Here is a 57671-nt window from a genome sequence, read left to right as displayed (position 1 = left end):
ACCGCCAGCGTCTCCTGCTGCGGTTTATCGCCGCGCAGAATGAAAAACAGATTGTTGCGATCTTGCTTATTCAGGTACTTCCAGGCCGTATTATTCATCGCCAGATGGTCGGAAGAGACGACGATAACGGTATCTTTAAACCACGGTGACGCTTTGATTTTGTTGATAAACTCGGCGATGTTTTCCTGGCTGCAACTTACGGCGCTAAAGGACTGGTTGGGCTTGCCGTCGTAATCGTAGCGTTTGCGGTTGCAGGTGCGTGAGATAAACCCGTCCGGGTGGTGAGTATCTACGGTCAGCGTAAACAGCGAAAAACGCTGGCCTGAGCGGGAAAGCGCTTCAAATTTCTTCCATGCCTCATCAAGCACCGTATCGTCGTAGAAGCCCCAGTCGTTACGATAAGACGGGTCCGCCACCACCGTTTTTAGCTCTTCAGCGCCGTACAGATGATCAAATCCGTGTGATTTCAGGAACACGTCTTTCCCGGCAAAACGCAGGTTAGCGCCCTGCACGAAATAGTTCTGGTAGCCGGAGTTTTTCAGAATATCGCCGAGGCAGATATTCTGCGGAAAGAAGCTGGAAACCGACGCGGACGCATTGCCCTCAAACGGCGCAAACAGCGGAATACCACACTGGGAAGCCACCATCCCGGCGATGGTGTAATCCGTTCCCGGCAGTTGCATGGTATGGCTGAAATCCAGCCCCTCATTTTTCAGCGCGCCCAACTCTGGCGTGAGATTGGGGAAAGCGTCATTATCAAAATAGGTCCGTTCCAGGCTCTCGCCGTAGATATAGACCAGATTGAGCTTCGGATTAGGAATGGTTTTTGCTGGTTCTTTATAATAAACGGCAAAATCCGGATCGCCATCGCGCATTTGTGATTTTACCAGTTCGGTAATCTGGCGAAACGCCGGGCTGGCGTCGACCGAACCCAACGCCAGCAGTAACGCCAGCAGGCTGTAACCGACATGATGAGGATGGTGACGGCGGCGGCGTAGTACCCATCCCAGCGCGCCAAATACCGCCACTAACGCCAGGGCAATGCCGATTCCCGGCAGAATATATTTGCCGACTCCCGCTCCCGTCAGACTATTCGTGAGCGTATAAAGCACTGCGTCGTTGATCCCGTCGCCGGTAAAATAGTCGCTGGCATACAGGGTAATATTCAGAATGACAAAAAGTCCCAGCACCGTGAGAGTGGCGGCAAACCACCAGGTGTTACGGCCCGCCTTCCAGGCATATATCAGCACAGAGGCGAGAAACAGAGCGACAGAGAGCAACTCGGACAACTGACGATCCTCAATAAACCAGGCTTATCGCTGGCAGGAAAAAATTTCTAACAATGTAATAGCGATGTCACATTGCTGCAATTCTAATGACTTTACACGGCGCTGCTATTTAGAATGAGTTTAGAAAGTTGGTTTTTTGATCGGCATCACTTCCTGCCATAGCGGTTAATAACAGGAAAAGACGAAGAGAAAAATCGGGTTAATGCTGTGTTGGCGGGTAAAGGGCCAAAACACGGCTTTTATCAGGGCGTTCCAGCGTGGCGCACGGTCAGAAAAACGCAGTCAGGAGAGGAAATTCAGCCCTTGCTGCAACACCAGATCGCAAGCTTTGGTTTTCACCTTTTCCGCCAGCGGCGTACTGCCGATATTATTGAGGTTCAACTGCTGGCCGTCCTTCGTCTTGAGCAACCCTTGCAGGCCGTTTAGGTAGTTAGTGTCCTGCTCCTGCTGTGTGGTATCCAACCCCAACTTGTTCAGAATCTGATTTTTAACGTTTTCCACGTTGGTAGCGGACGCCAGTTTCTGTTTGGCACAGTACTGCAAAATACCGGCGGCATTATTCATATTATCGGCGCTGAGTGACTGGGCACCTCTGCTGAGCAGACCGGTTAGCGCAGAAAGCGACATCCCGCCCTGCTGTGCGTTCGCGCCCTGAGCGCTTAACTGACTGGCGGCAATACCGCTGGTGGAAATCAGTACGCTGGCGATCGCCGCGCAGCACAGAACATGTTTCGCTGTATTCATGGTAATCACCTGTGTTATGCCTGCCAGGCGTCGTATCGCCCTGGAGCACGTTGCAATTTAATACTCTTTACCTGTCACCCGGCTGCGGTAACTGTCCCAGGTAAAATTAACCCATAAACTGTTGCCGAGACGCATACGGTCCATGACGCGTTCGCCAAGCATTTTCGTCATCTCTTCCATATTGCTGTTCGTCAACATGCCGGTGGGACGTTTTGACGAGGAACGACGATCGACAATTTGATTGATGATCACTTTTTCATAGCGGGATTCGGTCTGCACGCCGATCTCGTCGATCACCAACAGATCAACGTTACTCAGATCGTTAAGCAACTGCTCTTCGCTGGTTTCCCGATTGCTGAACGTGTCTTTCATCGCTGACATAATATCCGCTACGGTGATAATCAGTACTGACTTTCCGCGCAGCAGCAGCTCGTTACAAATAGCCGCGGCGAGATGATTTTTACCGGTTCCCGGCTTGCCGGAAAAGACAAAGCTGGCGATATTGCCGTCAAACTCATCAACGTATTGTCGGGCTTTGCTTAACGCGTTCATTTGTCCGTCGCACTCAACCCGGTAGTTATCAAACGAACAGTTCTGATGTAGCGGTCGAATGCCGGAACGGTTAAAGGTGCGCTGCATTTTCATCGCCCGATTTTCCCGCGCCAGCGCCGCCGCCCGGATCTCGCCTTGCTCTTTCTGCCAGGCCAGCAGTTCTTCGCCCGTTTTAAACGCCGGCGTAATATGCGTAGGCATCATTTTTTGTAGACGCTGCATCAGGTCGCCAACATTTTTCATCGTTACCCCCTAAAACCTGGTGGAATATGATTGTCAGGTTCGCTGACGCTATTGATGTCGCGCTGCGGCATTCCGCCATTGCTGGAACGGCTGATTTGCACGCTGCGCGCCAGCTTTTGCTGCCACTGGATATGGTGAAAAACCTTACCTTCCGCCTGCCAGTAGGCGATAAACGCCGCCAGCTCTTCTGCGGTGACCGGCTCCCGAAGCGCCACGCCCCAAAGGGCAGCCTGACGCTGAAAATCCGCATCCGGTTGCCAGGCGGGATACATGGCGAATTTTCCGCAGGGAATCGCAACGGGGGCGGCTTCGGGTTCTTCGTAAAATTGCGCGTCTAACGCCACATCGCTTCCCGGACGTGATAACTTTTCTTCAAGCGCCAGCAGTTCAGCCATGCGTGCAGGCGTCACGGCATAAAAGGCAGGCGCATTATTAGCGAATACCGCCACTGCGCCGCCCGTTGACTTCGCCAGCACAGCATGATGATCGTGTAAAAGGGCGTCAATACCGATGACGTCCGACGTTAAAATTCTGGAAGACATAATGTTTCTCAATATGGAACAACAACCGAGAAGGGCGACTGTTTTTATAGTACCACACAGACCTGTAAGAACAGCAGGAGGCGTTCCACCATTCACACGCGGGGGCGTTTGCGGTACAGCCATAATCCCGGTACAGAGAGGCCAATTGAGAGCGCGCCAACAATGGAAGAGGCTTTCAGAAAATTGGTCAGCAGCGTAATCATCATCGGTTCGCTATAGCCCAGATGGCTAATTTTTACTGCGGAAATCATCGCGGTATAGGCGGAAATCCCCGGAAACATCGGGATCACGGCCGCGACGGTAAACACTTTAGGGTGAGCGAGATACCAGCGTGACCACTGAATACCAATACTGCCGACCAGCAGCGAAGCCATAAACGTCGACCATTCGATATTAAAGCCTGCGCTCATCATCAGCATACGCGAGCCATGACCCAGCGCCCCCAGTAGCGCGCACCACGGAAGCGCCCGGTGGGGAACATTAAAGACCATCGCAAACCCGACGGCGGGGATCGCAGACAAGATCATGTCCTGCATTAGCGCCAGTAAAAAGTCGATTATACCCATCCTCGTAGCCCCCATATTGTCATTGACATCACTACGCCCACACAGGTGGCCAGTGTCAACAGGCTGGCGATAGCCCAGCGCGCCAGCCCGGTATTAATATGTCCTTTAAACATATCTGCGACGGAATTAATCAGCGGAAAGCCCGGCACCAGTAGCAGTACGCTCGCCGCCATGGCGATAGTGGGCGTCTGGCTAAAGGCGGGAAGGGTGAGCATCAGCCCGGAAATCGTGGTAGCGACAAAGGCGGTAATGCAAAAATTGATCTGCGGATGTAAATGCCGCTGCGCCAGCATCTGGCGGATATACATGGCTATCATACTGGCGAAAAAGGTGATAACCGCGCCATCCCAGCCGCCATTATTCAGCTTACAAAAGCAGGAGCAGGAAAGACCGACCATAAACGCCACCAGCCAGCGCGGATAACGCAGCGGGCGGAGCTGGCTAAAGCGTTTTTCCACGCCTTTGTAATCCAGCAGACGATGTTCCGCGAGGATAACGATATGCTGAACCTCCGTGACGACGTGCATATTAATGCCGCGATCCTGGTTTTTACGTGTCGATGTCAGACATTGTCCGTCTTTAATGGTCGTCAGGACAATGGCGTTAGAGGAGATCGCGCTTTCGACGCTATCCATACCGAGCGCCAAACCGAGGCGGGTGGAAAGCTCATCAACCAGTGCGCTTTCCGCCCCGTGCTGCAATAAAAGCAGCCCGCATTGAATACATAACCGTGTTACTGCTCGTTGAATTGATTGCTCTTCTTGCATGACTCGTCCTGTCCGAAAAGACATTCTATGCGCCGCCACTATGACAGAGGCTTTCTTTTTAACACGAAGCGCAGGCATGATGGCGTTGGTTAAGATCAATTTCTTGTTGATAAAAACGTCAACCACCAGACGCAACGCATAAGCTTCCTGAGACGTGCGCTTCGTCACAGGCAGGATATCCTTATGGGCGACGGTTCTCGTATGTCCGTTTCCAGAATAGAGGCATTATGCCAGCCTGGTCGCTCATTTTTGAATCAATGATGTGGTGAATTTTATCAACTATATGCATTAATGGTTTAACCACAATGGCGTGAGCAGCGGGCGTAAAAATAGGCATGACTTAGTGTAATTCGTAGATATTACATGGGTTTTATGGATGGTGGACAGTATTGTTGGGCTTTTGTTTTAGGACTCAGCAATATGAATGAAGGGCGAACTCATATTTTAAATTTATTAATATGATGCGTTTTCGTTAGAATTGCTAATGTGCAAATTTAGTTAATTTAATTGTCTTGCTTCTGGTTTTATGAGTAACTATGCGATAGTGATTTCATGTTTTTGTGCTATGTGGATTGTAGCGCAATCAATGGTAGATATTTAAAAATAAAACAAGGATAATTAATCCACTCGGCCTATATTTCTTTGCGATCATTGTTAATAGTGTTTTTATTAATGGGGCAATGAAAAGTGGCGGCGTGGGTGCGGAGGAATTATGCTGCCAGGATGCTGCAAAAATGGACTTATTATCAGTAAAACCCCTCTTATACAGGAAGGCCTTAAAGGGGCTATAACAGGTAATTTCCCCGATTATAAACTGGCGTATTGTCGTACGATAGAAGAGCTAACGCTGCTACAGCTACGCCGAAGTAATTTAGTTATTGCTGATTTAGCAGTTAACAATGCCTCTCCCCGCGCTATCTGCGAATATTTTTATAGCTTAATCTCGCAATATCGCGACATACATTGGGTATTTCTGGTTCCTAAATCCTGCTATCCACATGCGGTTGATCTTCTGATGGGCCCCGTCAGCACCTTGCTTTCAGACGAAGAGCCAATCGAGAATCTTATTAGCGTTATCCATGCGGGAAACGCTCGCTCAGAAAGAATAAGTAAAACGTTATTATCGCCTCAGGTACCGTCTGAAATTCAGCAGTTCCACGACAGGCCGATTGTCCTTACGCTGTCTGAACGAAAAGTATTACGCCTTTTAGGAAAAGGGTGGGGCATTAACCAAATTGCGGCGTTACTTAAAAAAAGTAATAAAACAATTAGCGCCCAAAAAAATAGCGCCATGCGACGCTTATCAATACACAGTAATGCAGAGATGTATGCATGGATAAACAGTTCTCAGGGAGCCAGAGAATTGAACCTACCTTCGGTATATGGAGAAACCATGGAATGGAAAACAGAATCAGCAAGAGAAATGTTGCGCTCGTAGAAAAATGCGTGATGAGCACCATTGGTATTAAAGGGCTATTTGATGCAATGCCGGATTGCCGACATACGCTTCATATTTTTTCAAAACCATCCGCGTTTTATAAGGCTGCGCTAAAGACGCCGTTTTCTGCCGTTATTTTTTCTCTTTCTGCGTTAAGAACTGAACGCCGGACAGGATTATCCAGCCTGACGGAACTGGCGATAAATTATCCCCATATGCGGCGTCTGGTGATTGCCGATGATGATGCTGAAGCCCGCTTAATCAGCGCATTATCCCCGCTGCCGCTGGATGGGGTCATCAGCAAAGCGTCGCCGTTGGATGTTTTACAGGATGCCTTATTTACATCGCTTAATAGCGCCCGGCGGACAACGGAGCGTACAGACAATCTTTGGGAACTTCACCAGAATTGTATGCTTAGTCCAACCGAGCGGGAGATTCTGCGTTTCATGTCGAACGGCTACTCAATGCCGCAAATTGCCGTCCAGTTAGAACGTAACATTAAGACTATCCGGGCGCATAAGTTTAATGTGATGTCCAAGCTGGGCGTGAGTTCTGATGCCGGGTTACTCGATGCTGCGGATATTCTGTTATATCTGCGCGCCGGAGATGGTACCGTGCTCCAGCATCGGGTATAGCCCGCGCCGGATGCGCCGTGCTTGTTCGGGGAATCCGGGTGTCAGGCACGTTATTGGCACACGTCTACCCAGGTCGCCGATGTCAGTTCAGCCATTCTTTCCGGCGTGATGCGTACCGCGCTGTGCGTGGCGCCTGCGGCAGGCAATACTTCGTTATACCCCTTCAGAGAGATGTCGCAATAAACGGGCAGCGGGTGCTCCAGCCCGAAAGGACATACGCCGCCGACAGGATGTCCGGTTGCATTGACCACTTCATCGCTGCTCAACATACGGGCTTTTGCGCCGAAAGTGGTTTTAAGCTTCTTATTATCCAGGCGGGCATCGCCTTTCGCGACCACCAGGATAATGGTGTCTTTTACTTTAAGCGAGAGCGTCTTAGCTATCTGCCCTGGCTCTACATTGTGCGCTTTGGCTGCCAGCTCGACAGTCGCTGTACTTTGATTTAATTCGATAATTTCAATATCGGGAGCATGATCGGCCAGAAATTGCCGTACAGATTGCAGACTCATTCTTCTCTCCTGAGACCTTACCAATAGCCACGGTAGACCCAAAAATGGCAAAACGTAATTTGGCATACGGAGAGCGCCGCTGTAAATATAATAATGTGACAGGCCAGCAGCAGTAAGCCGTGACGATAACTGAAGGCAACGTAACGCAGTTTACTTTAGCGTGCAGTCGCCGCACTGCTGTACGTCAGGTAAGCGGTAACGTTGGCAGCAGGTTCTGCGTACCAGAAGACCGTCGCGCATTACGACGGTCCGCCACAGCGGGTTATCCTGACCGTCGGATAGCTGCTTTTCAAAAAAACAGCGCTGGCGTAGCGTTGCCAGCAGGGCTTCGCCAAGCAGCGGTTTCATCTCAGTCAGATACCAGTTGATTAAATAACCGGTATTGCTCCAGATAAGTTTCGCGTTGATGTCGCCAGTCGCCTCCAGCGCCTGAATGACCGGCTGTAGTGCGGAGACTACCAGCGTTTCCATTCGTTCTTCCGGGGAACGCCCCGTTGCCAGGTTATCCTGATGCACGTCAAGCCAGAAACACGCGGCGCGCCCGGTTTCATGAAATTCAACGTGAATATGTTCTGCCGAGACATCGATAGCGCGCGCTTGCGTCAGTAATGCCAGCATCAGCGGCGGCGCCATCAGCCCGATATACCATTGCGCCCACAGGGAGAGTAACGGCTTATTTTCACGTGGCAGGCCTGGCGTGTGCCGATAGATATGATCGGAATAGGCGGCCAGCAATGAACGAAACGTCGCGGGGCGCGTCCACTGGGCAAGAGTCATCGCCGTTGGCGGCGGCGTTTCATCCAGCCGGATGAAGTCCAACAGGTACTCACGGGTAGAGGCGATCGTCTCGCGTACTGCGTCCGCCAGCGAGGCGTCTTCCGGCTGGGGAGCAGCTCGCCAGATAATATCGTCAGCAATCGGTGCGGAACGGTAGGCCATAGCGCAGTTTAATGATGTTAATCTAAATGATAATGATTGCTAATCCTATCGATAGCGATAAACGATGGCAAGCGGTTTATGGTTAACGTTGTTGGCGTAGCACGATTACGTCAGCAGGATTCATAGGGCGCGCATGTCGTCGCTGACCAGAATGTGGTTACGTCCAAGATGCTTGGCTTCGTAGAGCGCTTTATCCGCTTTTTCGATAGCGTCTCCGATATTGCGATCCGTCAGGGGCGCAATGCCGATACTGACAGTGACATTGGTGGCGACGCTTTCGTTAAACATATGCGGGATTTTAAGATCGTATACTTCCTGTCGGATACGTTCTGCGGTAGCGCGGGCTTGCTGTGGTTCGGCGGTGGTCAGCAACACCAGAAATTCTTCCCCGCCAAAACGGCAGACGACATCGCGCGATCGCACGGCGTCCCGAATTGCCGCTGAGACGCGGATTAACGCCTGATCGCCCATCATATGACCGTAGTGATCGTTGTACGCTTTGAAATGATCGATATCCAATAGCAGGACGTAGTGTTCATGGCTGCCCGGCGCCTGTAACGTATCCAGCCGATTTTGCAGGCCACGGCGGTTATATAAGCCGGTTAATGGATCAAGCATACTCAGGCCATTGAGGGTTTCCCGCTCGGCCAGCAGCTTAAACATGAGCTGTTGGGCAAAATTATCGTAGCGTTTCTGGATAACATGTTGAATAGCGATTCCCACCATTGGCAGGGCCAGCAAATAGAGAATTCGCAAACCTTGTTCATTACCGTTCAGCCACAGGCAGACCGCGACTGGCGGTAGCGAATAGAGCGTAAACGCGACGATATTCGCGGCAAAGGCTATCGAGCCGATAAACAGAACGCTAAGCAGGGAAATCAGTAAAAAAGAGAAATCATAATGGCCTAACGCCGGATACTTTAGCGCAATATGCGCCGCCCATATTCCCCCAAAGAGTAGGGAGATAAAGGGGAGATTAATTCTTTTTTGCCCATATTTCCCATGCCATATCAACAGTAATACGCTCAGGACCACTATCCCGATCATTGGCGTGCAAAATACATTGATCTGATAAAGGGGGAAAACGAGAGTAAATAGCGCCGACACGGCGTTGAGAAACAAGAAAAGACGTAAAGAAAACTGATACTTCTTAATACGAAGCGACCGCCAGGATGGTGTTGTCATGGGTAATTGTCGTTATTTATCGGTGATATACACGGAATCGGGCGCCAACATGAAAATAACGTATGAGAAAAGGTCGCCTAAAGCGAGGTGTTGTTGTTTTTACGTTAACAGTCGGACAATTTATCACCTTACTGAATACGTGTCATCAACCGTTAAGTAAAACTCATCTCTTTAGCTTTCTCCCTGGCTGACAAATGAGAAAATATATCATATGATATTGGTTATCATTATCAATTCCAGAGGTAAAACCATGTTGCAGCGGACGTTAGGCAGCGGATGGGGCGTGTTATTGCCTGGAGTGATTATCGTTGGACTGGCGTTTATCGGCCTGTCAGCTTATGCGCTGAAGCTGTTGATTGTATCAGGATTGCTACTGTCTGCGCTGATGTTGTATCACAAACAATTACGGCATTTTGTACTGCTGCCATCGTGTATGGCGCTTATTGGCGGCATGATGTTGGCAATGATGAACTGGAATCAGGGATGAAAATGAAGGGACAAAGGAAGGATAAGATAATTGGTGCGAGGGGGGGGACTTGAACCCCCACGTCCGTAAGGACACTAACACCTGAAGCTAGCGCGTCTACCAATTCCGCCACCTTCGCACAGTTATCTTACTTTTTGATATCGCCTCGTTGGTGCGAGGGGGGGGACTTGAACCCCCACGTCCGTAAGAACACTAACACCTGAAGCTAGCGCGTCTACCAATTCCGCCACCTTCGCCCAGTGCGAGCAATATCAACGTGGTTTTGGTGCGAGGGGGGGGACTTGAACCCCCACGTCCGTAAGGACACTAACACCTGAAGCTAGCGCGTCTACCAATTCCGCCACCTTCGCATACCATCGATTCTTGAAAAGAATCACTACCACGGAGGCGCATTTTAGTGGTTTTCAGCTATTCGTCAATAGTTAATTGCATGGGATAGATTGATTGCTGCAAAAATGGGCGCGAGACGCAGGTTGGATAAGACGCCTGGCGTCGCCATCCGGCACATGCAACCAGATGGCGCTGCGCTTATCAGGCCAACTATTTCTTCGCCTGACGGGTCATCACGGTACGATAAACCTTAAAGCGCCCGGTTTGCGCGATGACTTCATGGAAGCCAAAGGTCTCATCCAGAATCTTAGGATAGGGCAGAAAGGCGTTCGCCACGATGCGTAACTCTCCGCCGCTGTTCAGATGGCGCACTGCGCCGCGAATGAGCGTTTGCGCCGCATCAAGGCTGGTTTGCATTCCGTCGTGGAACGGCGGGTTGGAGATGATCATGTCAAAACGTCCTTTGACTTCCGAAAAGACGTTGCTGGCGAATACCTCGCCTTCAAGACCATTAGCGGCAAGCGTGGCGCGGCTGGCTTCCACCGCCGGCGCGCTGACGTCACACAGCGTCAGGCGCACTTTCGGCGAATGGCTGGCCAGCGCGGCGGAAAGCACGCCAGCGCCGCAGCCGACATCCAGCACTTTACCTTTGGTGTGCGGCGTCAGCGTAGACAGCAGCAGTTGGCTACCAACATCCAGTCCGTCGCGGCTGAATACGCCCGGCAACGTTTTGATGGTCAGCCCGTCGATATTGTACTCGGCCCACCAGGATTCAAGACTAAACTGCGGCTGCTTTTCCAGACGACCATGGTAAAGGCCGCAACGTCGCGCGCTATCTACTTTGTTCAGCGGCGCATAGTCCGCCAGCATCGGTTCGGCGCTACGCACGCCGCTGCGGTTTTCCCCTACGACGAAAACATCGACGCCAGACGGCATCAGCGACAAAATATTCATCAACTGGAACTGCGCTTCGGGTTTATTTTTCGGCCAGTAGTAGATCAGCGTATCGCAGTCAGCGACATCGCTGGCTTGCGCGACCAGGCTAAAATGGACGTTATCGCCCATCTGGCGGCTTAACGCCTGCCAGTGGTGAAACTGTTGCGTATACGCGCGGCTGGCGGCGCATTCAAAGCGCGCGGGCAGGTCATCCTGCAAATCTCCGGCAAAAAGAATACGGCTTTGTTCGAAATCATCACTGTGGCGCAGCAAGACTTCACTTGCCGGGGTAAAAGCAGACATGGAATGCTCCTTAATTCAGACTGGCGGCGATTATAGTAGTTTGATGGCGGAGATTCGACAGATTTGCTATATTTGCGCCCCTGATTACAGGAGCGTTTCGCTATGACATCCCGACGAGACTGGCAGTTACAGCAACTGGGTATTACGCAGTGGGCGCTGCGACGTCCTGGCGCGCTACAGGGCGAGATTGCGATTTCCCTTCCCGCGCACGTTCGTCTGATCGTGGTTGCAGAGGAATTACCCGCGCTGAACGAGCCGCTAATGCGCGATATTTTACGCGCGTTGACCGTGAGTCCCGATCAGGTTTTACCCCTGGCGCCTGAGCGCGTCGCCATGCTGCCGCAGGGCAGCCGTTGTAATAGCTGGCGGTTAGGAACTGACGCGCCGCTCCAACTCGAAGGCGCTCAGGTCACGACGCCGGCGTTTAATGAACTCCGGGCAAACCCGGCGGCACGCGCCGCACTATGGCAACAAATCTGCGAACATGAACACGATTTCTATCCTCAGCACGACCGATCTCCCCGCAGCCTGGCAGATTGAGCAACGCGCTCATGCGTTTCCGTGGAGCGAAAAAACGTTTTTCGGCAACCAGGGCGAACGGTATCTCAACCTTAAGCTGACTGCTGCTGACAGAATGGCCGCGTTTACCATTACACAGGTGGTGCTGGACGAAGCGACGCTGTTCAATATTGCCGTCGATCCGGATTTTCAGCGTCGGGGGCTGGGGCGTATGCTGCTTGAGCATCTGATTGATGAACTGGAAAAACGTGGGGTTGTAACGCTATGGCTGGAGGTACGCGCCTCTAACGCTGCCGCCATCGCGCTGTATGAAAGTCTGGGGTTTAACGAGGCGACGATTCGCCGCAATTACTATCCCACGGCACAAGGGCATGAGGACGCCATCATCATGGCGTTACCGATAAGCATGTAATAAAAGAGGCAAGGTGTAATGATGAAGTGGGACTGGATTTTCTTTGATGCCGATGAAACGCTGTTTACGTTTGATTCTTTCACCGGCTTACAGCGGATGTTCCTTGACTATAGCGTCACCTTTACCGCTGAGGATTTCCAGGATTACCAGGCCGTGAATAAGCCGCTATGGGTGGATTATCAGAACGGCGCGATTACTTCATTACAATTGCAGCACGCGCGCTTTCAAAGTTGGGCTGAACGGCTAAACGTTGCGCCGGGGCTGCTGAATGACGCTTTTATTAGTGCGATGGCGGAGATCTGTTCTCCTTTGCCGGGCGCCGTTTCGCTACTTAATGCGATTCGCGGGCAGGCTAAAATCGGTATTATTACTAACGGTTTTACCGCGCTACAACAAACTCGTCTGGAGCGCACCGGGCTGCGCGAGTATTTCGATCTGCTGGTGATTTCCGAGCAGGTTGGCGTCGCGAAGCCCGATCCGAAAATCTTTAACTACGCCCTGGAGCAGGCGGGGAATCCTGACCGCTCGCGCGTATTAATGGTTGGCGATACCGCGGAGTCCGATATTCTTGGCGGCATTAACGCCGGACTGTCGACCTGCTGGCTTAACGCGCATCATCGCGAGCAGCCCGCGGGTATCCATCCAACCTGGACTGTGGCGTCATTAAGCGAACTGGAGCAGCTCCTGTGTAAACACTGATTGCCTCCCCCAGGTTGATGGGTAAAATAGCCGCATTTTTCGTATTCAACATGCGTGGTCAAACGCCGCGCTTACTCAAGAAGATTTGACTATGACGTTGTCTCCTTATTTGCAAGAGGTGGCCAAACGCCGCACTTTTGCCATTATTTCTCACCCGGACGCCGGTAAAACCACCATTACCGAAAAAGTGTTGCTGTTCGGACAGGCGATTCAGACCGCCGGTACGGTAAAAGGCCGTGGCTCCAGCCAACATGCAAAATCTGACTGGATGGAGATGGAAAAACAGCGTGGTATCTCTATCACCACCTCGGTGATGCAGTTCCCGTATCACGACTGTCTGGTGAACCTGCTGGACACCCCGGGGCACGAAGACTTCTCCGAAGATACCTACCGTACCCTGACGGCGGTGGACTGCTGTCTGATGGTGATCGACGCCGCAAAAGGTGTTGAAGACAGGACTCGTAAGCTGATGGAAGTTACCCGTCTGCGTGATACGCCGATCCTGACCTTTATGAACAAACTCGACCGTGACATCCGCGACCCGATGGAGCTGCTGGATGAAGTGGAAAATGAGCTGAAAATCGGCTGCGCGCCGATCACCTGGCCGATTGGCTGCGGCAAGCTGTTTAAGGGCGTTTATCACCTTTATAAAGATGAAACTTATCTGTATCAGACCGGTAAGGGCCACACCATTCAGGAAGTGCGCATCGTTAAAGGGCTGAATAACCCGGATCTGGATGCCGCCGTCGGTGAAGATCTGGCGCAACAGCTGCGCGACGAGCTGGAACTGGTGCAGGGCGCGTCTAACGAGTTTGATGAAGAGCTGTTCCTGGCAGGGGAAATTACCCCGGTATTTTTCGGTACCGCGCTGGGTAACTTTGGCGTTGACCATATGCTGGATGGTTTAGTGGCGTGGGCGCCCGCGCCGATGCCGCGTCAAACCGATACCCGCACAGTGGAAGCCTCGGAAGAGAAATTCACCGGTTTTGTCTTTAAAATTCAGGCCAATATGGACCCGAAACACCGCGACCGCGTGGCGTTTATGCGCGTGGTTTCCGGTAAGTATGAGAAGGGCATGAAGCTACGCCAGGTCCGTACCGGCAAAGATGTGGTGATTTCCGACGCGTTAACTTTTATGGCGGGCGACCGTTCGCACGTTGAAGAAGCGTACCCGGGCGATATTTTGGGTCTGCATAACCACGGCACCATTCAGATCGGCGATACCTTCACTCAGGGCGAGATGATGAAGTTTACCGGTATCCCGAACTTTGCGCCGGAACTGTTCCGTCGTATTCGCCTGAAAGATCCGCTCAAGCAGAAGCAGCTACTGAAAGGGCTGGTGCAGCTTTCTGAAGAGGGGGCGGTTCAGGTATTCCGTCCCATCTCCAACAACGATCTGATTGTCGGCGCCGTGGGCGTTTTGCAGTTTGACGTTGTTGTCGCGCGCCTGAAAAGCGAATACAACGTTGAGGCGATTTATGAGTCCGTCAACGTGGCGGCGGCGCGCTGGGTGGAAAGCGCCGATGCGAAGAAATTCGAAGAGTTTAAGCGTAAGAATGAAACGCAGCTGGCGCTGGATGGCGGCGACAACCTCACCTATATCGCCCCCACGATGGTTAACCTGAACCTGACCCAGGAACGTTACCCTGACGTTCAGTTCCGTAAAACGCGCGAACACTGATCCCTTTCCGGGCGCGGCATCCGCCGCGCCTTCGTACTTTCCCTGCCTTTTTAACCGCTTACGGAATGTTCTTAAATCCCGCGTTTTTTCTCCGATCTGCCTGTTTTTTATACGCACCGACAAGCGATTTTAAAATTGTGATCTATATTTAACAAAGTGATGACATAAATGTCGGCTTTAATGCCTGTTCAATGCGTGAATATGAGAGCTTAAAGCTGAGATTTGTTTCAGTCACGATATTAATAACTGAAACGGAAGGGTGGCAGGCGACGCGTCGTTACAAATTCACGAATGTGATGCCAGTCATTGACTTCAGAAACCGGTGAGTTTCACCGCATTCAGCAATGCAACCTCGTGTTGCCTGAGCTCAAATTACGAGCAAACTATACAGGACAAATCGATGACTATGACAAGACTGAAGATTTCTAAAACTCTGCTGGCCGTAATGTTGACCTCTGCTGTTGCGACAGGTTCTGCCTTTGCAGAAAACGCAACAACGGACAAGGCGCAAAGCGGAGCCGAAACCACAGGGCAAAAAGTCGATAGCTCTATGAATAAAGTCGGTAACTTCATGGATGACAGCGCCATCACTGCGAAAGTCAAAGCTGCGCTGGTAGACCATGACAATATTAAAAGCACCGATATTTCTGTCGAAACCAATCAGAAAGTCGTCACCCTGAGCGGCTTTGTAGAAAGCCAGGCGCAGGCTGAAGCCGCCGTGAAAGTGGCGAAAGGCGTAGAAGGCGTGACCTCCGTTAGCGACAAACTTCATGTTCGCGACAATAAAGAAGGTTCCATGAAAGGCTATGCCGGCGATACGGCCACGACCAGTGAAGTCAAAGCCAAGTTGCTGGCGGACGATCTCGTCCCTTCCCGTAAAGTGAAAGTGGAAACGACCGATGGTGTCGTACAGCTCTCCGGTACCGTTGAAACTCAGGAACAAAGCGACCGCGCTGAAAGCATCGCGAAAGCCGTTGATGGCGTAAAAAGTGTTAAAAACGATCTGAAAGTTCAGTAATTCGTCGTAATTCGTCCTCCCGACGTTTGTCGGGAGGCGTAATGTGCACCACACTAAAAATATCGCGAATGAGTAGCCTGAGCGCTCATATTTAGCGGTCGACATTAACTATGGTAAAGGAGAGGCTTATGTTTCGTTGGGGCATTATATTTCTGGTTATCGCGTTAATTGCCGCCGCATTGGGTTTTGGTGGACTGGCTGGTACGGCTGCCGGCGCGGCGAAAATCGTCTTCGTCGTCGGGATCGTGCTCTTCCTGGTCAGCCTGTTCATGGGCCGTAAACGACCCTAGCAGGCATCTGTAAAGATATATTGCTATCAAGCCAGTCCAGCGGACTGGCTTTTACGGTTTTAGCCGTTAACGTTTTGCGTTACCTTGTCAGCCTGGAAAAAAATGAAAAACAGGAAGGCAGAGGTGGGCCAGCGAATACCGGTTACGCTCGGCAATATTGCGCCGTTATCATTAACACCGTTCCGGCCAGGCCGTATGGCGCTGGTCTGTGAGGGCGGGGGGCAGCGGGGTATCTTTACCGCAGGCGTGCTGGATGAGTTTATGCGTGCGCAGTTTAATCCTTTCCATCTCTACTTCGGCACATCAGCCGGTGCGCAAAATCTCTCGGCGTATCTCTGCAACCAGCCCGGCTACGGGCGTAAAGTCATTATGCGCTATACCACCAGGCGCGAATTTTTTGATCCGCTACGATTTGTACGCGGAGGAAACCTTATTGACCTCGACTGGCTGGTGGAATCCACCGCCGCCCGGATGCCGCTGCAAATGGATACCGCAGCGCGCCTGTTCGACAGCGGAAAATCCTTTTATATGTGCGCCTGCCGGGGGGATGATTACACGCCGGGCTATTTCTCGCCGACAAAACAAAACTGGCTTGATATCATTCGCGCCTCCAGCGCCATACCGGGTTTCTACCGTACCGGCGTTACGTTAGAGGGCATCAACTATCTGGACGGTGGCATTAGCGACGCCATTCCGGTTCAGGAGGCGGCAAAGCGGGGGGCGAAAACCATTGTGGTGATCCGCACCGTACCCTCGCAAATGTATTACACGCCGCAGTGGTTTAAGCGTATGGAGCGCTGGCTGGGAGAGAGCAGTCTACAGCCGTTGGTCAACCTGGTGCAGCATCATGAAACGTCCTACAGCGCGATCCAACAATTTATTGAAAAGCCGCCGGGTAAGCTGCGGATCATTGAAATTTATCCGCCGAAACCGCTGCACAGCATGGCGCTGGGCAGCCGTATCCCGGCGCTGCGTGAGGATTACAAAACCGGGCGATTATGCGGGCGTTATTTCCTTGCCACCGTTGGTAAATTGCTCGCCGCAACGCCGCCTCTCTTGTGCCATTCGTCGCGGATTGCCGTGCCGGAAACGGTGGTCGTGCCTCCGGCGCCGGTGGCCAATGATACGCATGTGGCGGAGGTCATTAGCGCGCCGCAGGCAAACGACACCACATTTACCGACGAGGATCTGGCGTGAGCTGGCGCTTTATCGATACACACTGCCATTTTGATTTCCCGCCCTTTACGGGCGATGAGCGCGCCAGTATTCAGCGTGCCTGTGAGGCGGGCGTTGAAAAAATCATCGTGCCGGCGACCGAGGCGGCTCACTTTCCCCGCGTGCTGGCGCTGGCGGCGCGTTTCCCGTCGCTTTATGCTGCGCTGGGATTGCACCCCATTGTGATTGAGCGTCATGCCGATGACGATCCTGATAAGCTACAACAGGCGCTGGCGCAACAACAGAACGTCGTGGCGGTAGGCGAGATCGGTCTCGACCTTTATCGCGACGACCCGCAGTTAGCCAGGCAAGAGCGATTTTTAGACGCGCAGCTGCAACTGGCAAAACGCTACGATCTGCCGGTGATCCTGCACTCGCGGCGCACGCATGACAAACTGGCGATGCACTTAAAGCGCCAGGATCTACCGCGAACCGGTGTGGTGCATGGTTTTGCCGGCAGTCTGCAACAGGCCGAACGCTTTATGCGACTGGGCTATAAAATCGGCGTCGGCGGCACCATCACCTACCCGCGCGCCAGTAAAACCCGTGATGTTATGGCGCGGTTGCCGCTGGACGCGCTGTTGCTGGAGACCGATGCGCCGGATATGCCGCTAAAGGGGTTTCAGGGGCAGCCGAATCGCCCGGAGCAGGCGGCGCGCGTATTTGATGCGCTCTGCGAATTACGTCCGGAGCCCGCAGAGGTGATAGCCGATACGCTGTATCGCAATACCATTACCTTGTTTCGGCTCTGAGGGCATCGAAGCCGCCATCTGGCAGGCGACGCTTACAAATATAGCGCCGGCAAAATCAGCTTCGCCACCCCACGCGCGCGCAATCCGTCTGCCAGCCGTTCCACCTCTTGCGGCGTCGCGCCTGGCCAGGCTTTCGCTTCGCCATAGACGCCATGCGCATGAAAGGCATTCAGGCGCACCGGAACCTCGCCCAGCGAAGTAATAAACGCCGCCAGTGAATCGATATGCGCCGCATAGTCCACCTGACCCGGGATAACCAGCAACCGCAGCTCCGCCAGTTTTCCCCGCGCAGCAAGAAAGCGGATACTGTGCTTAATATGCGTGTTATCACGTCCGGTCAGACGGTGATGACACTCGCTCTTCCAGGCTTTCAGATCGAGCATTACGCCGTCGCAAACCGGCAGTAGTTTCTGCCAGCCGGTCTCGCTTAACTGACCATTACTGTCCACCAGGCAGGTCAGTCGTTGTAACTGCGGATCGGCTTTGATCGCTGTAAATAGCGCCACAATAAACGGTAATTGCGTGGTCGCCTCTCCGCCGCTGACGGTAATACCTTCAATAAACAGCGATGCTTTACGAATATGACGCAGCACATCGTCAACGCTCATGGTCTGCGCCATTGGCGTTGCCTGCTGTGGGCACATTTTCAGGCAGGTATCGCACTGCTCGCAGATGTCCGACCGCCATACCACTTTCCCGCCATCAACGCTGAGGGCGTGGTGCGGACACTGCGATACGCATTCCCCGCAGTCGTTACAGCGTCCCATCGTCCACGGGTTATGGCAATTCTTGCAGCGCAAATTGCAGCCCTGTAAGAATAATGCCAGGCGGCTGCCTGGCCCATCGACGCAGGAAAACGCAATGATCTTACTGACTAAAGCGCATCTGTTGTTCATGGCTGACTACGCGTGGCTGTCGTTCCAGGATGCGGGTATTACGTGCGGCTTCTTCTCCCAGCCAGGTGGTATTCGTGCGCGAGCCTTCGGCGCGAAATTTCGCCAGATCCGACAGGCGCACCATATAACCGGTGACACGCACCAGATCGTTGCCGCTGACATTGGCGGTAAATTCCCGCATCCCGGCTTTGAACGCGCCAAGACAAAGCTGAACCAGCGCCTGCGGATTACGCTTGATGGTTTCGTCCAGCGTCAGAATGTCGCTGATCCCGGCATGATAAAAGGCATGGTGCGGCGCGACGGTTTGCAAATGGGTGATAGGGTCCGGTTCATCGCCATACGGCAGACGCGCGCCCGGCGTAGTGCCAATATCGGAACTGATGCCAGACTGGGCATGGAGCAGCGCCCGTTGCTTCCAGCCATACTTCACTGGCGTATTTTCGACGAAATCCGCCAGTTGGGCGCTGATACGGTAGCCCAGCTCGTTCGCCGTATCATTCTTGCCGTAACGGGCGGTCAGGCCCGCGTTTTCGCACAGCAGATTCACGGCTTCCGCCAGCCCGTACATACCGAACATCGGCGCAAAACGTTCGGGATCGATCAAACCTTCCTGTACAAGAAAGCTATTCTCAAAGAAATGTGACTTTTCATAGAGGAATTCACATCGTGAATTAATGATGGCGATCTGCTGTCGGCAGTAGTGCGGTAGCGTACGTGAAAAGAAGTCATCGACAGACGTACTGCGTTCTGCCACGGCTTTCAGGTTGAGACGTACCAGCGTACTGCCGCCGCCGCCAAGCGGTAGCGAGTTATAACAACTGACGATGCCATAATGGCCTTTTGTGAAAATTTTATCATTTACAGGGCCATTGGAAATGTGTGGCTTACTGCATTCGCAAATGTTTTTGGCGACCTCCAGCAGCAGATCGTCCGGCGTGATTTCCGCATCGTAGATAAACGTCAGGTTAGGCGCCACCTGCTTTAGCTCGGCATCAGCGCGCAAAATCGCTCGTGTGACAGGCGTATCGGCAGGGCCAATATTGGCATGCATAAAGGCGTCTGGCAGCGTTCTGTCGAGATAACGCCAGAAACGTTTTATTCGAATATCGATCGCATCTTGTGTTAGAATTCTAACATACGGTTGCAGCAACGCATCAAGCTGGCCGAGATAAACCGGCATGGACGTCACGGAAGGAACGTGATGATACAGAATGGTGAGTAGGGATAACGCATCATCCAGATCTTTCGCGCCTTCCAGTTCCAGCCACTGTGAACCGTTAGCCAGAAATCGGGCGTAATCGGGCAACACGTAGCGCGGTTTGAAGGGGGCGTGCCCCTCAAACATATCGCAAATGACGCCTTCATCCAGCGCCTGGCGGGCATCTTCCGGCAGGGGGGGATAAGGCAGGGCGTTTTCAGCTTCCAGCGCCAGAAAATGGCGTTTTTGTTCAGGCGTGAGCACCGGGCTGGTCACAATTTGCTGGCAACGCTGCTGGAGCGCAGTTTCGCATGAGGCAGGCATCTTCGTTTCCTCTTTATGCCGGGACGATGCGCTATTGTAGAAAATGGCGGCAAACCGACTTTGATCCTGATGCGCTTATCGCTCGAAGAACAGGCGGTGACGGCGGGATAATTTGATTCAGATCTCATTACAGTAATGCAAATTTGTACGTAGTTTTCATTAACTGTGATGTATATCGAAGTGTAATCGCGAGTGAATGTTAGAATATTAACAGACTCGCAAGGTGAAATTTTATACGGCAATGCCGTTGGAGAATGTCATGACTGATTTAAAAGCAAGCAGCCTGCGTGCGCTCAAACTGATGGATCTGACCACTCTGAACGATGACGACACCAATGAAAAAGTGATCGCGTTGTGTCATCAGGCAAAAACCCCGGTCGGGAATACGGCGGCGATTTGTATTTACCCGCGTTTTATCCCGATTGCGCGTAAAACTCTGAAAGAACAAGGTACCCCGGACATCCGCATTGCAACGGTGACTAACTTCCCGCATGGCAATGATGACATCGATATTGCGCTGGCGGAAACCCGTGCGGCGATCGCCTACGGCGCTGACGAAGTGGACGTGGTATTCCCGTACCGCGCGTTGATCGCCGGTAACGAGCAGGTGGGTTTTGACCTGGTAAAAGCCTGTAAAGACGCTTGTGCCGCAGCGAACGTATTGCTGAAAGTGATCATCGAAACTGGCGAGCTGAAAGAAGAGGCGCTGATTCGTAAAGCCTCTGAAATCTCCATTAAAGCCGGTGCGGATTTCATCAAAACCTCTACCGGTAAAGTGCCGGTAAACGCTACGCCGGAAAGCGCGCGCATCATGATGGAAGTGATCCGCGACATGGGCGTTTCCAAAACCGTTGGCTTCAAACCGGCGGGCGGCGTACGTACGGCGGAAGACGCGCAGAAATTCCTCGCGATTGCAGACGAACTGTTTGGCGCTGACTGGGCAGATTCTCGTCACTACCGCTTTGGCGCATCCAGCCTGCTGGCAAGCCTGCTGAAAGCGCTGGGTCACGGCGACGGTAAGAGCGCCAGCAGCTACTAAGCTCTGATTTGCCGGATGGCGCTGCGCTTATCCGGCCTACAAATCCAGGCCTGTAGGCCGGATAAGGCGTTAGCCGCCATCCGGCGATGTAAGCCTTCTACTCTTTTCCCTCAGGAGGGTACCGTGTTTCTCGCACAAGAAATTATTCGTAAAAAGCGTGATGGTCATGCGTTGAGTGACGAAGAAATTCGTTTCTTTATCAATGGTATTCGTGACAATACTATCTCTGAAGGGCAGATTGCCGCCCTGGCGATGACCATCTTCTTCCACGATATGACCATGCCGGAGCGTGTTTCGCTGACCATGGCGATGCGGGATTCCGGTACTGTTCTTGACTGGAAAAGCCTGAATCTCAATGGCCCGATTGTCGATAAGCATTCGACCGGCGGCGTAGGGGACGTGACGTCTCTGATGTTGGGGCCAATGGTAGCGGCCTGCGGCGGTTATGTGCCGATGATCTCCGGTCGCGGCCTTGGACATACCGGCGGTACGCTCGACAAACTGGAAGCGATCCCGGGCTTCGATATCTTCCCGGACGACAACCGTTTCCGCGAAATTATTCAAGACGTGGGTGTGGCGATTATTGGGCAAACCAGCTCGCTTGCACCGGCGGACAAACGTTTTTACGCCACCCGCGATATTACCGCGACGGTGGACTCTATTCCGCTGATCACCGGTTCCATCCTCGCCAAGAAACTGGCCGAAGGACTGGATGCGCTGGTAATGGACGTGAAAGTCGGCAGCGGTGCGTTTATGCCGACCTATGAACTTTCTGAAGCCCTTGCTGAAGCGATTGTCGGCGTGGCAAACGGCGCGGGAGTTCGCACTACGGCGTTGTTAACCGATATGAACCAGGTGCTGGCTTCAAGCGCCGGTAACGCGGTGGAAGTGCGTGAAGCCGTGCAGTTCCTGACCGGTGAATACCGCAATCCGCGCTTGTTTGACGTCACTATGGCGCTATGTGTGGAGATGCTGATCTCCGGTCAGCTGGCGAAAGACGACGCCGAAGCGCGTGCCAAACTGCAGGCGGTGCTGGATAACGGTAAAGCGGCAGAAGTCTTTGGTCGTATGGTGGCCGCGCAGAAAGGGCCGAGCGATTTCGTTGAGAACTACGATAAATACCTGCCGACCGCCATGTTGAGCAAAGCGGTATATGCTGATACCGAAGGGTTTATCAGCGCAATGGATACGCGTGCGCTGGGGATGGCGGTCGTCTCGATGGGCGGCGGCCGTCGTCAGGCGTCTGATACCATTGATTACAGCGTTGGCTTTACCGACATGGCCCGTCTGGGCGACAGCATCGACGGGCAGCGCCCGCTGGCGGTGATTCATGCCAAAGACGAAGCCAGTTGGCAGGAAGCGGCGAAGGCCGTCAAAGCGGCAATTATCCTTGACGATAAAGCGCCAGCAAGCACACCTTCGGTCTATCGTCGAATTACTGAATAGTTGTATACTGATCTGATCAATTATTTTTGAAGCACTAAGTACGGAGAAGATATGAAACGTGCATTTATTATGGTGCTGGACTCATTCGGCATCGGCGCTACTGAAGACGCGGATCGTTTTGGCGACGTAGGTTCCGACACTCTGGGCCACATCGCAGAAGCTTGCGCCAAAGGCGAAGCTGACAATGGCCGTAAGGGCCCGTTGAATCTGCCTAACCTGACTCGTCTGGGGCTGGTGAAAGCGCATGAAGGCTCTACCGGTAAAATTGCCGCCGGTATGGACGGCAACGCGGACGTTATTGGCGCATACGCATGGGCGCACGAACTGTCCTCCGGCAAAGATACGCCGTCCGGCCACTGGGAAATCGCCGGCGTGCCGGTACTGTTCGACTGGGGCTATTTCAGCGACCACGAAAACAGCTTCCCGCAGGAACTGCTGGATAAGCTGGTGAAACGCGCCAACCTGCCGGGCTATCTCGGCAACTGCCACTCTTCCGGTACGGTCATTCTGGACCAGCTCGGCGAAGAGCACATGAAAACCGGCAAGCCGATTTTTTACACCTCCGCTGACTCCGTGTTCCAGATTGCCTGCCACGAAGAGACCTTTGGCCTGGATAAACTCTACGAGCTGTGCGAAATCGCCCGTGAAGAGCTGACCGAAGGCGGCTACAACATTGGCCGCGTGATCGCGCGTCCGTTTATCGGCGACAAGGCCGGTAACTTCCAGCGTACCGGCAACCGTCACGACCTGGCCGTAGAACCGCCAGCGCCGACCGTGCTGCAGAAACTGGTCGATGAAAAACAGGGCCACGTGGTGTCCGTCGGTAAGATTGCCGACATCTACGCCAACTGCGGCATCACTAAGAAAGTGAAAGCGACCGGTCTGGACGCGCTGTTCGACGCGACCCTCAAAGAGATGAAAGAAGCGGGCGATAAAACCATCGTCTTCACTAACTTCGTTGACTTCGACTCTTCCTGGGGCCACCGTCGCGACATCGCGGGCTACGCCGCAGGTCTGGAGCTGTTTGACCGCCGTCTGCCGGAGCTGATGGAGCTGGTGGGTGAAGATGACATTCTGATCCTGACCGCTGACCACGGCTGTGACCCGAGCTGGACTGGTACTGACCATACCCGTGAGCACATTCCGGTGCTGATCTACGGTCCAAAAGTCAAACCTGGCTCTTTAGGTCACCGTGAAACCTTCGCGGATATCGGCCAGACGCTGGCGACCTACTTTGGTACATCGCCGATGGACTACGGTAAAAACATGCTGTGATACCCGTTGCCGGATGGCGCTACGCTTATCCGGCCTACGAGGAACCGTTTTGTAGGCCTGATAAGGCGTAGCCGCCATCAGGCAATAACAACAAATTTAAAGGGAACTGAAGATGGCAACTCCACATATTAATGCAGAAATGGGTGATTTCGCTGACGTCGTATTGATGCCGGGCGACCCGCTGCGTGCGAAGCACATTGCTGAGACTTTCCTCGAAGATGTCCGCGAAGTGAACAACGTTCGCGGCATGTTAGGTTTCACCGGGACTTACAAAGGCCGTAAGATCTCCGTGATGGGCCACGGTATGGGTATCCCGTCCTGCTCCATCTATACCAAAGAGCTGATCACCGATTTCGGCGTGAAGAAAATCATTCGCGTCGGCTCCTGCGGCGCTGTGCGCATGGACGTCAAACTGCGCGACGTGGTGATCGGTATGGGTGCCTGCACCGACTCCAAAGTGAACCGTATCCGTTTTAAAGATCATGACTTCGCGGCTATCGCTGACTTCGACATGGTGCGTAACGCGGTTGACGCGGCAAAAGCGCTGGGCGTAGACGCGCGCGTGGGCAACCTGTTCTCCGCTGACCTGTTCTATTCTCCGGACGGCGAAATGTTCGACGTGATGGAAAAATACGGCGTACTGGGCGTAGAGATGGAAGCGGCGGGTATCTACGGCGTTGCGGCTGAATTTGGCGCGAAAGCGCTGACCATCTGCACCGTATCTGACCATATCCGTACCCACGAGCAGACCACTGCCGCTGAACGTCAGACGACCTTCAACGACATGATCAAAATCGCACTGGAATCCGTACTGCTGGGCGATAAAGAGTAAGCAGCAAATCGACCCGGACGAGGCGCGTCAAGGCCTGGTCCGGGTAATGCCAGCGTTATATCCACTCTCTTCTGATAATCTATTCATCTTTCCTCTCGCTCTTTCTTTGTTTGTGTTGACAATCAAAGGGCTGTGTCCTTAAATCCATTCAAGTATCTATTCGTTAATCTATTCATCTATGAGCACATTAACCGATTTTCTCTTACAGGGGCCGAGTTCCGCCGCTGAATTAAGATCATCGCTGGCCGTTAGTCAGGCGACGTTCTCTCGTCTGGTTTCCGCGCATCAGGACGTCATCCAGTTTGGTAAAGCTCGTGCTACGCGCTACGCGCTTGTTCGGCCTGTTCGCGGCGTCGCGGCCTTTCCCCTCTGGCAGGTCAATGCACAAGGACAGGCCGCTAAGTTTGGCGTTCTTTATCCATGTTGGCCTCAGGGGAGTTGCCTGGTTGCGCTTGATACAGGTGAATGGCAATGGTTTGACAGCCTGCCATGGTATCTGACCGATCTTAGGCCACAGGGATTCCTTGGGCGAGCCTGGGGAAGGGCCGTGGCTGGGTATGCGCATCTGCCTGATGACATCCGGTTGTGGCAAGAGGATGAAGTCCTGTATGCGCTGCGGGCGTATCAGGGTGAAAATGCGGGCGGCTGGATCGTGGGTGAGGAGAATTACCAGCGTTGGGTGACCGCGCCGGATGCGACGGCGATTACGCAGTCCGAAAAACTCAATCGCTATCAGCAGCTGGCGGAAGACGCGCTCGCAGGTGAGGTCATTGGCTCTTCAGCTGGTGGTGAGCAGCCTAAATTTGCCTGTTTTGCAGAAACAAGATGGGGCAATCAGAACGTACTGGTGAAATTCAGCGCGCGTGAAAGGAACGCCGTTTCTGAACGCTGGAGCGACCTCTTGATTGCCGAGTCCATCGCATTAGCCGTGCTTTCTGCCGCCAGCATCAACGCCAGCTTAGCCACGGCTATTTGCAGCGAGGGAGGACAGGTCTTTCTGGAAAGCATTCGCTTCGACTGTACCGGGATACGTGGTCGTCGGCAAATTGTTTCCCTGGAGGCGTTGCAAGGCGAGTATGCATCTTCGCCAGGCATCTGGCCGGTGGTCACGCATCGGCTTGCCGGGCAGGGCATTATAGATGCTGTTGCCCATCAGCAAATTGAGAAAATTTGGGCGTTTGGTCGGCTTATCGCCAACAGCGATATGCATGCGGGTAACCTCTCGTTTTATTACTCCGATGCCCCGATGGCGCTCGCGCCTGTCTATGATATGTTGCCGATGGCTTACGCTCCGGCGGCATCGGGCATGTTGCGCTACGCGCCTGTCGACATTCGTGTGGAGGCCACAATCGATAAGAAAGCGTGGGAATTTGCCTTGCCGTTGGCCGAGCGCTTTTGGGTGCTGGTCGCTGATGATAAACGCATCAGTGCGGGCTTTCAGGAGATTGCCCGCGCGATGGTGGGAAAATTGAAGTTAGCCGCGCAGACCATCGGGCGGCTGGCGTAGACGCTTAGCGTACAGCTTGAGCCATCCACGCAGCCAGTTCCCGCAGCTCACCTTTCTGAGCCGGGAATTCAGCAATTAAAGATTCGCAGGCCTGCTCCAACACATCCACTCGATACTGGCAGCCTTGTAAACGCTCGCCTAAGGCTTCCAGCGGTGCCGGGTTCAGGCTATCGGTAAACACCTGTGCGCGGGTAATCACACCTTTTTCGACATCGAAATGCAGCTCGACGCCACCCCAGGTAAAACGTTCATCCAGCAGATGGCTGAACGCCGGCGCCTGGCCGAAATTCCACTCCCAACTACTTTGTCGGGCAAAGGTTTCGGCGAAGTTGGGCAGATCCGGCGTTTTATCCGGTGAAATCACTTCCGCGTCGACGCGTTCGCCGTAATGGGCGAAAAAGGCTTCAGTGACCGCCTGGCAGACCTGTTCATGAGTGATACCCGGTAATAGCTCGGTAAGATTGGCCACGCGGGAGCGAACGGAGGTAATCCCTTTCGCCGCAAGTTTCTTTTTATCGGGATTCAGATAGTTCGCCAGACGGCTGAGGTCGGCGTTCAACAGCAGCGTACCGTGATGGAAACCGCGATCTTTGGTTTCGCGATAGGCTGAACCGGAGACTTTGCGATCGCCGTCCGGCGTTTTTACGACCAGATCGTTGCGTCCCGAAGCATCGGCCATGACGCCCAGCGAATTCAGCGCCGCGAGCACAATATGGGTGGAGATGGTTTTATCGTATTCCGGTTTACCGGCCATAAAGGTAAAGCAGGTATTACCGAGGTCATGGAATACCGCGCCGCCGCCGCTGCTACGGCGGGCCAGACGGACGTTATCTTCTTCCATACGCCGCGTATTACACTCTTTCCACGGGTTTTGCGCGCGTCCAATCACCACCGTATCCGCGTTGCGCCACAGGAACAGCACGCGCTGGGTGGCGGGCATCTGGCGGAAAATGCACTCCTCGACCGCCAGGTTAAACCAGGGATCGTAAGAGTCAGAAATAAGCAGGCGTAATGTTGTCATGGTGGTTTTCCTTACCTTTATTAAGCCGTCATTTTACTCTTTTTCCTCACGCTCTTCCTCTTCCGGAACAGGCTTGCTGGCCGTTAGCAGGAAGGGCGACTGCTGCCAGCGGGTGCGTTTACCTTGTAGCAAGGTGCGCGTCAGCACCACGCCTATCGCCAGCGAGAGTAGCAGCATCAGGCGTAGAATGTTGGTGGTGTTATCGACCTGCTTTGCTTCGGTGGCCAGCGTGTGGGTATCCAGCGTCAGACGCAGGTAACCCAAGGGGCCGTTTTTCCCCTGGATAGGCTCGACAATTTGTTGGTTAAAATAGCTGCCCGCTTTTTTGCCATCCAGCGCCAGCCTGTCGCGCACATTGACGCTTTCGCCAGCGCGAGTAATAAGATCGCCCTGTTCATCATAGACGCCGGCATCCAGAATACGGCTCTCTTGCGTGAGCTGACGCAGCACGGCGTTGATGCGATTTTCATCCGGTGTTTCGCTGCGCATCAGCGGGGCGATGTTGAGCGTCACCTGGCGCGCCAGCGTGCGGGCCAGCTCTTCCAGCTGCGGATTGCGCTGTCGCTGGTGGTTTTGACTAAACCATGAAGCGCCCTGCATGAGCGCGACGAGCAGTGTGAGACAGAACAATACAATGACTGCACGATGCAGCCGAAATTTCAGTTTTGCGCGAGCCATATTCCACCTGCTGAAAATTTGAGGCTTAATGTTGCCAGAAGCGATGGTTACAAGGTAGCCTCATGCGTTATTTTCCGCGGGGCGGTTACCGGCCTGAACGATTTACAGGAGCTTTAATGCCTAACATTACCTGGTGCGATCTGCCTGAAGATGTCTCTTTATGGCCTGGTTTGCCTCTTTCTTTAAGCGGCGACGAGGTGATGCCTCTGGATTACCATGCAGGCCGCAGCGGTTGGCTGCTGTATGGGCGCGGGCTGGATAAGCAGCGTTTAACTCAATATCAGACCAAACTGGGCGCCGCAATGGTGATTGTCGCCGCCTGGTGCGTGGAGGATTATCAGGTCATTCGTCTGGCGGGGTCGCTGACGCCGCGTGCGACGCGGCTGGCGCATGAGGCGCAGCTGGATGTCGCGCCGCTGGGTAAAATTCCGCATCTGCGCACACCGGGGCTGCTGGTCATGGATATGGATTCCACGGCGATCCAGATTGAGTGTATCGATGAAATCGCGAAGCTGGCCGGTACCGGTGAGAAGGTGGCTGAAGTGACGGAGCGCGCGATGCGCGGCGAGCTTGATTTTACCGCCAGCCTGCGCAGCCGCGTGGCGACGCTGAAAGGCGCGGATGCCGATATTTTGCGCCAGGTGCGCGGGAATCTGCCGCTAATGCCAGGATTAACGCAGTTGGTGCTAAAACTGGAAGCGCTTGGCTGGAAAATCGCTATCGCCTCCGGCGGCTTCACTTTCTTCGCCGACTATCTGCGTGACCAGCTACGTCTGACGGCGGCAGTCGCCAATGAGCTGGAGATCATGGACGGTAAATTTACCGGCCACGTTATCGGCGATATTGTGGATGCTGAGTATAAAGCCAATACCTTGCTTCGTCTGGCGCAAGAGCATGACATCCCGCTGGCGCAGACGGTGGCGATTGGCGACGGCGCTAACGATCTGCCCATGATCAAAGCGGCAGGGTTAGGTATTGCCTTCCATGCCAAGCCAAAAGTAAACGAAAAGACGGATATTACGATCCGCCACGCTGACCTGATGGGCGTGTTTTGCATTCTCTCCGGCAGCATGAACCAGAAATGATTAACCTGCCCAATGGCAAGGCGACCGTAGGCCGGATAAGCGCCAGCGCCATCCGGCAACAGCGTTAACGAAAGAGGTAAAACGTGGCAAAAGCTCCCAAACGCGCCTTTGTTTGCAATGAATGCGGGGCCGATTACCCGCGCTGGCAGGGGCAATGCAGCGCCTGCCATGCCTGGAACACCATTACCGAGGTGCGCCTTGCCGCATCGCCGACGGTGGCGCGTAACGAACGTCTGAGCGGATACGCCGGCAGTGCGGGCGTATCAAAAGTGCAGAAACTGTCTGACATCAGTCTTGAGGAACTGCCGCGCTTTTCTACCGGTTTTAAAGAGTTTGACCGCGTGCTGGGCGGCGGGGTGGTACCCGGCAGCGCCATTTTGATTGGCGGTAACCCCGGCGCGGGCAAATCAACGTTGTTGCTGCAAACGCTGTGCAAGCTCGCCGAGCAGATGAAAACGCTGTACGTCACCGGCGAAGAATCGCTACAGCAGGTGGCGATGCGCGCGCACCGTCTCGGCCTGCCGACCGCTAATCTGAATATGCTCTCCGAAACCAGCATCGAGCAGATCTGCCTGATAGCGGAAGAAGAACAGCCGAAACTGATGGTGATCGACTCCATACAGGTGATGCATATGGCGGACATTCAGTCGTCGCCAGGCAGCGTCGCCCAGGTCCGCGAAACGGCAGCCTACCTGACGCGCTTCGCCAAAACGCGCGGCGTGGCGATCGTGATGGTCGGCCACGTCACCAAAGACGGGTCGCTGGCGGGGCCGAAAGTGCTGGAACACTGTATCGATTGCTCAGTATTGCTCGACGGCGACGCCGATTCTCGTTTCCGCACGCTGCGCAGCCACAAAAACCGCTTTGGCGCAGTCAATGAGCTGGGCGTCTTCGCCATGACCGAACAGGGGTTGCGCGAAGTGAGCAATCCGTCCGCCATCTTTTTAAGCCGTGGCGATGAGGTCACTTCCGGCAGTTCAGTGATGGTCGTCTGGGAAGGTACGCGACCGTTGCTGGTGGAGATTCAGGCGCTGGTCGATCACTCGATGATGGCGAACCCCAGACGCGTGGCGGTCGGTCTGGAACAAAACCGTCTGGCAATCCTGCTGGCGGTGCTGCACCGACACGGCGGTCTGCAAATGTCGGATCAGGACGTCTTCGTCAACGTGGTCGGCGGCGTGAAAGTCACCGAAACCAGCGCGGATCTGGCTTTACTGCTGGCGATGGTCTCCAGCCTGCGTGACAGGCCGTTGCCGCAGGATCTGGTGGTGTTTGGCGAAGTGGGGCTGGCAGGCGAGATTCGTCCGGTGCCGAGCGGGCAGGAGCGTATTTCCGAGGCGGCGAAACACGGTTTTCGTCGGGCGATTGTGCCTGCCGCCAACGTACCGAAAAAGCCGCCGGAAGGAATGCAGGTGTTCGGTGTTAAAAAGCTCGCAGATGCGTTAAGCGTGTTTGACGACTTATAATTCTCTGTATGTAGTGATGTTGTATAATTTGCCGGATGGCGATGCAATGCGTCTTATCCGGCCTACGGATTGATACGGATTGATGTTGTAGGCCTGATAAGCGAAGCGCCGTCAGGCAGTGTTATGCGATTTTTCCAGCAGGAGGCTCTTGTGTCATCGTTCGACTATCTCAAAACCGCGATTAAGCAGCAAGGTTGCACTCTGCAACAGGTGGCTGACGCCAGCGGTATGACCAAGGGGTATCTGAGTCAGTTACTTAACGCCAAAATCAAAAGCCCCAGCGCGCAAAAACTGGAGGCGCTACACCGTTTTCTCGGGCTGGAGTTTCCCCGCCGACAGAAAAACATTGGCGTGGTGTTCGGTAAATTTTATCCATTGCATACCGGACACATCTACTTGATCCAGCGCGCCTGTAGCCAGGTGGATGAGTTGCACATCATTATGGGATATGACGATACGCGCGACCGCGGGCTGTTTGAGGATAGCGCCATGTCGCAGCAGCCCACCGTGTCGGATCGCCTGCGCTGGTTATTGCAAACCTTCAAATACCAAAAAAATATTCGCATCCACGCCTTTAATGAAGAGGGGATGGAGCCTTATCCGCATGGCTGGGACGTCTGGAGCAACGGCATTAAAGCGTTTATGGCAGAGAAGGGAATACAGCCGAGCTGGATCTACACTTCCGAAGAGGCTGATGCGCCGCAGTATCTTGAGCATTTAGGGATTGAGACGGTGCTGGTCGATCCTGAACGCACGTTTATGAATATCAGTGGGGCGCAAATCCGCGAAAATCCGTTTCGTTACTGGGAATATATTCCTACCGAAGTGAAGCCGTTTTTCGTGCGTACCGTCGCGATTCTGGGCGGGGAATCAAGCGGCAAGTCTACGCTGGTCAATAAGCTCGCCAATATTTTTAATACCACCAGCGCCTGGGAATATGGCCGCGACTATGTCTTTTCGCATCTGGGCGGCGATGAGATGGCGTTACAGTATTCCGACTACGATAAAATTGCGCTGGGTCATGCGCAATATATTGATTTTGCAGTGAAATATGCGAATAAAGTGGCGTTTATCGATACCGATTTCGTCACCACCCAGGCATTTTGCAAAAAATACGAAGGGCGCGAGCATCCCTTTGTCCAGGCGCTGATCGACGAGTATCGCTTCGACCTGGTGATTTTGCTGGAGAATAATACGCCGTGGATAGCTGACGGACTGCGAAGCCTGGGCAGTTCAGTGGATCGCAAAGCGTTCCAGAACCTGCTGGTCGAGATGCTGAAAGAAAACAATATTGAGTTCGTTCACGTTAAAGAGGCTGATTACGATGGCCGCTTTTTGCGCTGTGTGGAACTGGTGAAAGAGATGATGGGCGAGCAGGGATAAGAACCAATGCCTGATGCGACGCTTACCGCGTCTTATCAGGCCTACAGTTTCACAACGTATTGGAATCGCTGGGTTTGTAGGCCGGGTAAGCGCAAGCGCCACCCGGCATTCAGACATTTATTTGGCAATACGCTTGTACTTGATACGCTTCGGCTCCAGCGCCTCGGCGCCCAGCGTGCGTTTCTTGTACTCTTCGTATTCGGTAAAGTTGCCTTCGAAGAATTCCACCTTACCTTCATCCTGATAATCCAGTATGTGGGTGGCGATACGGTCAAGGAACCAACGGTCGTGCGAGATAACCATCGCGCAGCCAGGGAACTCCAGCAGGGCGTTTTCCAGCGCGCGCAGGGTTTCGATATCCAGGTCGTTCGTCGGTTCGTCGAGCAGCAGGACGTTGCCGCCCACCTGCAGCAGCTTCGCCAGATGCAAACGACCGCGCTCACCGCCGGACAGTTCGCCAACGCGTTTGCCCTGATCGACGCCTTTGAAGTTGAAGCGGCCTACATAGGCGCGGCTTGGCATTTCAGTGTTGCCGATCTTCATGATATCCAGCCCGCCGGACACTTCTTCCCAGACGGTTTTGCTGTTGTCCATCGCGTCGCGGAACTGATCGACCGAGGCCAGCTTGACGGTTTCACCCAGCGTAATGGTGCCGCTATCAGGCTGCTCCTGACCGGACATCATGCGGAACAGGGTCGATTTACCCGCGCCGTTTGGCCCGATGATCCCGACGATAGCGCCTTTCGGCACCGAGAAGCTCAGGTCGTCGATCAGTACGCGGTCGCCGTAGGATTTACGCAGGTTGCTGACTTCAATGACTTTGTCGCCCAGACGCGGTCCTGGTGGAATAAACAGTTCGTTGGTTTCGTTACGTTTCTGATACTCAACGCTGTTCAGTTCTTCAAAGCGAGCCAGACGCGCCTTACCTTTCGACTGACGGCCTTTCGCGCCCTGACGCACCCACTCCAGCTCTTTCTCAATGGATTTACGGCGCGCCGCTTCGGCAGACGCTTCCTGCGCCAGACGCTGATCTTTCTGCTCCAGCCAGGAGGAGTAGTTGCCTTCCCACGGAATACCTTCGCCGCGGTCAAGTTCCAGAATCCAACCGGCAACGTTATCGAGGAAGTAACGGTCGTGGGTAATCGCCACGACGGTGCCTTCGAAGTCGTGCAGGAAACGTTCCAGCCACGCAACAGATTCGGCATCCAGGTGGTTGGTGGGTTCGTCGAGCAGCAGCATGTCCGGCTTTTCCAGCAACAGACGGCACAGCGCCACGCGACGGCGCTCGCCGCCGGACAGTTTTTCGACTTTGGCATCCCAGTCCGGCAGACGCAGAGCGTCAGCAGCGCGCTCAAGCTGCACGTTCAGATTATGACCGTCGTGCGCCTGGATAATCTCTTCAAGTCGGCCCTGCTCTGCGGCCAGCTTGTCGAAGTCGGCATCCGGATCGGCATACAGCGCGTACACTTCATCCAGACGTTTGAGGGCGTTAACCACTTCCGAAACGGCCTCTTCAATCGACTCGCGTACCGTGTGTTCCGGGTTTAGCTGAGGTTCCTGCGGCAGGTAGCCAATCTTAATGCCGGGCTGCGGGCGCGCTTCGCCCTCGATATCTTTATCGAGACCCGCCATGATGCGCAGCAGGGTAGACTTACCGGCGCCGTTAAGGCCCAGCACGCCGATTTTGGCGCCAGGGAAGAAGCTCAGCGAGATGTTTTTCAGAATATGACGTTTCGGCGGAACCACTTTGCCGACACGATGCATGGTATAAACGAATTGAGCCACGTTGGACTTCGCCTCTATGTTTATCGTGATGGTGAATAGATTTCAAAGGCGAAGTGTAGCCTTTTTCCCTGCCTAAGCCCAGCCAGCAGATCGCACTCGCAATAAAAGTAAAAAAGTGTCCGTAACGTGGCGCAAATGGCTATGACTGGTTAGCATAAATTCATTACGCGGCATGATGCTGCATTGGATAACAATTGAGGAAGAGCTTGTGGATAGAGCCAAACCATTTGTCTGGCGTCTCGTCGCCGCCAGCGTATGCCTGCTGACCTTTTGTCACCTCGCGCGGGCCGACTCACTGGAAGAGCAGCGTAACCGCTATGCGCAGATTAAGCAGGCCTGGGACAACCGCCAGATGGATGTGGTAGAGCAGATGATGCCGGGCCTGAAAGATTATCCGCTCTACCCGTATCTGGAATACCGTAAGATCACCGACGATTTGATGAACCAACCGGCGATTGCTGTCACGCAGTTTGTGCGCGCCAATCCTACGCTTCCGCCTGCGCGTACGCTGCAATCACGCTTCGTCAATGAGCTGGCGCGTCGTGAAGACTGGCGCGGCTTGCTGGCGTTTAGCCCGGAGAAACCCGGCACCACGGAAGCGCAATGTAACTATTACTACGCGAAATGGAGTACCGGGCAAACGGAAGCGGCCTGGCAGGGCGCGAAAGACCTTTGGCTGACCGGCAAAAGTCAGCCGAATGCCTGCGATAAACTTTTCAGCGTTTGGCGGGCCTCCGGCAAGCAAGACCCGCTGGCGTATCTGGAACGTATTCGGCTGGCGATGAAAGCCGGGAATACGGGGTTGGTTACGGTGCTGGCCGGACAGATGCCGGCGGAATATCAAACGATCGCCTCAGCGATCATTACCCTGGCTAATGACCCTAATAACGTGTTGACCTTCGCACGCACCACCGGCGCCACCGATTTTACCCGCCAGATGGCGGAAGTCGCGTTTGCCAGCGTCGCCCGCCAGGACGCGGAAAATGCGCGTCTGATGATCCCCTCGCTGGTACAGGCGCAGAAACTTAATGAGGAACAAACGCAGGCGCTGCGCGATATCGTTGCATGGCGACTGATGGGCAACGATGTGACCGATGCGCAAGCGAAATGGCGCGATGACGCGATTATGCGCTCGCAATCGACGTCGCTTATCGAGCGGCGCGTGCGTATGGCGCTGGGGATGGGCGATCGTCGCGGTCTCAATACCTGGCTTGCCCGACTGCCAATGGAGGCGAAAGAGAAAGACGAGTGGCGTTACTGGCAGGCGGATTTATTGCTGGAGCGCGGTCGTGACGCCGAAGCGAAAGAGATCCTTCATGCTTTAATGCAGAAGCGCGGTTTTTATCCGATGGTCGCGGCGCAGCGTTTAGGCGAAGAGTACACGCTTAAAATCGATAAAGCGCCCGCCAACGTAAACAGCGCGTTGACGCAGGGGCCGGAGATGGCGCGTGTACGGGAGCTGATGTACTGGAACCTGGATAACACGGCGCGCAGCGAATGGGCGAATCTGGTAAAAAGCCGTAGTAAATCTGAACAGGCGCAGCTGGCGCGCTATGCGTTTAACCAGCACTGGTGGGATCTGAGCGTACAGGCGACGATCGCCGGAAAACTGTGGGATCATCTGGAGGAGCGTTTCCCGCTGGCGTATAACGATCTTTTTACCCGCTATACCCGCGGAAAAGATATCTCACAAAGCTATGCCATGGCGATTGCCCGCCAGGAGAGCGCCTGGAACCCGAAAGTAAAATCGCCGGTAGGGGCCAGCGGCTTAATGCAGATTATGCCGGGAACGGCCACCCATACGGTGAAAATGTTTTCGATTCCGGACTACCGCGGCCCCGGCCAACTGCTGGAGCCGGAGACCAACATCAACATTGGCACCAGCTATTTGCAGTATGTCTATCAGCAGTTTGGTAATAACCGTATTTTCGCCTCGGCGGCGTATAACGCCGGGCCGGGGCGCGTGCGCACCTGGCTTGGCAATAGCGCCGGGCGTATCGATGCCGTAGCGTTTGTCGAAAGCATTCCCTTTTCGGAAACGCGCGGCTACGTGAAAAACGTTCTGGCCTATGACGCTTACTATCGCCACTTTATGGGGCAGAAAGAGGCCTTAATGAGCGACTCTGAGTGGCAGCAACGGTATTAATGCAGACGGGTTATGTTATCATTTGTACTCGTGTAACAGTACAAACGGCGGTATAACATGACCCAGCATTCCCCTTATTCATCGGCTATCGCCGAACAACGTAATCAGGAGTGGCTTCGTTTTGTGGAGTTACTCCGTCAGGCATATGCAGAGGATCTGCATCTGCCTTTATTACAACTGATGCTTACGCCGGACGAGCGTGAAGCGCTGGGAACGCGCGTGCGCATTATTGAGGAGTTGTTGCGTGGCGAAATGAGCCAGCGCGAGTTGAAAACCGAGCTGGGGGCGGGCATCGCCACCATCACGCGCGGGTCAAACAGCCTGAAATCCGCGCCGGTTGAACTGCGTCATTGGCTTGAGAACGTACTGCTGAAAAACGCCTGATTTGCTCGTAGGCCGGATAAGGCGAAGCGGCCATCCGGCAACATCGCCGCGAAATGCCTGATGGCGCTGTGCTTATCAGGCCTACAACATAGCGCAAATAATTATCGATACACCGCGTTATGAAACGGGCTGAGCGCCAGGATCACCGCCTGGTAGTAAACGCTGGAGCGCGTTAATTTTCCGGCGGTAAATACGCCAATGGCGCCCTCTTTGCGACCAATCTCGTCAATACCGGTATAGTGGGACATCACCGGGCCAAGCGCTTCTCCCTGGCGGACTCTGTCGAGAATGACGGCGGGCAGCGGCAGCGTGGCCGATCGCGCTTCACCGCGCTGAACGCCGTTATCAATCACCACCCAACTGAAGGTGGCGTCATCGTCAATTCCGGCTTCAATGGCTACCCAGAAATCAGCTTGTGGATGCAGGCGTCGCGCATTATCCACGCGATTTCGTGCGCCAGCACGCGTTTCCTCGCTTCCGAAGGGCTGCTCCGGTACGCCGCTCTCGACGGCGACGGGCGTAATATGGCACGATCCTTCGCCGAAAATCTCTTCAAATGCCTGTAGAATTGCCTGAATTTTGGCAGGATTGGTGGTCGCAGAGATAACCTGGTGCATAATTAAGCTCAGTTTTAAAAATTTATCGCAGTATAACGGAAAAAAAACATGTTACAGGTATACCTTGTTCGCCACGGTGAAACGCAGTGGAACGCCGAGCGACGTATTCAGGGCCAATCGGACAGTCCCCTGACAGCAAAAGGCGAGCAGCAGGCCATGCAGGTAGGAGAACGCGCCCGCAGCCTCGGCATCACCCATATCATCAGCAGCGATTTAGGCCGCACAAAACGCACGGCGGAGATTATCGCCCAGGCGTGCGGGTGTGATATCACCTTTGACTCCCGCCTGCGCGAGCTGGATATGGGCGTGCTGGAAAAGCGCCAGATCGATTCGCTGACGGAAGAAGAAGAGGGCTGGCGTCGTCAGTTAGTCAACGGCACGCAGGATGGCCGCATTCCCGGCGGAGAATCGATGCAGGAGTTGAGCGATCGCGTTCATGCCGCGCTGGCGTCCTGTCTGGAGCTACCGCAGGGCAGCCGACCTTTATTGGTCAGTCACGGTATCGCGTTGGGCTGTCTGGTCAGTACTATACTGGGACTACCCGCCTGGGCGGAACGCCGGTTACGTTTGCGCAACTGCTCTATTTCCCGCATCGATTACCAGGAAAGCCAGTGGCTGGCGTCTGGGTGGGTGGTAGAAACCGCAGGGGACGTTTCGCATCTGGACGCCCCTGCATTGGATGAGCTACAGCGTTAACGGCGAATCGGGATCAGAAATTCGCAGCGCAGGTTGATAGGGCGATCGCCGGTTTTGGTATCTTCTGACGGGTAGTATCGCTCTATATCCTGTCCTTTACGACGGGTCAGATTCAGCATTGGCATACAGGTGCCGTAAACGGTCAGGATAAAATCCTGCACGCCGGTTCCTAACCCTTCATAGGTGAACATGACGTATTCACCGCCCTGCAACAGCACGGGATGCGCCGACTGAACATAGCCATCGGCCTGCTCTTGCGGCAGTGCGGTGGTATAGAATACTTCCTGCTCATCGTCTTTCTCCATGCTGGGGCGCGTTTCATTAAGCCCATAAAGCACTGGCGGAATAGTTGGCGAATGACCGAGGAAATCATGCCAGAATTGCACGCGCATTTCGTGGCGGAAGTCGGAAATCTGTTCCAGCGAGCAGGAATAGCTCTGCGTGACGCCAAGGAGCGGCGTATCTTCCAGCGTAACGAACTGATGTTCCGGCACGGTAAACTCGCCCAGCCGTAATGGCGGGCGAATGCCAAAGGCGCTCCATTCCGAGGAGCGACGATACAGCGCTGGCGTCTGGGAAAACTGTTTCTTAAAGGCGCGCGTAAAGGTTTGCTGAGAATCGAAGCGGTACTGAAGAGCAATATCCAGAATTGGACGCGCGGTCAAACGCAGCGCCACTGCTGATTTCGATAAACGACGGGCGCGGATGTAAGCGCCAATGGCGTGGCCCGTCACGTCCTTAAACATTCTCTGCAGGTGCCACTTGGAATAGCCTGCTTTTGCCGCCACATTGTCAAGTGACAGCGGCTGATCCAGATGACCTTCCAGCCAGATTAACAGGTCGCGAATTATGCCAGCCTGATCCATAAAATATCCCCATCCTTTCAACAACGAGCACCCGATATCAGGTAAGAGGATAATAGCATTTTTTGTTCTTTTAGCATTCAGTGTTTTTTTTGAGCTTAAATGCTTTTTTTAAGCAACGTGACAGGTAATTATTCTAATCCTGTGATCTATAACCATTTTATTTTAGAATGTCTAATAATTACGCAATGTAACTTTTATGAATGGTAACAATATGAAATACAAGAGCTTAGTACTTTTCTCAATTTTGTTGCTGCTGGGGCAGAGCGCCCGCGCGGAACAAATTGGTTCAGTCGATACGGTATTTAAAATGTTCGGTCCTGACCATAAAATCGTGGTGGAAGCTTTTGACGATCCTGATGTCAAAAACGTGACGTGCTATGTTAGCCGGGCGAAAACGGGCGGCATAAAAGGCGGATTGGGGCTGGCGGAAGATACGTCTGACGCCGCCATCTCTTGTCAGCAGGTCGGGCCTATTGAACTGAGCGACAAAATTAAGAACGGCAAGGCGCAGGGAGAGGTGGTTTTCAAAAAACGCACCTCATTGATATTTAAGTCATTGCAGGTCGTGCGTTTCTATGATGAGAAACGCAACACGCTGGCGTATCTGGCCTATTCCGACAAAGTGGTCGACGGGTCGCCGAAGAACGCCATCAGCGCGGTGCCGGTCATGCCGTGGCGACAATAACAGGGAAAGAGTATGCAGCAACCGCAGGTCTGGTTAGTCGAGGATGAACAGGGAATCGCCGATACGCTCATCTACACCCTGCAACTGGAAGGGTTTACCGTTGAGCTATTCGCTCGTGGGCTGCCCGCGCTGGAAAAAGCGCGTCAGCAACGGCCGGATGCGGTGATTCTCGATGTGGGACTGCCGGATATCAGCGGCTTTGAGCTGTGTCGGCAGTTGCTGGAACGCCATCCTGCGCTGCCGATTCTTTTCCTGACTGCCCGTAGCGATGAAGTGGATCGATTGCTTGGTCTGGAGATTGGCGCAGATGATTATGTCGCCAAGCCGTTCTCGCCGCGCGAAGTGAGCGCCCGCGTGCGCACGCTGCTGCGCCGGGTGAAAAAGTTTGCTGCGCCGTCGCCGGTGGTGCGTACCGGACATTTTGAACTCAATGAGCCGGCGGCGCAGATCGCCTGGTTTGGTACGCCGCTCTCGCTGACGCGTTATGAGTTTCTGCTCCTTAAAACCCTGCTGCTGTCGCCGGAGCGCGTGTACTCGCGCCAGCAATTGATGGATATTGTCTGGTCTGATGCCCAGGAGACCTTCGATCGGACGGTCGATACACACATCAAAACCCTGCGCGCTAAGCTACGCGCGATCAACCCGGATCTCTCGCCAATTAACACGCATCGTGGGATGGGATACAGCCTGAGGAGCGTCTGATGCGCATCGGAATGCGTTTGCTGCTGGGCTACTTTCTTATTGTCGCCGTCGCCGCCGTGTTTGTGCTGTCTATCTTCGTTCAGGAGATAAAGCCGGGCGTCCGCCGCGCGACGGAAGGGACGCTGATTGACACCGCAACGCTGCTGGCGGCGCTGGCCCGCGACGATCTTCTCTCCGGCAACCCGACTGACGGCCAGTTGGCGAAGGCATTCGCCCAGCTGCAACATCGCCCGTTTCGCGCCAATATCAGCGGGATCGTCAAAGTGCGCAATGAATACCATGTCTACATGACGGATGCGCAGGGTAAGGTGTTGTTTGATTCGGAAAACAAAGCGGTGGGGCAGGATTATTCTCGCTGGAATGACGTCTGGCTTACGCTGCGCGGACAGTATGGCGCCCGCAGCACGGCAAAAGATGCTGCCGATCCCAATAGCACCGTGATGTACGTAGCCGCGCCGATAATCAGCGATGGACGGATTATCGGCGTCCTGTCTGTCGGTAAACCGAATGCGGCAATGGCGCCGGTGATTAAGCGCAGCGAACGGCGCATTCTGTGGGCCAGCGCCGTTTTACTGGGAATTGCGCTGGCGATCGGGGATGGTCTGGTGGATTAACCGCTCCATCGCCCGGTTGACGCGCTATGCGGATTCCGTCACCGAAAACCGCCCGCTTGCGTTACCTGCATTAGGCAGCAGCGAGCTGCGTAAACTGGCGCAGGCGCTGGAGAGTATGCGCATTAAGCTGGAAGGCAAGAATGAGATTGAGCAGTACGTGTATGCGTTGACTCATGAGCTGAAAAGTCCGCTGGCGGCGATACGCGGCGCGGCGGAGATTCTGCGTGAAGGACCGCCCGCGGATGTGGTTACCCGCTTTACAGAGAATATACTGGCGCAAAATACGCGAATGCAGGCGCTGGTAGAAACCCTGCTGCGCCAGGCGCGGCTGGAAAACCGGCAGGATATCCCTCTCGCGCCGGTTGCTGTTGATGAGCTATTTACGCAGCTTAGCGAGGCACGCAGTATTCAGTTGGCGGCAAAAAAGATCACCCTTACTCTACGGCCTTCCTCGCTGGTTGTCGTCGCCGACGCGGAGCTTCTGGCGCAGGCGCTGGGCAATGTGTTGGACAATGCCATCGACTTTACGCCTGAAAATGGCGTTATCACATTAAGCGCTCAACCGATGGGAGAGAAAGCGATCCTGCAGGTGACGGATTCCGGCTGTGGTATTCCTGATTTTGCGCTGCCGCGCATTTTCGACCGATTCTATTCGTTGCCCCGTGAAAACGGACGTAAAAGCAGCGGGCTTGGGCTGGCGTTTGTCAGCGAGGCGGCGCGGCTCCTCAACGGTGAGGTGACGTTGTGCAACCGCCCCGAAGGCGGCGTGCTGGCCTCGTTGACACTTCACCGTCACTTCACATAACTTCAAATTCTCCCCACATCGCGTTCTTACACTGCTGGCATTGCAAAGGAGAACGCTATGTTGAAATCCCCCCTGTTGTGGAAAATGATTACGTTAGGCGGCGCCATGATCCTGCTGTTAATTCCCCTGATGATGGTACGGCACACCATCGTGGAACGTGCTGATTATCGAAGCCATGTAGAAGCCGCTATTCGTCAGAGTACCAGCGGCCCGCAAAAGGTTGTCGGCCCGCTGGTGGCGGTTCCGGTGACAGAGCTCTATACCGTGCTGGAAGAGGAGAAAGAGGTTCAGTATAAGCGCAGCTATCTCTATTTTTGGCTGCCAGAGTCGCTATTGGTTGAAGGCAATCAAAACGTTGAAGCGCGAAAAATAGGTATTTATCAGGGGCAGGTGTGGCATACCGATATGGCGATAAAGGCGGAGTTTGATGTGGCCCGTCTGCATGAGCTGAACAGACCGAACATTACCCTTGGAAAGCCCTTTATCGTCGTGGGCGTCGGCGATGCGCGCGGTATCAGCGCAGTAAAAGCGCCGCAGGTCAATGGTGAAACGCTTACTGTAGAACCGGGGACCGGCTTACCGGAAAGTAGAGAGGGCATTCATATCCCGCTGCCGGACAGTCAGTGGGCGACGCGCAACCTGACGTTGGCGATGTCGCTAAATTTAAGCGGAACCGGCAGCTTTTCACTGGTTCCCGTCGGGCGTAGCAGTGAAATGACCCTGACCAGCAACTGGCCGCACCCAAATTTTGTGGGGGATTTTCTTCCCGGTAAACGCGAAATCAGCGGTTCAGGATTTCAGGCCCAGTGGCAAACCAGCCGGTTTGCCACGAATCTCGGCGAACAGTTTGCTGATGCGCAAAAGGTGGATTGGGACAACTTACCAGCGTTTAGCGTCGCTGTATCGACGCCAGCCGACCAGTATCAACTGACGGACAGAGCGACGAAATATGCCATTTTGTTGATTACGCTAACGTTTATGGCTTTCTTTGTCTTCGAAACCCTGACGGGGCAGCGGTTACACCCGATGCAGTATCTGCTGGTGGGGTTATCGCTGGTGATGTTCTACCTGCTGTTGCTGGCACTGTCGGAACATATCGGTTTCACGCCAGCCTGGATCGCCGCAAGCCTGGTGGGCGCGTTGATGAATAGCGTTTATTTGCAGGCGGTGCTGAAAGGATGGCGCAATAGCGTACTGTTTACGCTGGCGTTATTGGCGCTGGATGGCGTGATGTGGGGATTGCTGCGTTCGGAAGATAGCTCGTTGCTTCTGGGTACCGGCGTTCTGCTACTGGCGCTTGGCGGCGTGATGTTCCTGACGCGCCATCTGGACTGGTATTCGCTCTCTTGTCAGCAACGTAAGTCATTACCGCCAGTAAAAGATGACGAATTACGTTTGTGGAAATAAATCTAACGGGCGCGCGCGTTAACGTTTTCCCGCGCAGCGCCAGAAAATGTGATGCCGTTAGTTATAGGTCAGGTTTAATGTTGCCGTGGCATTCGCCTGGCCGGGAGTCACCGTGGCGGCGGTTTTATAGTAGCGCGCGCTAATTTTCAGGGTGGTCGACATATTCATGGTTCCGCCGTTAACCGTCTGGCTGCCATCGGCATTGGTGGTAATCGTGTGAGTAAAGAGATCAATTTTTTGATTAATTGGCAAACTGTCGGTAAAGAAACCGGCGTCCGGCGCCTGAATACCCAACTGTACGCCAACGCCGGTTGCGCTGGTTGGCGCGCTTGCATTGCTCAACTGGATGACTGAATTATCAGGGTTATTTCCGCTGGCCGGTTGGGCGCTTAACGATGCGGAGATAGCGGTGCCTTGTTCGCAGGTCAATAAGATATCCTGCTCGCCTGTGCCCGCGGTTTGACTGTTAGCGAAACTGCCTAAATTGACGCTGCCTAAATCCACGGTGATGGCAGGTGTTTCTACCCGACATCCCATCGCTTTCATAATCAATTGCGTATTCCCCAAATACAGATGGGTCAGGATATCGCCGCCGGAGTCTTCCGTTGCGCTATCGCGAAAAGATACGCGCGCCAGTGGACTTTGGAATGTCGCGGTACCGGAGGTGATCGGACCGCCTAAGGCGACCAGTTCAACATTGTAGGCGGGAGCCATCGCATGGTGTGTTTTATTGCCATCGCCATTATGGTAGGTATTATCGATTGGCATGACATTATCGTAAGGGCCAGCATTCGTTTGGGTTTTAATCGCAATGCCCACGCCGGAAATACCGGTGCTAAATACCGGCGTGTTGTTCCCGTCATTCGCATTGATTGTCGCTGATGTATTTGACTGCGCGCTACCGGGTTCATATAAAAAACCGACCTTATAATCGCGACTACAGCCATCCATTGTGACTTCGGAGGTGGAAACCCAGCCCGATTGCCACAACACCTCGCCTGCGGTATAGGCGTGGCTATCCACCACAAGCTGCGACGGCGGGGTGATAGTGATCGCGCCTTCATTACCGGAACGTTTACAGGAAGCGTAACCATGACTGGAGTACGCGAATAGCAGAATAAGCGCCAGATATAACCTTCTCATGAAAAATTCCTGCTTTTATACCAGGTGAAATAGAAAGATGTTATTGCCATGCGATAGTGATCGTCACAACGGACGTGAAATCCCCTGCCGTGACTTTTCCATACGGGGTATACATCCTTGCGGCGACAGGCAAATTGGCTTCGTGGGTATTACTGTTGATATCCACCGTGTAAGTGACGTTGTTGGCCAGATTGACCAGACTTTTGCCGTCCAGGTTAAAAAGCTGTAATCCTAAATCCTGCGCCGGATTGGCCGCGCTGTTTGCATAAATCGCAGAAGCATAATGCGGATCGGGATAAGGTACGCCGTTAAATGAAATCGCGGCTTTTGTGGTCGTTGCCGGGCAATTCGTCATTTTTATGGTAAAAGGAATGGTGGCGGTATTGCCACCGGCCACGGCGATATCCGCCCGGGCATATTGTCCAAGAGAGATCGTGTCGGGGACCGTCACGGTACACGGATCGGCATAAATTAATCCCGTAACGTTAATGTCTACGGCATCTGCGGTATTGTATGCCGCGTTGATCGAGGGCGACCATAATGCCAGACCCGTGAACGTTAACAGGGTGGCTAATGCAGCAAATCTGTTCATATTCATCTTTTATCCCACCAGAATCACTGGCATTGCTCGTGTAAGATTTCTACGCCAGAAGCGGAGGGGGAGCTCGGTATACGGTAAGAGACCTGACACCGGTCTGCTGCTGTTGGTCCCCACTTCACTAATAACCGCCCTTGTTTTTCCAGTCCGGTTAACCAGGCTTGCCCCGCATCACCAACAAAACTGCTGTGATTGTCTGGTTTTGTTAAAGACGAGACGGTCGCGCCAAAAGGAACAGGCAGATTGTTTATGCGGGTTAATACCATCAATGCCTTGTAACCAATATTGGTTTTATATTCAGCCCTGACCACCGCGCCACGGGTAGGCACCAGCGTTTTACTGGTATCAATGAGCTCAATATTTTTTCTAATGCCCGTCGTATCTAAAGACACTTCATTACGATGGTAAGGCGAAGCATAAGGTACGACGGCATACCCGCGAAAATCGGTGTCCACGCCCGTTTCGTTATTCACGGGGACACCCGCTGCGCCAGGAGCTTTAACCAATATGATGGTGTCGTCCATTGGCTGGGATAGTGTCAGGCCATTTCGATGTAACAGTACGCCGCCCTGAACGCCATAATTCAGACGGCGCATATGATTATCGTAGCTATACCCGCCGTTAATATCCGCATACGTCCCGTTATAGGTTGCGCTCACATTACCGCTGGTGGCTTTCTCTTGAGAGGAATAACCTTCCTGAACGCTCCATGAGAGATTTTTCTGTGCCAGCGCTGTTCCGTTTAAACCGACAGTATGCGTGGTATCGCCGTCTTTCGCGGAGTTCATATTGTAGGTGGCATACGTTGACGGCATAAAGGCATCTAACGGAATACTAATATTGATTGAAATTTGCTGGTCATTACTGTCTTCCGTATCGTCGTCTTCATCCTGAGAATTATCGGCGTTCAGCGTATAAGAATAGTTAATGCCATAGCTTACGTTATGCCATGTGTTGTTATAGCCAATACCTAATGATGTGGTATGAGTGTCATTCCAGTAATCTTCATTATATAAAGTGAGTGAAATGGAACCGTAGATAATGTCTTGCGATAACGACAGGTCGGTGCGATTACGTACATGATCATAGTGACTATTATCGCTATAGGTATCCAGCACATCCTCAAGAGCGTAGTAATCTTTGGTCGAATAACGGTAGCCAGCGACAGTGAAATTGGTGCCTGTTGACTGAATATCTTTGCTGTAACGAATACGCCAGGACTGTCCGGTAAGCGTATCGCTAACCACATCGCCTGCTTTAATTTTTGACCATGAGTTGGTGACGTCTAAAGACAATGCGCCCAGATCGCCAAGGTTTAAACCTGTCCCGATGAGCGCCGCATGATAAACATCATTGCTCAGCGTACTCTCTATTCCGCCATAGGCGGTTATGCCGCCTGCTAATCCGTATAAGGCCGTCAGTTCTGCGAAATTTTGTTGTGCGGAATGCGTATCTGATGAACGCGTGCGGCCTACCGTCAGGTCGTATTTCAGGTGGCCTTCACGCTGTAATACCGGAACGCTGGCGTAGGGCACAATGAAATGCTGTTCAGAACCATCGGATTCTTTGATGGTGACGTACAGGTCGCCTGAACCGCCAGTTGGATAAAGATCATTGATGGCGAATGGACCCGCCGGAACGTTAGTTTTGTAGATGGTATAACCGTTTTGCTCAACGGTCACCTGCGCGCTGCTTTTGGCCACCCCGCGAATGACCGGGGCGAACCCTTTCATACTGTCCGGCAACATATCGTCATCAGAAGAGATCTGTACGCCCTTAAATGAAATACTGTCAAAGACGTCCGCGGGCGTGTTATTTTCCCCGGCGATCAGCTGTCCTTTTAAAAATTCGATATCGCGAGAAACATAGGTGTAGGCAGAATCCCAGCTATTTTGCCCATCGCTATCATGATTCCAGGTTGAGTAGTTACGAAAACGCCATGCGCCAATGTTAATACCAGGGCGCAGGTTAGCGTATTCGCTATTTTCCGTCCGGTTTTCATCAATATCGTGATCCTGCGATCCGGTAAAACTGTAGTTCAGCAAAAAAGCATTAATGCCTTCATCCCATTCGCTGGTAGGGACGAATTCTCGCGGGTCGGCGATCAACGCGATTTGAGGGATCGCTAAATCCAGCCGGTTACCGATGACATTAAACTTTGCTACAGCGCCAGCCAGCAGACTAAGATCGGTACACCCGTTTGGGTCATTTTTAAGCTCGGGGAAGTTTTCTGTTTTTACGCCCCACTGCTTGAGTTGTTCAACGCTAAGACACGGCTGTAGGGAGAGCTTATTATCTGCTGATTTTTTATTTTTAAAGGCAATATTTTTTGTTTCAACACTGGTGTTATTAATATAAATATCAACATTATAGGTGCCCTCTGCCTGCCCCCCCTTTTCGAAAACCGATAGATCGACATTCTCCACGCCCGGTTCATCATTTTCCAACGATAATGGATTAAAATGATCATGCGCTAACGCTGGTTTTATGGAACAGCATATAAAGAGAAACGATAACGCTAATTGAGAACGGGGCTCTACTCTGGAGAATTGCACAGTAAAAGTCCTGAAAGGGTAAAAGTAAAGTGAAGTCGTTAATGGCTAGAATGAACCGGAATGCGGCTCTAAACTCATCCCATAATCGCTGATTAATCGCCACGTTACCGTGCCATGAGGGGCGGCAGTAGAACCCAATTTAAATGACGCTGATGATTTTGGCGGAACGAAGGTTGCTGATTTCACTTCATGGCTGTTAAGCGTCACACTGGCAAAGTTCATATAATAGGGAGTGGGGTTATTTACGGTAATAACATCACCTGCCGTCTGCCATTTTAATTGTTGGCTCTGGCTATCAGGCGTTGATTTTGTTAATGCTGGCGGTCGATATATAAGCTTTATTTGGGTATTAATGGAGATTTCCACGCGGTTCGCGGAGGCATTATCATCAATAGAAGGAATACCCTTAATATTGAGCCAGTACATAGACTCCCGATCTGCAGGTAGGGGGGCGCCAGAGCGAATAACCCGAATACTGTTCTTTTGCCCGGCATCAAGGCGAAAAAGAGGCGGGGTGATAATAAACGCCTGCTTATTTGTGACCTGGGGATCGGCAACCGATAACCATGACTGAACAAGATTCGCTTTGCTGTCTTTATTCTCTACATTGATTGACGACTCATCATTATTGCCGTCGAAAACCAGTCGGGTTCCGCCAACAACAATGCTGGCATGGGCAACATGGCTTGTCAGTAATACGACCAACACGGATTTCTTTATGTGTTTCATTTTTTACTCTGTAAAGATGTTTTACGCTATGGACTGGCATCCTGCCTGTCCATATCAGGATGAGAATGCCTTACTGATACGAAACGGTATACGTAACCTGAGTGCTAACATCTCCACCGGTTACGGTTGCGGAACCATCGTTTGCCATGGCGGCGTAATAGGTAAAGGCTGCTGTCGATCCGTCGGTTGGCAGGTTTACTGCGGCATCATCCGTGTTATCTGTCACATCGCTATGTGAAGCGTTCTGAATAGAAATACCGACACCCGCGGCGCCCGTTTCCGATCCTTCGTCCGCGTTTTTGAAGTACGTTGGGTTAGAATCATCTGTTGCGCCGTGGAAGCGGAACATGGCCTGGGTTGGTACGCCAGTCCCTGCTTCCGGGCAGCTAACCAGGCTTACGGTAAACGGCACGTAATCGGTTGTGGCGCCTTTTTCCGCGATGCGTTCTTTGCTGTAATTGCCTAAATCAATGGTGGTATCCGTGGAGCCATTAACCTGAACCGTACACGCCTGATCGTAAATTTTGCCATTGAACGTAATCGTGTTCTGGGCAAATACCGGTGCGGATGCTACGGCAGTTAACATTGCCAGGATGATAATTTTCTTATTAAACATATTAATTGTTGCCTGATTCTATTCGCTGAAAAATAAAGATAGCTATATAAAATAAAATATTATATTTTACTCTGTATGCGCTTCTTTCTGTTCTGTAGATAAGCAGGCGGCTATTCTACGTATATCAACTATGAACTCAATAAAAATTCTGATGCAATATTGAACGGCAGTCCAGTTTCGGACCCGGTAACAAAGTTTAATAAAATACCACTAAAGAAGTATGGTTGATGACTGGATTTATAGAGCAAGATCTCTTTTTTGATAATAGTTATTATTTCCTGGAGGATTTATTTAACTCTATATTGCTTTATTTTTAAGAATATACGACGCTTGTCCGTTTAAAATGAAACCGGCAGGTTTCGAAGCTCTAACAGTCTTCCATGCAGTATTTTTATATAGTCCCCCGCTTTTAGTTCTGAAAGTACCTGCATGATACGGCTGCGTGAAAGCCCGGTTCTCTGCTGTATGAAGTTCTGTGCGTTGATCTCAAATCGTGAGCTTTCAGGATACGACCACAGTTCAAGTAACAGCGCTTTTATCTGGCTATAGGCGTCCTGCCCGATAAGGTTTCTGTCACGGTTAGTCATGAAAGCAATGCGGTACATCAGGATGTTCGAAATGTCACGCCAGAGATGCTTTTCATCAGCTATTTCCACAAAATCTTTTACTGGGACAGGATAATATTCACAGGTGGTTTCGGCGATAAAAAAGACGTCTGAATTCTCTTCTAACTGGTATAAGTCAGCATAGGCATCTACAAGGCCTAAAATCATTGGTGAGACACCGCAGCCCATTACAATGCTGTCGATACGCCGACATACTTTAATAGTGCCTTTAGTGATTAACAGGATGTGGGATTGATTATCAATCTTGATATCCAGTGTTTTACCGGCCGTAATAGTGACAGGGGAGATGTTTTGAATAACGTGCCGGTGAATATTTAAAATGGCTTGCAGGTTTTTTTCTTTCCCTGTGGGACGATACACATTCCCGCCGTTTAACTGCTTCATATCTTCCCCATTATTATAGCAGATAAAATGGTTGACTATTAAAAGGTAAACATAAATTTAATATTCACTTAAAATTATAATTAAGTAAATAAAAATAGCCAACAAGAATATTTAAGTCAATGTATTCACCTTATCAATGCATGAGCGACAACGCTGTTTTTAAGGTTAACCATAGTAAATGTGATGATTTTATTTGCAATCATTTTATGGCAGCTATCATAGGTACCGTGCTTAACGAGCGCGTAGAGCGTACAGGATAGCGAAGCGATGAACATCGCTGTTGGAGGATACGAATGAGAGAAAAGTACAAAATGCAGGCGGGCGGCGTTTTACTGAGCGAAATCGCCGCCTGCCGGAACTCCTCCCGGCGGGAGCCATAAGCGGTTAGCGGTACTGGACGATCAGACTTTGAATCTCCGGATGATCTTTTAACGACACGTGCCGTACCGTGGCGATTCCATTCATCAACGAAATAGCGTTTCCAGACGGTGTGGCGACTGTCTGCAAATGGGGGATATTATTCCGCGAACATGATACCTCGATATTGCGATCGTGAGGCGCAAGATTACAACCATATTCGACAATCTGGCCTTTGAAATGAATAACGCCTGCGGAGACCGGCGCGGTAGCAGCCAGCGCGGCTGATGAAGCTGACATCGCTGCGCAAAACAGGTAGCAGCATAATGGTGATTTTTTCATCCTTTGAAACCTCACGTCCTGTGAGCATCCCCTCATTTTTTGGGGACCAACAAATCCCGTGTATTACTCTTTAATGTTAATACACAAACTACCTTAACTTTCGCAAGCTGAGATAAACAGCGCTATACGACAATTTTTATGTAAAAGAGTACGTCATAACGGCAGGTCAGGAGGGAAAGCGGGGCCGCTTAGCGGAAGGGGAGCATAAGAAACAGCCAGTAAGAATAACTTACCGGCTGTTTTTACGGTTTGGTGCCTGGGCCGAATTAATCCTGCAGGTCGCCGCAGAAGCGATAACCTTCGCCGTGAATGGTGGCGATGATTTCCGGCGTATCCGGCGTGGATTCGAAATGCTTACGGATACGACGAATGGTAACGTCAACAGTACGGTCATGCGGCTTCAGCTCGCGGCCGGTCATTTTTTTCAACAGCTCTGCGCGCGACTGAATTTTGCCAGGGTTTTCGCAGAAGTGAAGCATCGCGCGGAACTCGCTACGCGGTAGTTTATACTGCTCGCCGTCCGGGCCGATCAGTGAACGACTGTTGATATCCAGTTCCCAACCGTTGAACTTGTAGCTTTCAACGCTACGACGCTCTTCGCTGACGGTACCCAGGTTCATGGTACGGGACAGCAGGTTGCGGGCACGGATGGTCAATTCGCGTGGGTTAAACGGTTTGGTGATGTAATCATCCGCGCCGATTTCGAGGCCGAGAATTTTGTCGACTTCGTTATCGCGGCCCGTCAGGAACATCAGCGCAACGTTAGCCTGTTCACGCAGTTCACGCGCTAACAGGAGACCGTTTTTCCCTGGCAGATTGATATCCATGATCACCAGGTTGATGTCATATTCAGAGAGGATCTGATGCATTTCCGCGCCATCTGTCGCTTCGAATACATCATAGCCTTCCGCTTCGAAAATACTTTTCAACGTGTTGCGTGTTACCAACTCGTCTTCAACGATAAGAATGTGCGGGGTCTGCATGTTTGCTACCTAAATTGCCAACTAAATCGAAACAGGAAGTACAAAAGTCCCTGACCTGCCTGATGCATGTCGCAAATTAACATGATCGGCGTAACATGACTAAAGTACGTAATTGCGTTCTTGATGCACTTTCCATCAACGTCAACAACATCATTAGCTTGGTCGTGGGTACTTTCCCTCTGGACCCGACAGTGTCAAAAACGGCTGTCATCCTAACCATTTTAACAGCAACATAACAGGCTAAGACGTACCGGACACCTAATAAAACTACGCTTCGTTGACATATATCAAGTTCAATTGTAGCACGTTAACAGTTTGATGAAATCATCGTAGCTAAATGCTAGCTTTCATCACAAATTTGCAATATTCCAACTAGTTACGTAAGCCAACTAATAAATGCGATGAATCCAAAGAGCAGGATCTATTTTAAATTAAATTATCCTAAATAAACAGCAGGATAACGATGTTCTGTTAACATAAACAGCAATAGTACAGATACGCAATAGTGTAGCGTCTTTTACGAAATCAAAAATGCTTTTTCAGTGATATCCGTTAAAATTTTGTAAATTTGCGAAGCGTAATATGCTTACAAACGCCAGCTAATTTCCTGTAAATTAGTCAAAAAGAGTAATGAAATGCGTGTAACAATCGTTCTTGTCGCTCCCGCCAGAGCGGAAAATATCGGCGCAGCCGCCCGGGCTATGAAGACCATGGGATTTACTGACCTGCGTATTGTCGACAGCCAGGCGCACCTGGAGCCCGCCACCCGTTGGGTCGCACATGGATCTGGAGATATTATTGATAATATTGAGGTTTTCCACACCCTTGCCGACGCGCTCCACGATGTGGATTTTACCGTCGCGACGACAGCCCGCAGCCGGGCAAAATTTCATTACTACGCTTCGCCCGCTGAACTGGTTCCCTTATTACAGGAAAAATCACGCTGGATGCGTCATGCCGCGCTGGTTTTTGGCCGTGAGGATTCCGGTTTGACCAATGACGAGCTGGCGCTGGCGGATGTATTGACCGGCGTGCCGATGGCGGCGGATTACCCTTCGCTCAATCTGGGTCAGGCAGTCATGGTGTATTGCTATCAATTAGCAGGTTTAATGCAACAGACCACAGAATCCGTTGATATTGCTGATGAATCGCAGTTACAGGCGTTACGCGCGCGCCTTTTACGCCTGCTAACGACTCTGGAGGCGGCCGATGACCACAAATTAACCGACTGGCTACAACAGCGAATCGGCCTGTTGGGACAGCGAGATACGGTAATGTTGCACCGTTTGGTCCATGATATTGAAAAAAAACTAACAAAATAACGTGCTGTAATTTTTAAAATAATAAGAGATTACGTCTGGTTGCAAGAGATCATAACAGGGGGAATTGGTTGAAAATAAATATATCGCCAGCAGCACATGAACAAGTTTCGGAATGTGATCAATTTAAAAATTTATTGACTTAGGCGGGCAGATACTTTAACCAATATAGGAATACAAGACAGACAAATAAAAATGACAGAGTACACAACATCCATGAACCGCATCAGCACCACCACCATTACCACCATCACCATTACCACAGGTAACGGTGCGGGCTGACGCGTACAGGAAACACAGAAAAAAGCCCGCACCTGAACAGTGCGGGCTTTTTTTTCGACCAGAGATCACGAGGTAACAACCATGCGAGTGTTGAAGTTCGGCGGTACATCAGTGGCAAATGCAGAACGTTTTCTGCGTGTTGCCGATATTCTGGAAAGCAATGCCAGGCAAGGGCAGGTAGCGACCGTACTTTCCGCCCCCGCGAAAATTACCAACCATCTGGTGGCGATGATTGAAAAAACTATCGGCGGTCAGGATGCTTTGCCGAATATCAGCGATGCCGAACGTATTTTTTCTGACCTGCTCGCAGGACTTGCCAGCGCGCAGCCGGGATTCCCGCTTGCACGGTTGAAAATGGTTGTCGAACAAGAATTCGCTCAGACCAAACATGTTTTGCATGGTATCAGCCTGCTGGGTCAGTGCCCGGATAGCATCAACGCCGCGCTGATTTGCCGTGGCGAAAAAATGTCGATCGCGATTATGGCGGGACTCCTGGAGGCGCGTGGACATCGCGTCACGGTGATCGATCCGGTAGAAAAATTGCTGGCGGTGGGCCATTACCTTGAATCTACCGTCGATATCGCGGAATCGACTCGCCGTATCGCCGCCAGCCAGATCCCGGCCGATCACATGATCCTGATGGCGGGCTTTACCGCCGGTAATGAAAAGGGTGAACTGGTGGTGCTGGGCCGTAATGGTTCCGACTATTCCGCCGCCGTGCTGGCCGCCTGTTTACGCGCTGACTGCTGTGAAATCTGGACTGACGTCGATGGCGTGTATACCTGTGACCCGCGTCAGGTGCCGGACGCCAGGCTGCTGAAATCGATGTCCTACCAGGAAGCGATGGAACTCTCTTACTTCGGCGCCAAAGTCCTTCACCCTCGCACCATAACGCCTATCGCCCAGTTCCAGATCCCCTGTCTGATTAAAAATACCGGTAATCCGCAGGCGCCAGGAACGCTGATCGGCGCGTCCAGCGACGATGATAATCTGCCGGTGAAAGGGATCTCTAACCTTAACAACATGGCGATGTTTAGCGTCTCCGGCCCTGGAATGAAAGGGATGATTGGGATGGCGGCGCGTGTTTTCGCCGCCATGTCTCGCGCCGGGATCTCGGTGGTGCTCATTACCCAGTCCTCCTCTGAGTACAGCATCAGTTTCTGTGTGCCGCAGAGTGACTGCGCGCGTGCCCGCCGTGCGATGCAGGATGAGTTCTATCTGGAGCTGAAAGAGGGGCTGCTGGAGCCGCTGGCGGTTACGGAGCGGTTGGCGATTATCTCTGTTGTCGGCGACGGTATGCGCACGCTACGCGGCATTTCAGCGAAATTCTTCGCCGCGCTGGCGCGGGCTAATATCAATATCGTGGCGATCGCTCAGGGATCTTCTGAGCGTTCCATTTCTGTGGTGGTGAATAACGACGATGCCACCACCGGCGTGCGGGTAACGCACCAGATGCTGTTCAATACCGATCAGGTGATTGAAGTGTTTGTCATTGGCGTCGGCGGCGTCGGCGGCGCGCTACTGGAACAGCTTAAACGTCAGCAAACCTGGCTGAAGAACAAGCACATCGATCTACGCGTGTGCGGCGTGGCGAACTCAAAGGCGTTGCTAACCAATGTGCATGGCCTGAATCTGGACAACTGGCAGGCGGAACTGGCGCAAGCGAACGCGCCGTTCAATCTGGGACGCTTAATTCGCCTGGTGAAAGAATATCATCTACTCAATCCGGTGATTGTTGATTGTACCTCCAGTCAGGCGGTGGCCGACCAGTATGCCGACTTCCTGCGTGAAGGGTTCCATGTGGTGACGCCAAACAAGAAAGCGAACACCTCGTCGATGGACTACTACCATCAGCTACGTTTCGCCGCCGCGCAATCACGGCGCAAATTCTTGTATGACACCAACGTCGGCGCCGGTTTGCCGGTAATCGAAAACCTGCAAAACCTGCTGAATGCCGGTGATGAACTGCAAAAATTTTCCGGCATTCTTTCCGGGTCGCTCTCTTTTATTTTCGGTAAACTGGAAGAGGGGATGAGTCTCTCACAGGCGACCGCGCTGGCGCGCGAGATGGGCTATACCGAACCCGATCCGCGCGACGATCTTTCCGGTATGGATGTGGCGCGTAAACTGTTGATCCTCGCCCGCGAGACGGGCCGCGAGCTGGAGCTTTCCGATATTGTGATTGAACCGGTGTTGCCGGACGAGTTTGACGCCTCCGGCGATGTGACCGCCTTTATGGCGCATCTGCCGCAGCTTGACGACGCGTTTGCCGCCCGTGTGGCGAAAGCTCGTGATGAAGGTAAGGTATTGCGCTATGTGGGCAATATCGAAGAGGATGGCGTGTGCCGCGTGAAGATTGCCGAAGTTGATGGTAACGATCCGCTCTTCAAAGTGAAAAACGGTGAAAACGCGCTGGCGTTCTACAGCCACTATTATCAGCCCTTGCCGTTGGTGCTGCGCGGCTACGGCGCAGGCAATGATGTGACGGCGGCGGGCGTGTTTGCCGATCTGTTACGGACCCTCTCATGGAAGTTAGGAGTTTAACATGGTGAAAGTGTATGCCCCGGCTTCCAGCGCGAACATGAGCGTCGGTTTCGACGTGTTGGGCGCGGCCGTCACACCCGTTGACGGCACGTTGCTGGGCGATGTGGTATCCGTTGAAGCAGCGGACCATTTCCGTCTGCATAACCTGGGGCGATTTGCCGATAAACTGCCGCCGGAGCCGCGTGAAAATATTGTTTATCAGTGCTGGGAACGTTTTTGCCAGGCATTGGGGAAAACCATCCCGGTGGCGATGACGCTGGAAAAAAATATGCCGATTGGTTCCGGGTTAGGGTCCAGCGCCTGTTCCGTCGTCGCTGCGCTGGTCGCGATGAATGAGCACTGCGGCAAACCGTTAAACGACACGCGTCTGTTGGCGCTGATGGGCGAGCTGGAAGGCCGTATCTCCGGCAGCATCCATTACGATAACGTCGCGCCGTGCTTTCTTGGCGGTATGCAGTTGATGATTGAAGAAAACGGCATTATTAGTCAGCAGGTGCCGGGCTTTGATGAGTGGCTATGGGTACTGGCTTATCCGGGCATTAAAGTTTCCACCGCAGAAGCACGGGCCATTTTGCCTGCGCAGTATCGCCGTCAGGATTGCATTGCGCATGGACGGCATCTGGCCGGTTTTATTCACGCCTGTTACTCGCGGCAGCCGCAGCTTGCCGCCGCGCTGATGAAAGATGTTATTGCCGAACCATACCGCGCGCGTTTACTGCCGGGCTTTAGCCAGGCGCGGCAGGCGGTGTCGGAGATCGGCGCGCTGGCGAGCGGGATTTCCGGGTCGGGGCCGACGCTGTTTGCGCTATGCGATAAACCGGAGACGGCGCAGCGCGTCGCGGACTGGCTGAGCAAACATTATCTGCAAAATCAGGAAGGCTTCGTTCATATTTGCCGGCTGGATACGGCGGGCGCACGAGTAGTGGGATAATCAATGAAACTCTATAATCTGAAAGACCATAATGAGCAGGTCAGCTTTGCGCAGGCCGTCACGCAAGGACTGGGCAAACAGCAGGGACTTTTTTTTCCGCACGATCTGCCGGAGTTTAGCCTGACGGAAATTGATGAGATGCTCAACCAGGACTTTGTCAGCCGTAGCGCAAAGATCCTCTCGGCATTTATTGGCGATGAAATACCGCAGCAAATTCTGGAAGAGCGCGTCCGCGCGGCGTTTGCGTTCCCGGCGCCGGTAGCGCAGGTAGAAAGCGATGTCGGCTGCCTGGAGCTGTTCCATGGTCCGACGCTGGCCTTTAAAGACTTCGGCGGACGTTTTATGGCGCAAATGCTGACGCATATCAGCGGCGACAAACCGGTGACGATTCTGACCGCAACGTCAGGTGATACCGGCGCGGCGGTGGCTCACGCGTTCTATGGCCTGGAAAATGTGCGGGTCGTCATTCTCTACCCGCGCGGTAAGATCAGTCCGTTGCAGGAAAAACTGTTCTGTACGCTGGGCGGCAACATTGAAACCGTAGCGATCGACGGCGATTTCGACGCTTGCCAGGCGCTGGTGAAACAGGCATTTGATGACGAAGAACTGAAAACGGCGCTGGGGCTGAATTCGGCTAATTCAATTAATATCAGCCGCCTGTTGGCGCAAATTTGCTACTACTTTGAAGCCGTGGCGCAACTGCCGCAGGGGGCGCGTAACCAACTGGTAATCTCCGTACCCAGCGGCAACTTTGGCGATTTGACGGCAGGACTGCTGGCGAAGTCGTTAGGCCTACCGGTGAAACGTTTTATCGCCGCCACCAACGTCAACGACACGGTGCCGCGTTTTCTGCATGACGGGAAGTGGGCGCCGAAAGCGACGCAGGCGACCCTGTCGAATGCGATGGATGTCAGCCAGCCGAATAACTGGCCGCGCGTGGAGGAGCTATTCCGCCGTAAAATCTGGCGCCTGACTGAGCTGGGCTATGCGGCGGTGGATGACACTACGACACAACAGACGATGCGCGAGCTGAAAGCGAAAGGTTATATCTCGGAACCTCATGCGGCGGTAGCGTATCGGGCATTACGCGACCAGTTAAACCCTGGCGAGTATGGCTTGTTTCTCGGAACGGCGCATCCGGCGAAGTTTAAAGAAAGCGTGGAGTCCATTCTGGGAGAAACGCTGGCCTTGCCTGAAGCGCTCGCCGAACGCGCCGATCTGCCGCTGCTTTCACATCATCTGCCTGCGGATTTTGCCGCCCTGCGTAAGCTGATGATGACCCGCCAGTAACCATTGCGCCCGGTGGCGCTGTCGCTTACCGGGCCTATGGGGTGGTGTCGATTTGTAGGCCGGA

Annotated in this window: 56 protein-coding genes, 3 tRNA genes, 1 pseudogene and 1 other annotated feature (1 of these 61 running past the window's edge); of the genes and pseudogenes, 32 read left to right on the top strand and 28 right to left on the bottom strand. The window is 53.0% G+C overall.

All coding sequences use genetic code 11. The features are described 5' to 3' along the window. The 6 genes from opgB to ACLJR2_RS01540 form a co-directional block, all read right to left on the bottom strand. A protein-coding gene (opgB, locus tag ACLJR2_RS01565) for a phosphatidylglycerol--membrane-oligosaccharide glycerophosphotransferase (protein ID WP_001292724.1) crosses the window boundary here: on the bottom strand, positions 1-1289 show its 5' portion. It extends 1003 nt beyond the left edge of the window; 1289 of the gene's 2292 nt are visible here — the first part of the coding sequence; the start codon lies at positions 1287-1289; its stop codon lies off the left edge, out of view. 282 nt (positions 1290-1571) lie between these two features. Next, positions 1572-2033 carry a DUF2501 domain-containing protein gene (locus ACLJR2_RS01560; protein ID WP_001090314.1) on the bottom strand — a complete coding sequence of 154 codons (462 nt, stop codon included), beginning with the start codon at positions 2031-2033 and terminating at the stop codon, positions 1572-1574. 57 nt (positions 2034-2090) lie between these two features. Beyond that, positions 2091-2828: a DNA replication protein DnaC gene (dnaC, locus tag ACLJR2_RS01555; protein WP_000799930.1), complete on the bottom strand. Its 738-nt coding sequence runs from the start codon at positions 2826-2828 to the stop codon at positions 2091-2093. A 2-nt stretch (positions 2829-2830) separates the two neighbouring features. Then, positions 2831-3370 carry a primosomal protein DnaT gene (dnaT, locus tag ACLJR2_RS01550; RefSeq protein ID WP_000098573.1) on the bottom strand — a complete coding sequence of 180 codons (540 nt, stop codon included), beginning with the start codon at positions 3368-3370 and terminating at the stop codon, positions 2831-2833. A 92-nt stretch (positions 3371-3462) separates the two neighbouring features. Next, positions 3463-3936, bottom strand: coding sequence for a threonine/serine exporter (locus ACLJR2_RS01545; protein WP_000511329.1), 474 nt, complete (start codon positions 3934-3936; stop codon positions 3463-3465). Next, positions 3927-4703 (bottom strand): threonine/serine exporter ThrE family protein, encoded by a 777-nt coding sequence (locus ACLJR2_RS01540; RefSeq protein WP_001747536.1) that lies wholly within the window; start codon positions 4701-4703, stop codon positions 3927-3929. The genes ACLJR2_RS01545 and ACLJR2_RS01540 overlap by 10 nt, the downstream gene beginning before the upstream one ends. A 712-nt stretch (positions 4704-5415) precedes the next feature. On the opposite strand from ACLJR2_RS01540, the gene ACLJR2_RS01535 reads away from it, so the two are divergent. After that, positions 5416-6141, top strand: a complete 726-nt coding sequence (locus ACLJR2_RS01535) for a response regulator transcription factor (RefSeq protein WP_000936653.1) — start codon at positions 5416-5418, stop codon at positions 6139-6141. After that, on the top strand, positions 6102-6776 hold the full coding sequence (gene bglJ, locus ACLJR2_RS01530; RefSeq protein ID WP_000431548.1) for a DNA-binding transcriptional activator BglJ: 675 nt from the start codon (positions 6102-6104) through the stop codon (positions 6774-6776). The genes ACLJR2_RS01535 and bglJ overlap by 40 nt, the downstream gene beginning before the upstream one ends. A 50-nt stretch (positions 6777-6826) precedes the next feature. On the opposite strand, the gene ACLJR2_RS01525 is transcribed toward bglJ, so the two are convergent. From ACLJR2_RS01525 to ACLJR2_RS01515, 3 genes are all read right to left on the bottom strand, one after another. Further along, positions 6827-7285: a YbaK/EbsC family protein gene (locus tag ACLJR2_RS01525; protein ID WP_000058276.1), complete on the bottom strand. Its 459-nt coding sequence runs from the start codon at positions 7283-7285 to the stop codon at positions 6827-6829. A 150-nt stretch (positions 7286-7435) separates the two neighbouring features. Then, positions 7436-8224, bottom strand: coding sequence for a siderophore-iron reductase FhuF (gene fhuF / locus ACLJR2_RS01520; protein ID WP_000331536.1), 789 nt, complete (start codon positions 8222-8224; stop codon positions 7436-7438). A 120-nt stretch (positions 8225-8344) separates the two neighbouring features. Beyond that, on the bottom strand, positions 8345-9409 hold the full coding sequence (locus ACLJR2_RS01515) for a GGDEF domain-containing protein (protein WP_000211207.1): 1065 nt from the start codon (positions 9407-9409) through the stop codon (positions 8345-8347). A gap of 250 nt (positions 9410-9659) precedes the next feature. Between ACLJR2_RS01515 and ACLJR2_RS01510 the strand changes: the two genes are divergently transcribed. Further along, on the top strand, positions 9660-9896 hold the full coding sequence (locus ACLJR2_RS01510; protein WP_000941879.1) for a DUF1435 domain-containing protein: 237 nt from the start codon (positions 9660-9662) through the stop codon (positions 9894-9896). Between the two features lie 31 nt (positions 9897-9927). On the opposite strand, the gene ACLJR2_RS01505 is transcribed toward ACLJR2_RS01510, so the two are convergent. The 4 genes from ACLJR2_RS01505 to rsmC form a co-directional block, all read right to left on the bottom strand. Then, positions 9928-10014: transfer RNA gene (locus ACLJR2_RS01505), tRNA-Leu, on the bottom strand. 31 nt (positions 10015-10045) lie between these two features. Next, positions 10046-10132 (bottom strand) — tRNA-Leu (locus ACLJR2_RS01500). 27 nt (positions 10133-10159) lie between these two features. Next, positions 10160-10246 (bottom strand) — tRNA-Leu (locus ACLJR2_RS01495). 190 nt (positions 10247-10436) lie between these two features. Continuing rightward, positions 10437-11465 (bottom strand): 16S rRNA (guanine(1207)-N(2))-methyltransferase RsmC, encoded by a 1029-nt coding sequence (gene rsmC / locus ACLJR2_RS01490; RefSeq protein ID WP_001534743.1) that lies wholly within the window; start codon positions 11463-11465, stop codon positions 10437-10439. 102 nt (positions 11466-11567) lie between these two features. Here rsmC and ACLJR2_RS01485 point away from each other — a divergent pair, with 102 nt between their 5' ends. The 8 genes from ACLJR2_RS01485 to ACLJR2_RS01450 all read left to right on the top strand — a co-directional run bounded on the left by ACLJR2_RS01485 (position 11568) and on the right by ACLJR2_RS01450 (position 18051). Beyond that, entirely contained in the window at positions 11568-12005 is a 438-nt protein-coding gene (locus ACLJR2_RS01485) for a DNA polymerase III subunit psi (RefSeq protein WP_000203996.1), read from the top strand. Beyond that, a complete protein-coding gene (gene rimI, locus ACLJR2_RS01480) occupies positions 11950-12396 on the top strand; it encodes a ribosomal protein S18-alanine N-acetyltransferase (RefSeq protein WP_043991240.1) in 447 nt (148 codons plus the stop codon). Before ACLJR2_RS01485 ends, rimI begins: the two co-directional genes overlap by 56 nt. Before the next feature lie 21 nt (positions 12397-12417). Next, complete coding sequence (gene yjjG, locus ACLJR2_RS01475; protein WP_000870686.1) at positions 12418-13095, top strand: pyrimidine 5'-nucleotidase; 678 nt, start codon at positions 12418-12420, stop codon at positions 13093-13095. Between the two features lie 91 nt (positions 13096-13186). Further along, positions 13187-14776 (top strand): peptide chain release factor 3, encoded by a 1590-nt coding sequence (gene prfC, locus ACLJR2_RS01470; RefSeq protein WP_057516995.1) that lies wholly within the window; start codon positions 13187-13189, stop codon positions 14774-14776. A gap of 400 nt (positions 14777-15176) precedes the next feature. Continuing rightward, positions 15177-15794: a molecular chaperone OsmY gene (gene osmY / locus ACLJR2_RS01465; RefSeq protein ID WP_000178958.1), complete on the top strand. Its 618-nt coding sequence runs from the start codon at positions 15177-15179 to the stop codon at positions 15792-15794. Between the two features lie 128 nt (positions 15795-15922). Then, a complete protein-coding gene (locus ACLJR2_RS01460) occupies positions 15923-16084 on the top strand; it encodes a DUF1328 domain-containing protein (protein ID WP_000490276.1) in 162 nt (53 codons plus the stop codon). Between the two features lie 123 nt (positions 16085-16207). After that, entirely contained in the window at positions 16208-17281 is a 1074-nt protein-coding gene (locus ACLJR2_RS01455; protein WP_000531541.1) for a patatin family protein, read from the top strand. After that, positions 17278-18051: a metal-dependent hydrolase gene (locus ACLJR2_RS01450; RefSeq protein ID WP_000119015.1), complete on the top strand. Its 774-nt coding sequence runs from the start codon at positions 17278-17280 to the stop codon at positions 18049-18051. The genes ACLJR2_RS01455 and ACLJR2_RS01450 overlap by 4 nt, the downstream gene beginning before the upstream one ends. 32 nt (positions 18052-18083) lie before the next feature. Here ACLJR2_RS01450 and ACLJR2_RS01445 read toward each other — a convergent pair whose 3' ends face one another. Further along, positions 18084-18947, bottom strand: coding sequence for a YjjW family glycine radical enzyme activase (locus ACLJR2_RS01445; RefSeq protein WP_001064939.1), 864 nt, complete (start codon positions 18945-18947; stop codon positions 18084-18086). Continuing rightward, positions 18919-20469: a YjjI family glycine radical enzyme gene (locus tag ACLJR2_RS01440; protein WP_001111673.1), complete on the bottom strand. Its 1551-nt coding sequence runs from the start codon at positions 20467-20469 to the stop codon at positions 18919-18921. The genes ACLJR2_RS01445 and ACLJR2_RS01440 overlap by 29 nt, the downstream gene beginning before the upstream one ends. Before the next feature lie 259 nt (positions 20470-20728). On the opposite strand from ACLJR2_RS01440, the gene deoC reads away from it, so the two are divergent. From deoC to yjjJ, 5 genes are all read left to right on the top strand, one after another. Next, positions 20729-21508: a deoxyribose-phosphate aldolase gene (gene deoC / locus ACLJR2_RS01435; RefSeq protein ID WP_001519713.1), complete on the top strand. Its 780-nt coding sequence runs from the start codon at positions 20729-20731 to the stop codon at positions 21506-21508. A gap of 123 nt (positions 21509-21631) precedes the next feature. Then, positions 21632-22954, top strand: coding sequence for a thymidine phosphorylase (gene deoA, locus ACLJR2_RS01430; protein WP_000477838.1), 1323 nt, complete (start codon positions 21632-21634; stop codon positions 22952-22954). A 51-nt stretch (positions 22955-23005) separates the two neighbouring features. Then, a complete protein-coding gene (gene deoB / locus ACLJR2_RS01425) occupies positions 23006-24229 on the top strand; it encodes a phosphopentomutase (RefSeq protein ID WP_000816454.1) in 1224 nt (407 codons plus the stop codon). 112 nt (positions 24230-24341) lie between these two features. After that, positions 24342-25061 carry a purine-nucleoside phosphorylase gene (deoD, locus tag ACLJR2_RS01420; RefSeq protein WP_000224864.1) on the top strand — a complete coding sequence of 240 codons (720 nt, stop codon included), beginning with the start codon at positions 24342-24344 and terminating at the stop codon, positions 25059-25061. A 178-nt stretch (positions 25062-25239) separates the two neighbouring features. Next, complete coding sequence (gene yjjJ / locus ACLJR2_RS01415) at positions 25240-26568, top strand: type II toxin-antitoxin system HipA family toxin YjjJ (RefSeq protein ID WP_001534747.1); 1329 nt, start codon at positions 25240-25242, stop codon at positions 26566-26568. Positions 26569-26572: 4 nt separating this feature from the next. Here yjjJ and lplA read toward each other — a convergent pair whose 3' ends face one another. Both lplA and ACLJR2_RS01405 read right to left on the bottom strand, forming a co-directional pair. Beyond that, complete coding sequence (lplA, locus tag ACLJR2_RS01410; protein ID WP_000209763.1) at positions 26573-27589, bottom strand: lipoate--protein ligase LplA; 1017 nt, start codon at positions 27587-27589, stop codon at positions 26573-26575. A 33-nt stretch (positions 27590-27622) separates the two neighbouring features. After that, positions 27623-28267 carry a YtjB family periplasmic protein gene (locus ACLJR2_RS01405; RefSeq protein WP_000090067.1) on the bottom strand — a complete coding sequence of 215 codons (645 nt, stop codon included), beginning with the start codon at positions 28265-28267 and terminating at the stop codon, positions 27623-27625. A gap of 116 nt (positions 28268-28383) precedes the next feature. Here ACLJR2_RS01405 and serB point away from each other — a divergent pair, with 116 nt between their 5' ends. The 3 genes from serB (at position 28384) to nadR (ending at position 32201) form a co-directional block, all read left to right on the top strand. Further along, entirely contained in the window at positions 28384-29352 is a 969-nt protein-coding gene (serB, locus tag ACLJR2_RS01400) for a phosphoserine phosphatase (RefSeq protein WP_001132982.1), read from the top strand. 83 nt (positions 29353-29435) lie between these two features. Continuing rightward, positions 29436-30818, top strand: a complete 1383-nt coding sequence (gene radA / locus ACLJR2_RS01395) for a DNA repair protein RadA (RefSeq protein ID WP_001029710.1) — start codon at positions 29436-29438, stop codon at positions 30816-30818. 150 nt (positions 30819-30968) lie between these two features. Continuing rightward, positions 30969-32201 (top strand): multifunctional transcriptional regulator/nicotinamide-nucleotide adenylyltransferase/ribosylnicotinamide kinase NadR, encoded by a 1233-nt coding sequence (nadR, locus tag ACLJR2_RS01390; RefSeq protein ID WP_001532645.1) that lies wholly within the window; start codon positions 30969-30971, stop codon positions 32199-32201. 117 nt (positions 32202-32318) lie between these two features. Here the strand turns inward: nadR and ettA are convergent, their stop codons facing one another. Further along, positions 32319-33986: an energy-dependent translational throttle protein EttA gene (ettA, locus tag ACLJR2_RS01385; RefSeq protein ID WP_000046770.1), complete on the bottom strand. Its 1668-nt coding sequence runs from the start codon at positions 33984-33986 to the stop codon at positions 32319-32321. 208 nt (positions 33987-34194) lie between these two features. On the opposite strand from ettA, the gene sltY reads away from it, so the two are divergent. Beyond that, on the top strand, positions 34195-36132 hold the full coding sequence (gene sltY / locus ACLJR2_RS01380; RefSeq protein ID WP_000373271.1) for a murein transglycosylase: 1938 nt from the start codon (positions 34195-34197) through the stop codon (positions 36130-36132). Between the two features lie 57 nt (positions 36133-36189). Beyond that, positions 36190-36516, top strand: a complete 327-nt coding sequence (trpR, locus tag ACLJR2_RS01375; RefSeq protein ID WP_000192003.1) for a trp operon repressor — start codon at positions 36190-36192, stop codon at positions 36514-36516. Between the two features lie 101 nt (positions 36517-36617). Here trpR and yjjX read toward each other — a convergent pair whose 3' ends face one another. Beyond that, the gene (gene yjjX, locus ACLJR2_RS01370; RefSeq protein ID WP_000554310.1) at positions 36618-37133 is read right to left on the bottom strand and encodes an inosine/xanthosine triphosphatase; all 516 of its coding nucleotides are present in this window, start codon (positions 37131-37133) and stop codon (positions 36618-36620) included. A gap of 48 nt (positions 37134-37181) precedes the next feature. Here yjjX and gpmB point away from each other — a divergent pair, with 48 nt between their 5' ends. After that, entirely contained in the window at positions 37182-37829 is a 648-nt protein-coding gene (gene gpmB / locus ACLJR2_RS01365) for a 2,3-diphosphoglycerate-dependent phosphoglycerate mutase GpmB (protein WP_000942363.1), read from the top strand. On the opposite strand, the gene robA is transcribed toward gpmB, so the two are convergent. After that, positions 37826-38695 (bottom strand): MDR efflux pump AcrAB transcriptional activator RobA, encoded by an 870-nt coding sequence (robA, locus tag ACLJR2_RS01360; RefSeq protein WP_000371685.1) that lies wholly within the window; start codon positions 38693-38695, stop codon positions 37826-37828. The two genes, gpmB and robA, sit on opposite strands and share 4 nt — an antisense overlap. 211 nt (positions 38696-38906) lie before the next feature. On the opposite strand from robA, the gene creA reads away from it, so the two are divergent. From creA to creD, 4 genes and pseudogenes are all read left to right on the top strand, one after another. After that, positions 38907-39380, top strand: a complete 474-nt coding sequence (gene creA / locus ACLJR2_RS01355; RefSeq protein ID WP_000875811.1) for a protein CreA — start codon at positions 38907-38909, stop codon at positions 39378-39380. Positions 39381-39392: 12 nt separating this feature from the next. Next, positions 39393-40082: a two-component system response regulator CreB gene (gene creB, locus ACLJR2_RS01350; protein ID WP_001187046.1), complete on the top strand. Its 690-nt coding sequence runs from the start codon at positions 39393-39395 to the stop codon at positions 40080-40082. Further along, positions 40082-41501 (top strand): annotated as a pseudogene (gene creC, locus ACLJR2_RS01345) (two-component system sensor histidine kinase CreC). Before creB ends, creC begins: the two are co-directional and overlap by 1 nt. A gap of 57 nt (positions 41502-41558) precedes the next feature. Then, a complete protein-coding gene (gene creD, locus ACLJR2_RS01340; RefSeq protein WP_000920383.1) occupies positions 41559-42908 on the top strand; it encodes a cell envelope integrity protein CreD in 1350 nt (449 codons plus the stop codon). Positions 42909-42965: 57 nt separating this feature from the next. On the opposite strand, the gene sthE is transcribed toward creD, so the two are convergent. The 8 genes from sthE to arcA all read right to left on the bottom strand — a co-directional run bounded on the left by sthE (position 42966) and on the right by arcA (position 51241). Next, complete coding sequence (gene sthE / locus ACLJR2_RS01335; RefSeq protein WP_001253775.1) at positions 42966-44051, bottom strand: fimbrial major subunit SthE; 1086 nt, start codon at positions 44049-44051, stop codon at positions 42966-42968. Between the two features lie 40 nt (positions 44052-44091). Further along, positions 44092-44649: a fimbrial protein gene (locus ACLJR2_RS01330; RefSeq protein WP_001056989.1), complete on the bottom strand. Its 558-nt coding sequence runs from the start codon at positions 44647-44649 to the stop codon at positions 44092-44094. A 17-nt stretch (positions 44650-44666) separates the two neighbouring features. Then, entirely contained in the window at positions 44667-47204 is a 2538-nt protein-coding gene (locus tag ACLJR2_RS01325) for a fimbrial outer membrane usher protein (RefSeq protein WP_001160707.1), read from the bottom strand. Positions 47205-47249: 45 nt separating this feature from the next. Further along, positions 47250-47933, bottom strand: coding sequence for a fimbrial biogenesis chaperone SthA (gene sthA / locus ACLJR2_RS01320; protein ID WP_000680522.1), 684 nt, complete (start codon positions 47931-47933; stop codon positions 47250-47252). A 70-nt stretch (positions 47934-48003) separates the two neighbouring features. Further along, positions 48004-48549: a fimbrial protein gene (locus tag ACLJR2_RS01315; protein ID WP_000482231.1), complete on the bottom strand. Its 546-nt coding sequence runs from the start codon at positions 48547-48549 to the stop codon at positions 48004-48006. Positions 48550-48887: 338 nt separating this feature from the next. After that, entirely contained in the window at positions 48888-49559 is a 672-nt protein-coding gene (locus ACLJR2_RS01310; RefSeq protein WP_000811637.1) for a winged helix-turn-helix transcriptional regulator, read from the bottom strand. A gap of 384 nt (positions 49560-49943) precedes the next feature. Then, a complete protein-coding gene (locus tag ACLJR2_RS01305) occupies positions 49944-50258 on the bottom strand; it encodes a hypothetical protein (protein WP_000749516.1) in 315 nt (104 codons plus the stop codon). 266 nt (positions 50259-50524) lie between these two features. Further along, entirely contained in the window at positions 50525-51241 is a 717-nt protein-coding gene (gene arcA, locus ACLJR2_RS01300; protein ID WP_001194359.1) for a two-component system response regulator ArcA, read from the bottom strand. A gap of 95 nt (positions 51242-51336) precedes the next feature. Between arcA and yjjY the strand changes: the two genes are divergently transcribed. The 6 genes from yjjY to thrC all read left to right on the top strand — a co-directional run bounded on the left by yjjY (position 51337) and on the right by thrC (position 57607). Beyond that, the gene (gene yjjY, locus ACLJR2_RS01295; protein ID WP_001541509.1) at positions 51337-51477 is read left to right on the top strand and encodes a protein YjjY; all 141 of its coding nucleotides are present in this window, start codon (positions 51337-51339) and stop codon (positions 51475-51477) included. Between the two features lie 399 nt (positions 51478-51876). After that, positions 51877-52563: a tRNA/rRNA methyltransferase gene (locus tag ACLJR2_RS01290; RefSeq protein ID WP_001266769.1), complete on the top strand. Its 687-nt coding sequence runs from the start codon at positions 51877-51879 to the stop codon at positions 52561-52563. A 213-nt stretch (positions 52564-52776) separates the two neighbouring features. Beyond that, positions 52777-52842, top strand: a complete 66-nt coding sequence (gene thrL, locus ACLJR2_RS01285) for a thr operon leader peptide (protein WP_001575544.1) — start codon at positions 52777-52779, stop codon at positions 52840-52842. Continuing rightward, positions 52778-52898: a sequence feature (Thr leader region), on the top strand. Its footprint overlaps the gene before it by 65 nt. Before the next feature lie 25 nt (positions 52899-52923). Further along, entirely contained in the window at positions 52924-55386 is a 2463-nt protein-coding gene (thrA, locus tag ACLJR2_RS01280) for a bifunctional aspartate kinase/homoserine dehydrogenase I (RefSeq protein WP_001264688.1), read from the top strand. A gap of 1 nt (position 55387) precedes the next feature. Further along, a complete protein-coding gene (thrB, locus tag ACLJR2_RS01275) occupies positions 55388-56317 on the top strand; it encodes a homoserine kinase (protein WP_000241685.1) in 930 nt (309 codons plus the stop codon). Positions 56318-56320: 3 nt separating this feature from the next. Beyond that, complete coding sequence (gene thrC, locus ACLJR2_RS01270) at positions 56321-57607, top strand: threonine synthase (protein WP_000781105.1); 1287 nt, start codon at positions 56321-56323, stop codon at positions 57605-57607. Positions 57608-57671 lie beyond the last annotated feature (64 nt).

Source organism: Salmonella sp. SAL03688, from assembly GCF_046551895.1.
GTDB classification, from domain to species: Bacteria; Pseudomonadota; Gammaproteobacteria; order Enterobacterales; family Enterobacteriaceae; genus Salmonella; species Salmonella enterica.
This window is presented reverse-complemented; position numbering and strand designations above follow the sequence as displayed.

Coding starts and splice junctions, on each gene's coding strand:
- ACLJR2_RS01305 (WP_000749516.1), bottom strand. CDS start 50,258: ATGAAAAAATCACCATTATGCTGCTACCTGTTTTGCGCAGCGATGTCA.
- ACLJR2_RS01525 (WP_000058276.1), bottom strand. CDS start 7,285: ATGAGTCTGCAATCTGTACGGCAATTTCTGGCCGATCATGCTCCCGAT.
- deoB (WP_000816454.1), top strand. CDS start 23,006: ATGAAACGTGCATTTATTATGGTGCTGGACTCATTCGGCATCGGCGCT.
- ACLJR2_RS01315 (WP_000482231.1), bottom strand. CDS start 48,549: ATGTTTAATAAGAAAATTATCATCCTGGCAATGTTAACTGCCGTAGCA.
- yjjJ (WP_001534747.1), top strand. CDS start 25,240: ATGAGCACATTAACCGATTTTCTCTTACAGGGGCCGAGTTCCGCCGCT.
- trpR (WP_000192003.1), top strand. CDS start 36,190: ATGACCCAGCATTCCCCTTATTCATCGGCTATCGCCGAACAACGTAAT.
- ACLJR2_RS01540 (WP_001747536.1), bottom strand. CDS start 4,703: ATGCAAGAAGAGCAATCAATTCAACGAGCAGTAACACGGTTATGTATT.
- rimI (WP_043991240.1), top strand. CDS start 11,950: ATGAACACGATTTCTATCCTCAGCACGACCGATCTCCCCGCAGCCTGG.
- ACLJR2_RS01515 (WP_000211207.1), bottom strand. CDS start 9,409: ATGACAACACCATCCTGGCGGTCGCTTCGTATTAAGAAGTATCAGTTT.
- ACLJR2_RS01560 (WP_001090314.1), bottom strand. CDS start 2,033: ATGAATACAGCGAAACATGTTCTGTGCTGCGCGGCGATCGCCAGCGTA.
- rsmC (WP_001534743.1), bottom strand. CDS start 11,465: ATGTCTGCTTTTACCCCGGCAAGTGAAGTCTTGCTGCGCCACAGTGAT.
- thrC (WP_000781105.1), top strand. CDS start 56,321: ATGAAACTCTATAATCTGAAAGACCATAATGAGCAGGTCAGCTTTGCG.
- ACLJR2_RS01460 (WP_000490276.1), top strand. CDS start 15,923: ATGTTTCGTTGGGGCATTATATTTCTGGTTATCGCGTTAATTGCCGCC.
- ACLJR2_RS01290 (WP_001266769.1), top strand. CDS start 51,877: ATGCGTGTAACAATCGTTCTTGTCGCTCCCGCCAGAGCGGAAAATATC.
- ACLJR2_RS01545 (WP_000511329.1), bottom strand. CDS start 3,936: ATGGGTATAATCGACTTTTTACTGGCGCTAATGCAGGACATGATCTTG.
- ACLJR2_RS01440 (WP_001111673.1), bottom strand. CDS start 20,469: ATGCCTGCCTCATGCGAAACTGCGCTCCAGCAGCGTTGCCAGCAAATT.
- arcA (WP_001194359.1), bottom strand. CDS start 51,241: ATGCAGACCCCGCACATTCTTATCGTTGAAGACGAGTTGGTAACACGC.
- dnaT (WP_000098573.1), bottom strand. CDS start 3,370: ATGTCTTCCAGAATTTTAACGTCGGACGTCATCGGTATTGACGCCCTT.
- sthA (WP_000680522.1), bottom strand. CDS start 47,933: ATGAAACACATAAAGAAATCCGTGTTGGTCGTATTACTGACAAGCCAT.
- fhuF (WP_000331536.1), bottom strand. CDS start 8,224: ATGGCCTACCGTTCCGCACCGATTGCTGACGATATTATCTGGCGAGCT.
- creD (WP_000920383.1), top strand. CDS start 41,559: ATGTTGAAATCCCCCCTGTTGTGGAAAATGATTACGTTAGGCGGCGCC.
- deoD (WP_000224864.1), top strand. CDS start 24,342: ATGGCAACTCCACATATTAATGCAGAAATGGGTGATTTCGCTGACGTC.
- ACLJR2_RS01510 (WP_000941879.1), top strand. CDS start 9,660: ATGTTGCAGCGGACGTTAGGCAGCGGATGGGGCGTGTTATTGCCTGGA.
- osmY (WP_000178958.1), top strand. CDS start 15,177: ATGACTATGACAAGACTGAAGATTTCTAAAACTCTGCTGGCCGTAATG.
- serB (WP_001132982.1), top strand. CDS start 28,384: ATGCCTAACATTACCTGGTGCGATCTGCCTGAAGATGTCTCTTTATGG.
- creA (WP_000875811.1), top strand. CDS start 38,907: ATGAAATACAAGAGCTTAGTACTTTTCTCAATTTTGTTGCTGCTGGGG.
- yjjG (WP_000870686.1), top strand. CDS start 12,418: ATGAAGTGGGACTGGATTTTCTTTGATGCCGATGAAACGCTGTTTACG.
- prfC (WP_057516995.1), top strand. CDS start 13,187: ATGACGTTGTCTCCTTATTTGCAAGAGGTGGCCAAACGCCGCACTTTT.
- ACLJR2_RS01535 (WP_000936653.1), top strand. CDS start 5,416: ATGCTGCCAGGATGCTGCAAAAATGGACTTATTATCAGTAAAACCCCT.
- yjjY (WP_001541509.1), top strand. CDS start 51,337: ATGACTAAAGTACGTAATTGCGTTCTTGATGCACTTTCCATCAACGTC.
- ACLJR2_RS01445 (WP_001064939.1), bottom strand. CDS start 18,947: ATGAACAACAGATGCGCTTTAGTCAGTAAGATCATTGCGTTTTCCTGC.
- dnaC (WP_000799930.1), bottom strand. CDS start 2,828: ATGAAAAATGTTGGCGACCTGATGCAGCGTCTACAAAAAATGATGCCT.
- thrA (WP_001264688.1), top strand. CDS start 52,924: ATGCGAGTGTTGAAGTTCGGCGGTACATCAGTGGCAAATGCAGAACGT.
- sthE (WP_001253775.1), bottom strand. CDS start 44,051: ATGAGAAGGTTATATCTGGCGCTTATTCTGCTATTCGCGTACTCCAGT.
- gpmB (WP_000942363.1), top strand. CDS start 37,182: ATGTTACAGGTATACCTTGTTCGCCACGGTGAAACGCAGTGGAACGCC.
- lplA (WP_000209763.1), bottom strand. CDS start 27,589: ATGACAACATTACGCCTGCTTATTTCTGACTCTTACGATCCCTGGTTT.
- ACLJR2_RS01485 (WP_000203996.1), top strand. CDS start 11,568: ATGACATCCCGACGAGACTGGCAGTTACAGCAACTGGGTATTACGCAG.
- ACLJR2_RS01330 (WP_001056989.1), bottom strand. CDS start 44,649: ATGAATATGAACAGATTTGCTGCATTAGCCACCCTGTTAACGTTCACG.
- ACLJR2_RS01405 (WP_000090067.1), bottom strand. CDS start 28,267: ATGGCTCGCGCAAAACTGAAATTTCGGCTGCATCGTGCAGTCATTGTA.
- bglJ (WP_000431548.1), top strand. CDS start 6,102: ATGGAAAACAGAATCAGCAAGAGAAATGTTGCGCTCGTAGAAAAATGC.
- ACLJR2_RS01310 (WP_000811637.1), bottom strand. CDS start 49,559: ATGAAGCAGTTAAACGGCGGGAATGTGTATCGTCCCACAGGGAAAGAA.
- thrB (WP_000241685.1), top strand. CDS start 55,388: ATGGTGAAAGTGTATGCCCCGGCTTCCAGCGCGAACATGAGCGTCGGT.
- robA (WP_000371685.1), bottom strand. CDS start 38,695: ATGGATCAGGCTGGCATAATTCGCGACCTGTTAATCTGGCTGGAAGGT.
- yjjX (WP_000554310.1), bottom strand. CDS start 37,133: ATGCACCAGGTTATCTCTGCGACCACCAATCCTGCCAAAATTCAGGCA.
- deoC (WP_001519713.1), top strand. CDS start 20,729: ATGACTGATTTAAAAGCAAGCAGCCTGCGTGCGCTCAAACTGATGGAT.
- creB (WP_001187046.1), top strand. CDS start 39,393: ATGCAGCAACCGCAGGTCTGGTTAGTCGAGGATGAACAGGGAATCGCC.